The sequence below is a fragment of the Kibdelosporangium persicum genome, from assembly GCF_013280595.1.
GTDB classification, from domain to species: Bacteria; Actinomycetota; Actinomycetes; order Mycobacteriales; family Pseudonocardiaceae; genus Kibdelosporangium; species Kibdelosporangium persicum.
In genome coordinates, this window is record NZ_JAAATY010000050.1 from 1 (window position 1) to 54,920 (window position 54,920).

A 54,920-nucleotide genomic window follows, 5' to 3' on the forward strand; every position below is an offset into this window, starting at 1 on the left:
TCCAACGCGGAGCCCACACCAGCACCCGCGCGCTCAACCGCGACATCCGCGCCTGGATCGAGACCTGGAACGACAATCCCCGGCCCTACGTCTGGACTAAGACCGCCGACCACATCCTTGACTCCATCGCCCACTACTGCAGGCGAATTAATGCCTCAGGACACTAGGCACCCGTACCCAGATGGGTATGCGGTATGTCAATCCGTGGTCGGTCATGGCCACAGTTCACCAACCGGCGTATTAGAGCGGCGCTAGGGAATTTCCTAACAGACTCCTAACGGCACAAGCAGGCACGATGGTCGTGTGCGGGTACTGGTGGTGGAAGACGAACGACTGCTGGCCGACGCGATCACCGCCGGACTACGCAATCACGCCATGGCTGTCGACGTGGCCTACGACGGTGACACAGCGCTGGAACGTTTGGCGGTCAACGACTACGACGTCGTCGTCCTGGACCGGGATCTGCCGCACGTGTCCGGCGACCAGGTCTGCACCACCCTGGTCGAATCGGGATCCGATACCCGGATCCTGATGCTCACCGCCGCGGCCGCGGTCAGCCAGCGGGTAGCCGGGCTCGGCCTCGGCGCGGACGACTATCTGACCAAGCCGTTCGACTTCGCCGAACTCATCGCCCGCATCCACGCCCTGAACCGACGGGCCCGGCCTCCAGCACCGCCGGTACTGCAACGCGGCGGTATCCGCCTCGACCCGCACCGCCGCGCCGTCACCCGTGACGGCGAACCGGTGTCGTTGTCCCGCAAGGAGTTCGCTGTCCTCACCGAACTGTTACGCGCCGACGGCGGCGTGGTCTCCGCCGAACAACTCCTGGAGAAGGCGTGGGACGAACACACCGATCCATTCACCGGCGTCGTCCGCTTCACCATCATGATGGTGCGCCGCAAGCTTGGCGACCCACAGATCATCGAAACCGTCCCCGGCGCTGGATACCGCATCCCATGACCCGCCGGTGGCGCTCGACAATCCGGGTCCGGCTCACGCTGCTGTACGCCGGGGCGTTCGTCCTTGCCGGCGTGATGCTCGTCATCTTCATGTTCATCTACTTTGGACATTCACTCGACGCGCACGCGGCCAGGCGGGCAACCATCACCGAACAGATCACAGCCGACTTCCTGAACGCAGCGGACGCTCACGACAGCCAAAACGTCGACCAACTACACGAGGCGCTGAAAGGCCGGTTTCAGCAAGACCGCGACGACACACTGCACGCCATGCTGATCTGGTCATTGATCTCGCTCGGGGTCGTTGGCGTCGCTGCCGGTGGGCTCGGCTGGCTGCTGGCCGGGCGGGCGCTGCGTCCCCTGCAGCAGATCACCGCGACCGCTCGCCGGGTCGCCGACCGCAGCCTGCACGAACGCATCGGACTCGACGGACCGCATGACGAGATCAAAGACCTCGCCGACACCTTCGACGCCATGCTCGAGCGGCTCGACCGCTCCTTCGATGGCCAACGCCGTTTCGTCGCCAACGCTTCCCATGAACTGCGTACTCCATTGACGATCAACCGCACGCTCATTCAGGTCGCACTCGACACCCCGAACACGCCGCACGCCACCCGACAGCTCGGCACCACACTGCTCGATGTCAACCAGCGCCACGAACGCCTCATCGACGGCCTGCTCGTACTGGCCACCAGCGACCAGCCTCTCACCGAGCGCAGCCGGGTCGACCTTGCCGAGATCACCCAGTACGTCGCCGCCATGTCCAGCGACGCGGCGCGCGAGGCCCGAGTGCAGATTCGCACCACGATCGCGTCCGCACCTGTGGTCGGCGATCCAGTACTGCTGGAACGCCTTGCACAGAACCTGCTCGACAACGCGATCCGTTACAACATCGCCGAGCACGGCTGGATCTCGATCACGTCCAGGATCGAGTCGGGGCATGCCTGCCTCACGGTGGAAAACACCGGCACCACCGTGCCCGGCGATGAGGTCGACAAGCTGTTCGAACCGTTCCAGCGACTGGGTCCAGCCGACCGGCTCGCAGATCGGGGCCGCGGCGCCGGGCTGGGCTTGTCGATCGTGCGTGCCGTCGCCCACGCCCACGACGGCCACGTGCACGCCCATCCTCGCCCCGACGGTGGTCTCACCATCCACGTCCGAATCCCTGCCGCGTCTTCCGGGCAGCCTGATCCTGAGGGACCGTAACGTCAACTCCAGGTTTGGTTCGCCTGCGCGCCGCGCGCCGGCGCCGGACGACGACCGAAACGACAATGACTTTGAGCAGGACGACAGCCAGCACGGAGATGACGGCGACAGTGGTCCATCGGGATGTGAGTACGGCTCCGGCCAGCCCGAGATGGATGGTGACAGCCAGGGCACCGGCCGCAATGAGGGCAATCACCGTTGCGCGCTTGCGCCGGTTTACGGCCCGTGTGTGGGGCGTAGCGGTGGCATCGGTGGGCTCAGCCGCGGACCAGGCCACGGCCAGGTTGTCACGCCTGCCGAACCGTTCGATATGTCCGGTAAGGAGTTGCCGAACCTGGTCGAGTTTCTCGTGATCGCAGGCTTCCACCTGCAGTGTCAACACTTCCGGAGTGGCCCGCAGCACGCATCGTCCCCAACCGAAGTCGACGGTTCCTTGGGTGTCTGACCATTCGACGTGCATCTCCTTCGGGAGAACATGCCTTTGCATACCGTGACCGGGTAGATGCCGCCCCTTGTTGCTGAAGTGCCGGCAGAGTTGCACCAGGTACCGGCTCGAACGGTCGGTCCTGACTTGACCTTCCACGCTCAACATGCCGCTCAGATCCTCGTGACGGCGACGAGCCAGGCTCGGATACCAGCCGGGTCCGTGGTGATCTCGATCGTGGTCGGCTCGATCGAGTCCACGTGCCAGCCGTCGGCGAACGCGGCGTGGACGTCGTTTCGACTTACCCGATGTACGCGCGGCCACCCCTCGTTCGATTGCCGATCGCTGAAGCACAACATGAAGTAGCGCCCGTTCGGCCGGAGCGCAGATCGCAGGCTGTCGACGAATGCGGTGCGGTCATTGCCACCGAAGATGTGGAAGAGTCCACAGTCAAGCACCGTGTCGAAGGATTCTCCCAGCTCGGCCAGGTTGCGTGCGTCCCGCTGCAAGAAGCGGACCACGTGTCCTCGATCGTGCGCTTTGTCCTTCGCGGTTCGCAATGCCGCGGAAGCCAGGTCCACGCCGATGGCATCCAGGCCGAGATCGGCTGCCATCAACGCGTGCTCGCCCGTACCACAGCCGACATCGAGCACCCGCCCGCGAATGACACCCGCCTCGGCGAGTGCCTGAAGGGCTGGCTGCGGATGGCCAATGTCCCACGGCGGCGGCGTGGCGTACAGGTCTTCAGGTCCTGTCGCGTGGTGTGCCTGAACCATGTCCTGCTCCTCTCGATTCCCAGTTTACGATACATGTTGTCTCCATCGATACAAGCTGTATACCGATCGGCGATATGTATACTTGGCGAATGCCGAAGCTGTGGAACGAGACGATCGAGGCGCACCGCCGCGCGGTGCGCGACGCGACGTTGGACACCACTGCGACACTGGTTGCCGAGCGGGGAATTGCGTCAGTGACGATGTCACTGATTGCCGAGAAGACCGGTATCGGACGCGCGACGCTGTACAAGTACTTCCCGGATGTCGAAGCGATCCTGTCCGCCTGGCACGAACGGCAGATTGCCGGCCACCTCCAGCAACTGACCGAGGCGCGCGACAAGGTCGCCGATCCCAGCGAACGCCTGGAGACGGTATTGCGCGCCTACGCGCTCATTCACCAGCGGCGCGTCCGCCACCATCAGAACCAACCGCACGGCAGCGAACTGGCCGCACTTCTCCACCCTGACGAGCACGTAGCCCGAGCGCAGCAGCACCTCCGCGACATGTTCCGGGATCTACTGGTCGACGCGGCACGACAGGGCGACATCCGCGGTGACGTGACACCCGAGGAACTCGCCAGCTATTGCCTTCACGCTCTGACCGCGGCCAGCACTCTGCCGTCGGAAGCCGCCGCACACCGACTGGTCGCCGTAACCCTGGACGGACTGCGTTCCGCGCACTGACGTTCTCGCGTTCCATCAATACGTATCGGCTCGTCAAACCAGCGCAAAGGGACAACGGGCACTTCCAGACATGCCGGTGTATACCTTAGTGGGGTATGGTACCGGAGGTAGCTGTGTCCGAGCTGTGGCGCACTGGCTATGAAGTGCAGTTGGGGCGATGGCGACTCGCCAGCAGAGTCGTGATTGGACTCTGTTGCCAGATCATCGTGCCGGCACTGCACATCATCGCTACTCGACACGGTGAGCACGGACGTACGCACATAACCGTATCGGCGGTCGAAGCACCGCCATGCGCACAACAAGGCTGAGCCGATCCGAGTCATCAGGAGGTATCCATGCGTAACCTCACTCCACTCGCCCCGGCTGATGCGCCGCAACGATCCAGCGAACTGCTTGGTGAGATCATCGACCGGCACGGGTCAGTGGGTGACATGGTCGCGACCATGGCGCACTCACCGGCCCTGCTCCAGGGATATCTCGACCTGTCCAAAGCCATGAAGCGGGTCAAGCTTCATCGACAGCTGAGCGAGAAAGTTGCCTTGGCCGTACAAAGCTGGATCGGATGCGAGACCTGCCTTGCGGCGCATACCGAGGCTGCCCGCGCGGCAGGCTTGAGCGAGACCGATATCGTCCTGGCACGAGAAGGCGCCGCAACCGACCGCCGAGAGTCCACACTGGTCTCCTTCGCACTCCGCGTTCTCGCCGAACCGGGATCGATCACCGGCGACGACATCGCAGAACTCCGCCAGCACGGCTGGACCGACCGGATCATCGTCGAAGTTGTCGGTCTCGTCGCACTGAACCTGATGACCGGAGCGTTCAACCTCGTCGCAGGCATCGAACCCACATCTCAACCCGCCAACGCAAAATGAGCGCGGTCTAACGTCCGGCTCCAGTCCGAACCGGCGACCAGAGGTCAGCGGGGTCGGCCGACGAGCTCGCAACTGCGCGGCGGTGGTAGCGCTTACGGCTGGAGGTTCCCATGTTCAGGTTCGGACGTCGTCGAACATAGCCTCGCCCACTGTGGTCGCCGACGCCCGGCAAGCCATCGGGTAGCCACCTCTGGTGAACCGAGATCGGCATTCAGCCACCGCAACGCACGAAGTCTTCGACCACCCGTCCGTCGAGCAGTTCCTTCGGCGTTTCGTCGCTGTTGAGGGTGACGATGTACTGGAATCCTTCAGCGGCCGCGTACTTGGCACCCAGGTGGAGTGCCGAGGCTCGTTGGCGTTCGCCGACCCGTCGAACAGTAGCTGGATCGCTGCACGTCGAAGACCAGTCCAAGGTCCAGCATGGCAGCGGACATTCAGCCGCCTGCTCGAAGAAGCGCTCAGCCCCACAGACCCGATCACCTAGTCAACGAGCGTGTCCGGCTCGCTCCTACTTGGAACTGCTTGCGCACAGTCTCAGCAGAGACCAGTCCCTCGCACGATCATATTGCCATCGACGAGGACGGACACGACGCGCTGTCTCATCGCGCCGACCGAGACCCTTCGACAAGCCACTGAGGACGGACTGGTTGGTCGGATTGAACACACCCGTCTTGACGTCGTCCGAGCGGTTGGGTGCCCGCGTCCACTTGGCCCGGTGGCTGCTGAACGGTCGGCGTGGTTGTGAGCCTGGTTCGGTGGTGACGACGGGTCTCGTCGACTACGGTTGACACCGTCAAAACCGGACAAAACGGAGGTAGGGTGCTCGAGATCAGCGGATTGACCTGGGCGGTCACCATCGGCCTGATCCTCGTGTTGCTGGCTGTGGACCTCGTTCTCGCCACTGTCCGGCCGCACCGGGTCGGGTTCCGTGAGGCGACCCGGTGGTCCGTATTCTACGTGCTGGTCGCAGTCGCTTTCGGAGTCTGGTTCGCGGCGGTGTACGGCGGCGGCGCCGGCGCCGAGTACTTCGCCGGATACATCGTCGAGAAGAGCCTGTCGGTCGACAACCTCTTCGTCTTCGTCATCATCATGACCACGTTCGCCGTGCCGGAAGAGCACCAGCACAAAGTGCTGACGTTCGGCATCGTCCTCGCCCTGGTCATGCGAGCGATCTTCATCGCGCTCGGCGCCACGCTGCTCGCGTTGTTCTCGTTCATGTTCCTGCTGTTCGGCCTGCTGCTGATCTACACAGCCATCCAGTTGTTCCGGCACCGCAACGAGGACCCCGACATCGAGAACAACGCCGTCGTGAACACCGCCCGCCGGGTCGTGCCGGTCACCGACGAGTACGTCGGCAGCAAGATCTTCACCCGTGTCGACGGCCGCAGGGTGGCCACCCCGCTATTTATCGTGCTGGTCGCCATCGGCGGCGTCGACCTATTGTTCGCACTGGACTCCATCCCGGCGGTGTTCGGCGTGACCGAAGAGCCCTACATCGTCTTCGCCGCCAACGCCTTCGCCCTGCTGGGCCTGCGTGCGCTGTTCTTCCTCGTCAAAGGCCTGCTCGACCGGCTGGTGTACCTCTCGGCCGGGCTGGCGGTGATCCTGGCCTTCATCGGCGTCAAACTGATCCTGCACTGGGCCCACGTCGACATCGACCAACGAGTACCGGAAGTGCCCACCCCGCTCAGCCTCGGCGTCATCATCGGCATCCTGGTGATCGCGACCGTCGCAAGCCTCATCAAGACGCGCCGCGACCCCACAGCCAAAGCGCATGCCGGCTCGCTGCGAGCCCATCCGGCAGCCAAGCCCGGCGACACACAGCCCGATCACTGACACAGCGGGACCGGACGCGGGAATCAGCGTTGCGATGCCTGTGGACGAAGTCGACGGCCACCTGACGAAGTTTGACGTTCGTCTCCTGGGACCGCTTGATCAGGCGTTGGATCGCCTTGTCGGCGCTGAGATCTGCAGCGCTAGTCCACACAAGGGTGTGCCCGTCCAGATTGAAGGACACCATGCGTCCCGTGGCGATAGGGGCCAACCGCAGAGACACACCTCGCCGCAGTCTGCGACGCTGCAGTGACGAGGTGCGACAGCTCGACACTGCGACCGACAGTCTGCATCACGAGTCAGCGTCAGGCACGCAACGTATCTGTTTCTGGTAACGCGGCGTGAAACGTTGGCCGGTCGCGCTCTCGATAGACAAGCACAGGTGGCAGCTGCTCATCCGTATCCCAAGTAGCCAGGATGTGAACACTTGCACATCGAAAGCCTCACCCTGGAAAACTTCCAGTGTTTCGGACCGGGCCGAACGGTGATCAACCTCCAACGCGAGCTAACTGCGTTTATTGGAACGAACGGGTCCGGCAAAACCGCTGCTTGCCAAGCGCTGCTGCGGCTGTTTGGTGTCTCCACCGGAGATCGCACCATTCGGGCAGACGACTTCCACGTCCCGGCTGGCGAAGTCGCGGTGCCTGCCACCCGCACGCTAACTATCGAGGCAGTTCTCGCCTTTCCTGAACTTGAGAACGACGACCAAGACGACGAGGACGCCGTCGCGGAGTTCTTCCATCGTATGGCAGCGACCGACGACGGGCTGCTCAAGTGCCGCATCGTTTTGGAAGCGGCCTGGGAGTCAGATGGCACCCTCGATGGTGCAGTAACTGAAGAACGTAGAGTTGTACATACATTCGCAGAAGAGTACGGCGAGGACGACTGGACACAGTTTCCCAATGCCGAACGTGCCCGGATTCAGATGATCTACGTTCCGGCTTCCCGTGACGGTGCACGCCAACTCACAACATTTCTGCGCGGTCGACTGTGGCGGGCGGCACAATGGTCGCCCGAGCTTCGTGATCTCGTCGAAACGTCTGCTACGGACATTGCTGAGCTACTCGCCTGCGAACCCGCCATGTCCGTGGTTCAAACTGCTCTAACGGCCCGGTGGCAGCAGTTGCACGATGCCGAGACTGACGCCAGGCCGCGGCTCCGTCTGCTGGACAGTGATCTCACTCAACTGCTGCGCACCGCCGAGCTGATGTTCGAACCAAGTCATACCGGCCATGCACGACCGGCACGCTTGCTCAGTGATGGGCAACGGTCACTCCTACACCTTGCGCTCACCGCAGCTGCGTTGGACATCGAGAACGAAGTCGCCATCGGTCGGCACGCCAGCACGTTCGATGTCGGTTCAGCGAGATTGCCGAGCCTCACACTGCTGGCGGTCGAAGAACCGGAGAACAGCTTGTCGCCGTTCTTCCTGTCACGAATTGTCGGTCAACTCCAGCAGCTATGCGCGGGCAATCGTGCACAGGCGATCATCTCTAGCCACTCGGCAAGCGTGATGCCCCGCATTGCGCCCGAGAGCGTTCGCTACTTTCGCTTCGCCCCAGACGACGGCACGGCATTTGTACGCCCAATCAGCCTTCCGGCAGACAACACGGAAGCTGGCAAATACGTGCGTGAGGCCGTGCGGGCACATCCGGAGCTGTACTTCGCCAAGTTCGTCATCCTCGGCGAGGGTGACACCGAACAGCTCGTGATTCCTCGGATCGCCCAGGCACAAGGCATCACACTCGATCCGTCGTTCATCGCAATGGTTCCGCTCGGTGGGCGGCACACCAACCACTTCTGGCGATTGCTGAGTGACCTGGAGATTCCATATGCGACCCTCTTGGACCTCGACTACGGCCGGGCGGGCGGCGGCCCCGGTCGGCTGCGCGACGCCTGCAAGCGGCTAGCGGAGGCTGGTGTCGATGTCTTCGCCGGTCTCGACGGCTTCGGCACCGTCGACGAACTCACCGACGAACTCACAACTGACCAAATGACAAACGTCATGGCAAGTCTCCGCCAGTTCGGTGTTTTCTTCACCGCACCGTTGGATCTGGACTACACCATGCTGCGTACGTATTCGAACGCATACACCGCGCTCGACAAGGGTGAGCGCGGCCCGCGCAACAGCGATCCGACGGACGCAGTCCTCGGTGCCGCTCACACTCCCAAGCTCTACTGGACCCCGGAGGACCCAGCGAAGCGTGACGAACGCCTCGAAGAGCTGCAGTGGTACCGCTACCTGTTCCTATCCCGATCCAAACCAAGCACACATCTGCGGGCACTCAGCAGACTTACCGATGATCAGCTGAAGGAAGGACCACTGGTCATCAACGCATTGATCAAGTTCATTCGCGCGAGACTAGGAATATGAAACCGTGGCCGAGGTAACTAGCGACAACGGCGTAGCTGCTACCTCGGGAACTCTGAGCGTGCCACAGGCGGTGGCTATTGCGGCAGCTGCGTGGCAACCAACCGGTATCGACGATCTCGAACCTGCCGCATGGAAAGCATTGCGCGGCCCAGGTTGTGGGGCAGTGATCGCCGGCCCGGGCGCTGGCAAGACAGAGTTTCTCGCCCAGCGAGCCGCCTACCTGCTGCAAACAGGCATGTGCCCATCACCACGCCGCATCCTGGCTATCTCGTTCAAACGCGATGCCGCCGCCAACCTTGGTCGTCGAGTGCAAACCCGCGTTCCCGAACATGCCGAGCGGTTCGTGTCGATGACCTTCGACGCGTTCACAAAGGGCCTGGTGGACAAGTTCAAGTCCTCGTTGCCGCGCGACTGGCGACGCAGCAACAGCTATGAGCTCGTGTTCCCGTCCGGGCGTGAGCAGCGGGACTTCGTCAACTACTTGGCGTCGGTTACGCCTACTGCGTTGCGCCCGGCCTTGGACACCTTGCCACGGGACACTTTCTCCGCTGATGTCGTCGGTGCATGGGCCCTTCCGTTCGCACTACCAGACAGGGAACCTGCCTCCGCCAGTGCATTCGCGGCATTGACGTGGTGGCAGGAGCGGTACCTGCAAACAGGCACGCCGCACGTCGACTTCGTCATGCTCAACCGCCTTGCCGAGCTCCTGGTACGGGCAGTGCCGCACCTTCGCCGGGCATTGCAGATCACCTATCCGTTCGTGTTTGTCGATGAGTTCCAGGACACCACGCTTGCGCAGTTCTCGTTCCTCAAGTCCATCTTCGGCAACGGCACTGCCGTCACAGCTGTAGGGGACCGCAAGCAACGCATCATGGGCTTCGCCGGCGCACTGCCCAATGCGTTCGCACAATTCATCAGAGACTTCGACGCCACGCCCTATCCACTGTCGTGGAACTTCCGGTCGTCCCAAGGCTTGGTCGACCTCCAGCACGTGATCGCGAGCCGCCTGGACCCGACCACCATTCAGGTCATTTCCAGGACAACGGCTGAGCACGGGCACGAGCCAGTCAGCTTGTGGACCTTCACCGGCGTTGCCCGTGAGGCGGACTGCATCGCGAAATGGATTGCAGACGATCTCGCCCAGTCGCAACGCACACCAGCGGACTTCGCGTTGGTGGCCCGCCAGAAAGTGGCCGACTTCGAGGCGCGTTTCCGAGCCCGCTTGGCCGAACACAACATTCGTCTACGCAACGACGACGCCATGGTCGGCAAGATGCGACTGCAGGACCTGCTCAAGAACGACGTGGCTCGTCTGCTGCTGGGCATGCTGCGTTTGGCTGCACAGCCGAGCGGGCTCGGGTCGGTGTGGCTAGAAGCGTCCCGGACGATGGAACGAATCCATGGTGCCGCTGGCGACGACTATGCCGTTCGGCGAGTCAACGACGAACTAACGCAGACAATTAGGTCACTCCATAAGTGGCTCAACCAACACCCCGTTGACTCAACCTCCACATCAGACGTGATCGCACGTGGGCTCGAACTCGTCGACGTTGAAAACCTCCGCCGACATGCCAGAGCCGCTGCCCGCGGCGAGGACGTAGACGTCGTGTTCGATGCCTTCGACGCCCGGCTGGCTCAGGTCGCGGCGCACGCGTCGGACTGGGCAGCGGCCTTCGATGACTTTGAATCCGCGAATGCCGTCTCGCTTCTGACCGTCCACCGCAGCAAAAGCCTCGAGTACCACACGGTCTTCTTCCTCGGCCTGGACGACGATCAATGGTGGGCACACGACCGAGATGTCGACGGATCCACGTCAACATTCTTCGTCGGCCTGTCGCGAGCCGCCCAGCGGTTGATCTTTACGTCTACCTCGGCCTTCGCTCGCCGCGGCAAGATCGCGGACCTCTACGCGATGCTCGACGAAGCGGGTGTTCGCGAGCGACGGTGGATATAGGGCGCTACGCATCCACTCGGCCAGCCTGGTCCGCCACAAGCCAGGAAGACACGTCCCCTTAACCCCGCGGCAAGTCGCAGACTTCACCCTCAGCGAGTCCACAAAGGACAGTAATCTGCAGGAACAGAGAGTCCCTGCTCAACACAGGCCCGTTGCGGTCAGTTCACTGCAACGCAGCAGGCGACGCGCACATCCCAACGGCCCGCCACCGAAGCCAGAATCTCGACAACAGCCAGCAGTCCAAGACAATAGACAGTCCTCTTGAGACTACCTGCATGAAAACCCTAGCGGACTTGACGGCCGATCAAGTGCGTTGGCAGACGGCAGGTTCCCTGGTCGTTTCAGTGTCAACCGCCGGACACCAAACCCAGTCGTCATCTCGGGCACAATGACGATCTTCCGTGAAGAAGTCAGCCGTCACACCGACTCGCTGCCACCAACACGAGCTACCTACCCGGCGTCAGCATCTCCCTCCTGAGTGAACGATGGCGGAAGGAGGTCCGCGTACTCGCGCTTGACGTGGTCGAAGCCCTCGGAGATCGACGGGTCGTGCTCCAGAGCTTGCGTGACGAACTCCAGCCGACGCTTGTTCTCGTCGATGAGATCCCGCCACCGTCGGACATGCGCCCGGACCTTTGGGCGACCTGGCTTCTGTTCTGGGTCGAGAAAGCAGCCCATTTCGCCCGGCTTGAGCCGGTTCTCCACAAGCTCGTGCAAATCGGTGCCGACGAGGACGAAGTCCCAGTGCGATTGCTCGCTGGCGAACACCGGGTTGGCGAGAACGGTGTTGGCATAGTCCTCAACCTGATCGAGTTCGGCGCGCTTAATGGTCACATCTGGTGCCTTCAGCTCGACCACGAGGTGCCGAACCCGGTCGTGTTCGCGGTACCTGGTGGCAAGGTGTAGGTCGACGCGTCCGGTCTTGCCGCTCCAGCGCTTCACCGGTTCCACTCCCTTGACCGGCAGGCCTTCAAGCCTCAAATGCGTGCGTACCAATTCCGTCAAGCCACGTTCGCTGCTCATCAAGTGATAGCCCTCGCCGAAGATCCAGAGCTCACGTTCCAAGATCTTGTGCAGGTGGTCGCGTTCCCCCACCTCGGATGAGTCGTCCGGGTCGAACAGCAGGTGCTCGAGCCCGACCAGGAACTTGTGCCGGCTCGTTACGAGGTTGGCCGACCGGATGATCGCCGACATGGTCGTCTCGCTGAGCAGGCTGGTGAGCGCATCCCGATCCTCCGGCTTGAGCGCGACGAACTCGTGAATAATGGTCGTCAACTTATCCGGCTCGTGACGCAAAGCGTCCCTCAGCAACGCGAGAGTGAGGCGCGCGTCATCCCTACGCTTCGAAATATGCGGTACGAGTGTGCCAGACACTACATCGAACACCGCTCGTTCAATCCGCTCGGGCTCGGTCTTCGGGGCTCCCTTGTACGGGTAGACGCCGGTCGACTTCCACTGATCCACCTGCTCCCGCCGGCGTTCACGGCGCCTGCCGACAAAGTACTCACGGATCGCCTGCCGGGCCGCTTTCCAGAGATCAGAAACAGGCGAACCCGCCATGTCTCCGAGACTAAGAACGTCCAGGCGCTCGGAGGTCAGCCCGTCCCAGGTGATGTAAGCGGAGTAGGGGTACTGCCCTTCGACGTCGCTGCCAGGCTCCTCGTACACGAAGTGGTGCTCGTCAGGGCCGAAGTAGAGCGCCCTGTGCTTTCCCGAACGCCACTCGATGATCCGAACCTGGCACCGGTGCGTTGCCGATTTGTCCTCGAACTCGACCTCTATCGGAGTGTCGCGGAGGATCTCCCTCTGGGGATCAAGAGGCACGCCCTCGTACGTGATGGAGAGTTCGGGGTCGTTGAGCAGCACCGGGGCGAAATGCGACCTCAGCGTCATGGTGGCGATGTCGCTCTGCAAAACACCCAGGCTCCGCTGCTCCTGGTTCGAGATGGTGACCGTGGTCCCGGACTTCTCACCAGGAGCCGGGGCAACCTCCCAATGGACGCGATGCCGGTCGCTTCGATCTCCGATGATGGTGACGAGCTGCATGACACCCGCAGTGTTGGCGCAGCGGCTTTCCCACGCAACATGCGAGCCAAGGGCAAACGCTCGCAGGCGACCTTCACCGAGCTTGCCGTGCAGCTGGCGCTTTCCGTTCTTCGAACGCTGGCTCGTCTTCTTCCAGGAATCGCCGATGCGCCCGAAGGTCTGTTCAACCTCTTCCGCGGCGACGCCGTGGCCGTCGTCGATGACCTTCGTGGCGATGATCGCCTCGGACGAGTCGCGCTGCAGCACCACGAGAACGTCGGTTCCTTCAGCGTCAATGGAGTTCCAGACGAGCTCGACCACGGCACGAACCGGGTCACCCTCGTGGGCCAACCGACCGACCAGGTCGTCGCTCGTCGCAAGCACCATCTCCGGCATGGAACGACCTTACGCACGGAGCGCCACGTTCGCGCGGAGCGACATCCTCCGGATCGACCTGACGCGTGCCATGCGCGGTGCCGCCAAAACGAGCGTTCAGCGCATCCAATCTTCGATCAGATACTCCGCCCACCACAGCCAGACCGTCCGACGCCATATGAGAGTTGCAGACCTGGTCCGGCGCCGACTGGTACTCGGCGGATTAATCACGAGTACGAACCGGCAGCAACCTGAGCGGGCAGCCAAGTATGGGCCGTGCGGCTCGGCATAGGCTCTGCAACAGTCCGCTCAGCTACTGCTGGCTGTCGCTTCCGCGACGGTCGGACCGTCCAATGAGAATGGTGGCCAGGGTGACAGTGCTGCACCATTAGGTCTGGCCGACCTTGGTGTGGGTGCGCCAGCAGTCGGCCCTGTCGGCTGTGGCCTGCGCGGACGGCCGTGACGGCTGGTCCTGGCCGACCGGGTGCTGCTGACCTATTGACGGACGAACGTGACGATGCGGCAGATCGGCCGGCTGTTCGGCGTCTCGCATTCCGCGGCGCATCGCGTGGCGGCTCGCTGGGCCTGCTATTGGCGCTGGCGCCGGTCCGCCGACGGCGCATCGATCCGGTCGCGATGTCGACGACATTGGTGTCCACTCGCGATCATCGGGTCGCCGAGCGGTCGAAGAATTTCGACCAATCTGCAGGTCGCTATCGATACCGATGCCCTGAGGTGGCGACCTGGCTGCTGCGTCTGGCCGATCCCGGGTCCAGGTGGCTCACCAGCCAAGTCCTCACCATCGATGGCAGGCTCGAATTGCTCTGAGGATCCTCAATCAGCATGCTGTGACGTGGCTGCGGAGCAGGTCTGAGGTTGGCGGGTCAGGGCGGTCAGGGTGGCGAGCAAGCCGGGGAAGCGCTGCTCGAGCTCGGTCCGGCGCAGGCGGACGAAAGTGCCGTTGCCCGCGTCGCGCTGCGTGATCAGACCGGCCTCCCGCAACGCACGCCAATGGTGCGTCTTGGTCGATTTCGCCACCGGCATGCTGAACGAGGAACACGCTCGCTCGCTGTCCATCGGGTCGGCGGCGAGCACCAACGCGAACTCGGTGACCGCCTGCGCCGGCTACCCGCACACTCCGAGGTGCACGACGCGATCGCCCGGCTACGCGCCGCCGGCTTCCGTGTAGTCACCCTGACCAACTCCGTCGCCGCCGTCGCCGAAGACCAACTGCACAACGCCGGCCTACGACCGCTGATCGACGCGGTCTACTCCGCTGACAAGGCGGGCCGGCTCAAGCCCGCACCCGAGCCCTACCAACTCGTCCTCAAAGCCGAACAGGTCATCCCATCGGACGCGATCCTGATCGCCGCCCACGGCTGGGACATCACCGGCGCCGCGGCTGCTGGCCTCGCCACGGCCTTCATATCTCGCGATCACCGGCGCCCTCTGCCTGCCGCCAACGCACCCACTCTGACCGCGACCGACATCGACGTCGCCACCCAGCTCATCGCCCGCCACACCCACCGATAGCGGCACTTCCACGTGACTGACGGAGCGGCCCTGTCAGGCGGCGAAGGCGGTGCGAACGACGGACTCGTCGCCGTCGATCTCGATCAGTCGGCGCGGGCGTCGGTGAGGGTGAGGGCGCAACAGTTGGCGTGGACTGCGCGATGACCGCGACGTGTTCGAGGCCATGGCACCGCGATCCACACCAGAGCGTCCACCGCCCCGGCGGGCCCATCCGCCAGCGCCGCAGCGGTCACCGTCCAGGTCGGCGGGCGACGCCTCACTGTGTCGAATCGGGAGAAGGTCCTGTGCCCCGAGCCGGGGCTTACCAAGACCCAGGTGATCAGCTACTACTTCCAGATCGCGCCGGTCATGCTCTCTCATCTGACTGACCGGCCCATCGCGTTCGTGCTTTACCGGACGAAGCGTGTACGGCAGATTGCCGACCTGAGATACGGCATTCCTGGACCTGCCGTTGTCGAGAGTGTCGTGTAGCGAACTGTGTATGTACGGCGCCATATCCAGTGTGGCTGACACCCATGCGGCCTCGGTGCCGTGAGTCGGCATGTTGCCCAATCTCACTGGTGAACGAGCTGGCGTTGGTCGACACCGCTCGCCCCGGCGAGGATGTGTAGCCACCTGCCCGTGAAGGATGCAGTTGGGCAGGTCCTGACCATCTGGCGCGTGCCAGGGTGTTGCGGAAGCGCTGCTGGGATGGCGGGGCGATCTCGACCATTGAGGTGTGCAGTCGACCAGAGCACACAGTTCCGCCAAGTGCATCTGCCCTGGCTGAGAATGACCGGATGCAGTCTGCCCTCCCTGCTGGCGGACGGGCTGCGCGTCGAGGGCAATCTGTTTCTGCACAACGGGTTCACCGCGACCTGAAATGGCGAGCGCGGTGTGGTCCGGCTGGCCCAGACTCATCGCTGAAGCACCCGTTGACGCAACTCACGGGGTGATCATCTGCGGCGGCGTGCACCGCCACCGCGGCCAGGCAACCGCCCGGGTTCTCCGCATCCAAGTCACGTCCGTGCCTGATCTCATGGTCGACGAGCGATCTCTCCGAGGATCGGGCAGTCCCGTAGCTCTCGGGGCTTGTCGCAGGTGGCGACCAACTGTTCCAGTGCGTCGCGCATGGCGATGAGGTCGGCGATGCGCCGGTTCAGGTCTGCGACCTTGTTGGTACGACGCGTGCTGGCCGATTCACCGAGGTCACCGGCTCAACGCCACTATGACTGTCAGAACCGCAGGCCGAACAGGCCACCATCCTCGCCGTGATCGGTAAGCCGTTCGGGGAGGACAAAGTCTTCGATCACGCGTCCGTCGGGCAGTTCCTTCGGAGTCTCGTCGCTGTTGAGGGTGACGATGTACTGGAATCCTTCAGCGGCAGCGTACTCGGCACCCAACTGGAGAGCTGAGGCTCGTTGGCGTTCGTCGACGCCGTCGAACAGGTGGCTGTCGTGAACGAGGAAGCCCGGGCCTCGTTCCTTACGGGACCACAGAGTGATCAGGTCGAGGTCGAAGCAGTACACCTGCATGTTGGTGATGCCTTTGCTGCGACCGCGGGGAATCGTGGCGCTGATCTCGGGACCGTTGTCAGTGGCGTTGATGACCAGGCGGCCGTGTTGCTGGTCGGCGTAGAGACGTTGCGACAGGCGCTCGAAGATCACAAACGCCGGACGCAGCACCTGTTGGCGTTCGGCAAGGTCGCGGGTCAGGGCGGCGGCGAGCCGTTGGCGTTCGACCCGGAGTTCGCCTTGCTGCGATTCGAGCGCGACGGCGTTGTTGTAGCGGTTGCGGAGCTGTTCGACGCGTACCTGGCGTTTGGCGACATCTCGTTGCAGTTCGAGCAGGGTTTCGACGGCGCCGCCACTGGCGAGTAGACGCAACCCGCCGGAGCGCTGTTCGGCCAGACGGTCGCGTTCGGCGGTGTTGGTGGCCAGATCGTTGGTGATGCGGCGGATCTCCGCGTCAAGATACTGGCGTCGATTGGCGATGACGGAGTCGTGGAACGCCTGCACGTCGTCGTAGGCGGCCAGCGCGACTTGGGGAAGTTGAACGTCGGCGGCGGCATAGAGCTCGGCGAGCCCAGCGGGTCGGGTGGTGTGCACCTCGTCGAGGTTGTTCTGCAGCTGTGCGAGGTATTCGCGGTCGGAGATGATCTGGTTGTTCAGCGCGCGGATCCGCTGGCCGAGGCGGGTCACCTCGGCCTCGACAGTGGCATACGTCGGGATGACGGTGAAGTCCGCAATGGACGCAGCCAGCCTGTTCAGCTCGTCCTCGGCCACGGCGAGCTCACTGGCCAGCTCACCGGAGTTGCCGACGATCTCGCCGAAGGCTCCGCCCTGGGCGGCCTTGCGGAGCGTCTCCATCTGTCGTTCGCGCTCCCGCAGCCGCTGCCACGCGCGGGCCAACTCGACGTCCAAGCCGAGCAGCAACGACAGGTTGACCTGGATGTCCCAGGTCATCTGCTGATTGAAGTGCTTGGTAGGGGTTTGGAATCCACCTGCGGACTGCCTGCGCAGGAAGTAGCTGATGCACGACCGGAACGAGGGTGCCCAGTCACCTTCCTCGGTCAGGCCGAAGACCTCCGCGGCGAGCCTGCGCTTCCACTGTTCGTTGGAGATGGTCTCCTCGTCCGTCACCGCTCCATCGTCGGTGAACGTCGTGACGGTGACCTTGCCTGGGGTGGCGCCTTCTCGCTGCACCCGAACCCGCTGACCGGCGAGATCGAAGGTCATGGCGAACCAGTGCTCGTCCAAGGGCGGCTGCCGGAACATGCTCTTGGGGTCGGCCTTGCCGCCGAGCAGGTGGTGCAGGATTTCGATCAGGCTGCTCTTGCCACTGCCGTTGCGGGTGTCGGTGAGGGTGGACTTATCGGTGCGATCGGCGAGCACGATGTTCAGGCCCTGGGTGAACCGCAAGGTCTTGAACTTGGGCAGGCTGCTGGTGACGTCGTGGATCACCGCTTGGCCGCCTTGACGAGCAGGCCGTCGCGCAGCCGAATGGTGCCCATGGCCCGCAACAAGTCGAGGGCGAGGACGAACCAGTCGAAGGTGATGGTGGCTTCCTGCCCTTCGCGCTCGCGGCGGCGGGCCAGTGCTTCCCAGGCTGCGCTGACGGTGGTGGGCTCGTCGAGGTCGGCGAGGATCTGCCCGCCGAGGTAGAGCAGGGACCGCTCGGGCCGCACGCCCTTGGTCGGGGTGATCATGCCGCCGTCCCCGTCCAGTCGGCGGGCGGATTGTCGAAGATGTCGCAGGACTCGAACAGGTACGCCAGCAACGCGAGCGAGGCCGTGGCCTCTCGCGATCCTTCGGCATTGGTCGCCACGCGGTCGTAAAGGGCGTGGAACGCCTCATCTCCAGTCGCGCCGTTGCGCTGGAGGTTGAGCCATTCGACCTTCATCAGCATCCCAGCTCGGTCGCGCAGGGTGGGGTCAGGGTTGTTGTCGAAGTAGCCCTCCACCATGCCAGCCTGGGCGATCCCGGCGGTGATCAGCCGGCGCGGGTAATCCGAGAGCTGGTTGTAGTCCAGCTTGCGGGGGTCAACGACGGGCAGGTCAACGGCGTCGGCCATCCAGGACGCGCTCTGCAACGCCAGGCCGGCGACGGCCTCAGCGATGTCGCTGCGGTCCAGGACACGCATCTCCCGGTCCAGTGGCGGGTGTCCGAACAACCGCACGAGCTTGTCCTCCGGCAGGTCCGCGGTCAGTTCCAGCAGATGAGTAGGCGGCCACTGCTCGATAGTCAGGTTGGGGTGGTCGGTCTTGAGCTTCAGCAGTGCCTGAGTCACGTCGGCGGGCAGGCCATCGTGCTGGTTGTGCACGAAGGTCCATGATCGCATCGTGGACCACTGGGCCTTCGCACCGGCGAAGTCCTTGTCGATCTTGTTCAACCACGACGCCAACTTGACCGTGGTCGGCCCGTAGACCTGGAACACCGTGTCGGTCGACTGTAGGTAGCCGTCGCACTTGCGGTCACCGACATTCCCGGCAGGTCGTACCCGGATGAAGTCGACGCCGTACACGGCTTCCATCACGTCGTTGAAGTAGTCCTGGAAGGCGGTCGCCTTGTGCTTGTGCAGCGCCAGCTCAGCCTGCCAGCCGAACCAGAAGGACGCGAGCCGGTCCACGCAACCACATCCTCCCCGTCGAGCCCATCCGGCGCTGACTGCCAACCTGATCAGCGCCGATTCTGCCAGCCCGAGCAGTCTCGAACCTCGCGACTCGGCGAGGCCGCGTTGTTCAGATGATCGAACCGCGTTCACAGACCGTTACGCCCGCATCCGACAGAACCGTCACCGTCTGCCGTGCTCGGTCTACATGAGTCGTTAGCGCCTCATTGCTGATCGCGGTACCTTCTGATGCCGTGGTCCCTGCGCTGGGCTGCTTCATCAGGCCACAATCTCCGTTTCACCCCTTGGGGTCTGTTGGCCGGGGTCCTCGCAAATCGGCGTTTCCGCGACGGCGCCTTCGAACTCCGAGCGAACGATCCTAACCAATTGTCGGGCGCTCACCGCGCCAATACCCAAGCGAACGCGCAACGTCTCAGCCGATATCGGCCTCTGGTGACGTGCGCGATGCGCCGCATCCTCCTGCCTAGCCTTCGCCAACAACGTCTCCGGCGAATTCTTCCCGCTCCGCCGCTGACGCTCCTGCACACTGAACTCGTGCTGCTCGGCAGGACTCCGCTCGGAACTGCTCTCGGGCGCTTCCGGCTCAATTGGAATGATCTGGTCGGCGCCGACCGCAGCGCCGACATCCTTCATTGACGACTTGGCTGCAGCGATCGCCTGCAGGAACCCAGGGCCTACCTCGGCCCAGCCGATCAAAAGCAGTGGACCCACTGCATCGAACGCCGCGTTCCCGTACTCGCACGCAATGAGTGGGTCAGCCACGTTCAATGCCAGCGCGACCACGCTCGCAAAGATCAGCAACCGGCGGGCCGGGCGAAGCACGTCCGGGCAAGCGCCAGTAAGAGCTAGGTGCCTAATCCCCAGCAGAAGACCAAGGATGGACAAGTCGACCGCCGGCGCGACGAGTGGCGCCACCCAGACTGGCACGCCGAGGCGAAGAGCGAGGTTGAGGACATTGCCGAAGCCGAACAGAAACGTGAGTCCGACGACCGTGCCCATGATCACGGTGACAGACCGGACGATGGTAATTGCGTCGGTCGGTGACTGGAGCGCCGAACTGTGCTCTCGGGTGACCATCAGATATCGCCACCGAGATTGTCGGCCTGGCAGTTGCCTTCAATCACCGGCATGCCGCCGGAAAACGACTGGTCAGGCGCGAGACCGCCTGTAGTCCCTGCTGAGAACTGGGACCTTCGCTCGAAGTGGATCACGGCTCATCCACCTGCTTGCGGCGCTCCATGACCAGAGGCACACGCGCCTCAATGACCAGCGGTTTTACCGTCCGCCGTGTGCTACCTGAACGAGCCACCCCTACCGGCTGAGCGGATCGCGGATCCGTGTGCATCCTGCACGAGCCGGTCCGGGGGCACGTACAGCATCTACACAAGCCGCGTCTGCCGTCTGAGCAGGCGTTTCTTGTGTAGTGATCACGGTGTTGGTGATCCTCTCTGCTGCATCAGCGATGTCGGGTAGTTGGTCTGCTGGCAGCTTAATGGTGATGGTGACGTGGTCGCTGTCGTCGTGCAGGTGGACGGCGAGTTGGGTGATCTCGAACAGCTTCCGGAGTAGCGGCTCGGGCGCCTCGGCGAGGTTGAGCGCCAGGTAGGGCAGCGCGTCCAGCAGGTCCATGTCCGCCGTGCTGGGGCGGCCGGGCTCGGTTTCGTCGGCCGCGTCGAGCTGGGCGATGGCCGCGAGCGCGGCGGCTTTCTCGGCGTCCAGGTCGTTGTAGGTGCCGCGCAGGGCCTTGGTGAACGGGTCGTCGGGGTCGCCGTCCTGGGCTTGCCGGAGGATCGAGTTCTGTCGCCTCGCCACGTCGGCGATCACTCGTTGTAGCCGTTCCCGCTCGGCGTGCCGTTCGCGGGTGGCTCGGTCGTCGATCCCGGCCACGTCGGCTGCCAGGATCTCGTGGCGGTGGGGGCCGAAGACCCGGTCGGCGAAGAACCGGGACACCGCGTCCAGCACGGCATCTTCCCTGATGTAGACCGCCTTGGGGTGGCCGGCGTACTTGTCGGGCCGCCCGCGGTTGTTGTTGCGCGGCCAGCACATGTAGTAGGCGGCGTTGTGGCGGTGGTTGCCGAACATCCGCCGCCCGCACTCGCAGAACACCATGCCGCGCAGCACGTAGGTCCGCCGAGTCTCGGGGTGGGTGTTCTGGTCGTTGCCGTCGCGCGAACCGCGCTTGGCTTGGCGGCGGGCGGTCATCTCGTCGTACATCCACTTGGGGATCAGCGGCTCGTGCGCGGGTTCGGTGGACCACACCCACTTCACCGGGTCGTTGACCTTGCCGTGCCGGGAGCGGGAGGCGCGGCGGTTGAATACCTGGTAGCCGGTGTACTTCGGGTTCTTGAGCACCTCGTAGACGCTGGTCTTGCCCCACGCCCCGCGCGCCCGTTTCTTGCCGGGCGGTTCGGGGGGCGGGTACTTGGATGGGTCGGCGTTGAGACGTTCGGCGATGGTGTCGTAGCCGAGTCCTTCGTGGTAGCGCCACAGCGCGATCTGCGTGACCGTCTCGCCACGCACGCTGTCCGGCTCCAGGCGCGTCTTGGTCTGTCCCTTGGCGGCCTTGGTCGGGTTGGGATGGCGGAAGGTTTTCGCCTTGTACCCGTAGGGCGGTTTGCCGATATTCCAGCCCTCCCGCACGTGCGTGCACAGGCCACCCCAGGACTGCTCCAGGGTATTGAGCACTTCGTACTCGGCCACGGACTGGTTGATCCGTCGCTGCAGGATCCGCTGTGCCCGGCTGCCGGTCAGGGTGATGGGTTCGTTGGCGGCGAACAGCGGCACCTCGGCGCGCTCTAGTTCACGCTCAATGGACAGCCCTTCGTAGGTGCGGCGGGCGACCCGGGAGACGGATTCGCAGATCACCACGTCGAACCGGCGGCCGGGATGCGCTGCTTCGGCCAGCAGGTCGGCGATCCCGCCGTCACGGGCGATCGGGATGTCGAACCGCTCGTAATCGCTGCCCTGCCCGCGTTCCTCCACTTCCAGGCGCCCGGACTCGACGTCGTAGAAGTGCACCACGATCACCCACGACTCGGGAATAGCGGTCTTGGAATTCCCGAGTTGCCGCAACAAGGATTGCCGCGGGTCCTGTTGGTCCTCTGTGGACGTACGACCAAGGAACGCTACTCGTACCTCGTCGCGCAGCAACGCTACCGGCATGCCCAACGGCGACACGGCATAGTCCGACAGGCCGGACGGGCCGGACACCGGCACGGTCGCCGACAGCGACGCGGCCCGTCGGGTCAACGCGGGTGCGGGTGGGTTGACCGTCACCTCATCGGGCGGGCGGTCGGGTGTCATGCAGCTTCACCATCCTCAGTGGATTTATCACCGGAGTGATCACCGGTGTGTTGTTGAGCAGCCCAGTCCAGAAGATCACGGATCACGTCAGCGAGTTCGCCGCGCAACCGTTCGGCTTCCCCGCCGTGACTGTGGTTGACATGACCGGAATACGTGCGGTCACCACGACGTTTGCGTTTCTGATCATACCACCAAACCTGCTGGCCAGAGCCGGTTTCGGGCAGGTTCTCTGTGCCATCAAAGGCTTTTCGCGTGAGTGGAATCACTACCGCGTCCCGGTCATCGTCTGGGGTGTCCGGGGTGTTGTCGTGGGGGTTCATGGGGTACCTCCGCCTACCCCGCGAGCCCGCTCATAGCGGGAGGTCGCGGGCGCTGTCGCGGTCACAGGGCAACCGTCGATCAGCCAGACCCGCCAGCCCGTGGTCACCAGCACCCCTGTGACCCCTCCCGAGTGGATGGTCCGTGATCAGGGGTGATGGCCGCGCCGTCACGCGCGATTCCAGGCTGGGCGGCGTCAACGCTGCGCAACCCGTGCCGCTTCGACTCCCCGACTGCCGTAGCACCCATCGAGGCCAGCGATCACCGGTTGACTGGACCCCATCACTATCCACCCGAGACTGCTGTCGAGACTGGCGAGACACGGGGCGAGACTGCGTGTCTCGGTCGTCTCGCCGGGTGTCTCGTGGTCTCGGGTTGGTGTCTCGGTGTGGTCTCGTCGCAGCGAGACCACGGTGGACAGCTCGACGCACACGCGGGTCCAGATTTCCGTGCTGTGCAACGACCACGGGCGAGGGTCAATGAACCCTGGCGGCCGTCGTCGGTGTCGCTCCGGCGGATCACGTCATCGTCGTTCACCTCTCCAGGGGTTTGCGGGCGTGGGTGAGGAAGTCCTGTGCGTAGACAGGAAAGTCAGGCGGCCCAGCGCCGTGGCTGCTGGGTGTTCGGCCACGCCGGGGCTACCGGCGCGCGGTACACGTCGTCCTCGGTGTCGTCGTAGAGAGTCACGTCGTCGAGGTCGTGATCGTCGTCCGGGTAGCCTGCCGAGGCCGGTGGCTCGGGCGGTGTGTCGATGCGGCGCAGCATCTCCCGGTCGTTCGGGTCGAACGCCGCCTCGCTGAACGGCTGAAGGGTGTTGGTGGCGCGGTGTTCGATAGAGGGGCCGCGGACTGGCAGCTCGGCCAATCGGTACCGACGGGGCACGGTGTCGCCGCTGTGGTGCGTCCACATACCCCAGATCGGCGCGGCCGGGCCGTCGGCGTGGCCGTGGTCGCGGGCCGCTGTCGCGATCACCACGCCGGGGTCATAGCCGGCGAGGTTACGGCGCAGCGCCGCCCGCAGGGCGATCTCCCGCCTCGTGGAGTGCACCGAGAACAGCAGGATGCCGAAGGCGTCGGTCGGAAAGGCGGTGTAGTCGGCGATCTTGCCCGTGACTTTCGTGAGGGATTCGCTGCCGGTGTCGTGTTCGAGGAAGAACCGCACCGCGCGGCCGGATTCCTCCCAGCAGCCATAGCCATCCGGACGCAACCGGATATCAGGCCCGCCGCCCTGATACTTCACGAAGAACTCCGTGCACCGCTTCTCCGACCACCAGTGCGTCAACCCACTCACCTCCCCCTCGCGACCCAACTCCCGCAGCCGAGCAGGGTTGCGGTACGCGGCCAGAGCACAGAAGAAGTCATTGACGCCGAGCTGGTGATCCAGCGTGGGCCACAACGCGAGCCGTTCCAGACGCTCGGTGTACACCTTCGGCGCGGGCGGCTTCTCCGCGCGCTGCGCCGCGATCAACCGGGCGCCCAGATAGCCCAGCGCGTACCGCGTCTGGCTCGTCCCGCCACGCAGATACGACTCGCGGAACGCGAACACCACACCCAACTCACGCAGCCGCCGCAGCCGGTCCTGCGCACGCCGCACGGACGTGAACTCGATCGCCGCGATCTGGTTAGTCGTGAGCACCTTGTGCTCGGTCAGCAACGCCAGCAGTCGCCGGTCCCGGTCGACCAGGCGGAACCACAGCGACGAGTCCGGCTCGCCAACCCGCCGGCCGGGCGGATGACGATGTGTGGATTGGTGAGGATTACTCCTCAGTCGCCCTTCCGTTCGCTCCCGCCGATACCACCGCTGACCAGCGGTTTCAAGAGAGGCAGCTTCGGCGTTTGGGCTGGCGGATTCAGAACGCCGAGGCTGCGCCAACCCAGACGCGGTGCCAGACGCCGACCCATCCGCAGCTACTACGTCACGGCCACCAGCGCGGTCAGCACCGTCCACCATGACCACCACCGCCTTCCACCCGGAGGAGCCAGGAGATCCCGGCACCCCTGAACTCCGGATTTCGGCCCCAAAATCCAAGGCAGTTATCGAATCGTGACCAAAGTGCGTGCCTGCGGGTGACGCCGCCACACTCTGTCGATCCTTGGCGAACGCTGACCATGATCGACCGCCCCTTCCATCGTGCCGGAAACCCCTGCACTACTGAAGGCCGATTTTTCGGTCGATTTTGGACACTACCCCGGCGAACCGTGACCAGGCCGTTACCGCAGTCCAGCCTGAACTCCTGTACACGCTGGTTGGTGATGTTCACGACGGTAGCCGCGTGGCGCGGTGAGTCTGGCAAGGTGCGCCACGTGATCCGTGCCTCGTGGGCCGCTGTCACCACTCCACGGGCACGCTCCAATCCTTGCCCCAAGCAGGGAACTTCTCGGCGAACACCTCCATGGTGAGGTGAAGCTGGTGGGCTATCGGTGCGAACATGGCGGCGTAGTCAAGGTCCGGGGAGTAGAACGTCCAGGGCAGCAGGTCGGCGTCGCGGACGAAAAAGCCCCACGCCCTCGGCTCCTTCTCAACGCAAGCCCGCAACTGCGTGCGCTGCTTGGATTTGAGCGCCACAGCTAGGATTCGGCCGTGCCCGTAGGCGGTGTACGGGACGCCGGGCGCCGTGGTCCCAGCCAGCGCGGCCAGCGCATCAGGCGGCCGTGCCACCGTCGGGCAACTGTTTGTCGACCCAGGTGACGAACGCGAGCACGTCGCCGCCGAAGTGCTCACGCACCCGGGACTGGATGGCGCGCAGCTCGTGACCGGGCACGAAGGCCCGTTCGACGTCCTGGCCGCACCCGCAGCCGCAGGGCCGCAGTCGGAACGGCTCCTCCTCGGGCAGGTCGCCGTAGGTGACGCTGTTGCGGGAGGCGTTGGCCAGCGGGTCGGGCCGGTTGAAGTACGCGTCGTACATGGGATGGCCCGGCGCGAGCAGACGGCCCTCCACCGCCTTCTTGTCGCCGTGGACGCTCAAGCCCCCGATCTCTGCGATGGCACGGACCACGCCTTGTCCGGTGATCAGCGTGAACCGCTCGCGGGCGACCACCTTCTGGTCCAGCGGCCATACCCCGCGGCCAGCCTGCCACGCCTCCGCCTCGGTCATCCGGGGGAAGTAGCCGATGTAGTCGCGGCCGAGCGGGTCCGGTTGCTTCGCCGGTCTGTAGTTGCCGAGTGCGAGCCGCAGCGCCATGTCCTTCCTCCTGTCTGAGCCAAGGTCTGTATCTGACTTCGGCACGATGGGCTGCCAACGTTGACAGGCCAACCAGGTGATGGCGGCCATGCCCTGTCTTGGGCGCTACTTCCGACACTGGCGCAGTCGGCATTTCAAGTGTCGCGAGTGCTGACGACAGTGGGACATGGCCCCAGCCACGTTGTCGGTGGCGCGCCGTAGTCTCCGGGCCATGACGGCACTGAAGCGTTGCCAGGTATGTGGCCAGCAGTTCGATCCGAGCAGCGCCGCTGAGTGGGCCTGCTCGGTCGCGTACCGGGGTCAACACGTGCCCACGGACCGGCCGGGCACCGTGTACGTTCTGCACTTTGATCAACCCACCAAGGTGGCCCAGGCCGACCGTGGCCATATCCAACCTACGACGCACTACGTCGGCTGGACGTCGCAACCCGTGGCTCAGAGGGTGCGCCAGCACCAAGTGCCCGAGTCCAGCGTGGTGCACACCCGACCGGGAACGGCGGAGGACGAGGCTGCGCTCAAGCGCACTGAAGTATGCCCGCGGTGCGGCGCGCCGCTCGTTTCCGAGTGCCTCGGGCGGACCTCAGGCTGAACGGCCTCCGAAGCGGATATCCCGACAAAGACGGACACATCGGTCCGTGTTTTCGCCTACCGGAATCGGTTTCACGGATTCCAACCGAGCCAGGTGAATACGGCCACCGCCCCCGCGATGATGGTGACAAGCACGCCCGCTTGCGCGTCCCCGACAGCAGCCGATCACCACAAGCTGGAAAGCGAACAATCAATACATCATGATTGATAGATGGGCACGCTTCGTGATCGCCAGGTCGTCGACTACATACGCCAAGAGTTCGAGCGCTACTGCGAACTCGTGAACGCCTCCGACCGCAAACCCACCACCAAGACCACTTACATCCAGCACGCCGACCGCTTCGTGCGCTGGCTCACCGGGGAAATCGAGATCTGACCTCTGCTCGGACCGCCTTGAGGGCGCTGCCCGTGTTCCGGATCGAGACCGACCCAGACGAGAGGTGGAGCAGCCCTCACGGAGCCGCGAGTTTGCATCGGATGCGATCGGCGGCCCTCTCAGTGTGAATATCAGACGTTCGGTCCTGGGAGCCGGATGGTGATGGTGATGTCGTTGCTGTCGGGGTGCAGGCGGATGGCGAGATGGGTGGTGTCGAACAGGCCCCGCAGTAGCTGTTCGGGTGCCTTGCTCAGGTTGTCGGTGAGGTAGGGCAGGGTGTCCAGCAGTCCGGCGTCCTGCGCGGTGGGCCGGGCGGACGCGTCGCCCTCGGCGGCGTCCAGGTCGGCCAGCGCGGCGAGAGTGGCGCGGCGTTCGGTTTCAAGGTCGTTGTAGGTCTGCCGCAGCCGTTGCGCGAAGGGATCGTCCGGTTCGCAGTCCTGGGCTTGACGCATGAGGTTGGTCTGCCTGCGGGCGAGATCGGCGAGAGAGCGCTGCAGCCGGTCTCGGTCGGCGTCTCGCCGTCTCGGCCACCCACAACTCGCCGCTTCCGGATGTGGGCAGCGCGATGACGCGCAACACCTGCCGCAAGTCGGCGCGCGGAACCGGCTGGACACTCACCGCGCCGGGCTTCTGCTCCTGCCACGCCGCAGCTGCCCGCAACTCGTCCACCGGAACCGACACGGGAGTACCGGCGCCCGGGTGGACTTCGGGCAGTTGCGCGACCAGCGCCTCAGCCAGCTTCTTCGGCTGTGCGCGCCGCAACCACACCTCGTCACGGTCCCGCACCGCGAGAATCGCCTCGCGGCCGGTCGCCGCCGCCAACACCCCTAGCCTGCCGGTCCCGTGGGAGGCGATCCAGCCGTAATACTCCACACCCGCCCGGCACACCACCGACAGCGACTCGACCACGTCAACATCCAGCCGCCCACGACGATCGACCCAACCCACCCGCCCCGCCTCGTCGTAAGCGCGAGCCTGCGCGGCGTCCACCTCATCACGCGGCCGCCACACCGCGGCCGGCGCCAACACCTCGGGCAACTCGCCGATACGTTCCTGCCGCACCAGACGCACCAACGCATCCAACGGCAGCCGCGCCGCGTTCGGCAGCACCACCACCCCACCCTCTTTCCCGTGTAGCCGCCCAGATCTATTGAATTACCGGAGGCGCGGTCCGCTCGTCAGTCCCGAACGTCGCTTCCGGATCAGGCTCCTGCAGGAATGACGCTCGCTCGTGCTCTTCGTCCTCACCACCACGGCCCCTGCCCACGCCAGCCCCACCAAGAGGCATCCCACCCGGGCCACCCCGAGCGCCCACCGCGCCAGCGCCACGAGCGGCAACGCCTTCACCGGGCAGGTTGCCGCCGATCGGGCCAACAGCACCGCGTCCACCACCGGCACGCCCACCCTCGGCACCTGCACCACCACCTGGCACGCCACCGCTACCCGGACGTCCACCCACACCAGCGCCAGGACCCGGGCCAACTCCAGCACCGGCCCCTCCGCCAACACCGGGGCCAAGCCCGCCCACCGGGCCGATCACACCAACACTGGGACCGCCACCGCCGTGCCCGCCCGGGACCGGAACGCTTCCCGGGGGCAACGGCCCACTGCCGGGGCCGCCTGAACCGCCCGTCGGCGGTTGGAAGCTGCCGGGATCAGTTCCCTGCTGCGGCGGCAGCGCGCTGCCCAGACCAGGCTGTGAAGGCCCACCCGGACCGCCGCCCGACACAGGCACCGGACCGCCACTGTCATCCCCGGAACCAGGCCCGGACTGGTTGGCAGCCTGCTGCGTACCTGCGCCAGTTCCCGTACCGCCAGTCCGCGACGGCCCGCCGCCACCGTTAGTCGGCGGCGGAGGTGGTGGAGGATTGACCGGGCCGCTGGTCTGCGAGCCAACGCTCACGCTGGCGTTGTCCGCCATCAGCGTGCCGTATGTACTCGGCAATCGACTGGTGTTGTATGAGCTGGCGTTGTCATAACCGCTCATCACATCCACGTTGTGTTGCGACACCGCGTTATAGGCGGCCACCTGCTGGGCATACGTCGCCGACACGTCTGGCGCGAACACCATCATCCACGGATCCGGCCTCGTCGGCTCCGGCGGAACCGGCCGCACCGCGCTCTTCGCGTCGCCGAACGACCCCACCTGCCGCATCGACAGATCCTGCGCCGTGTCGATCTCCGGAGCCGCTTGCGCGTGCGCTACCGCCAACGGTCCAGCGCCTCGCTGCGCCGCACCCGCCGAGTCGCCCTGCCACGCCGACTCCATCTCCCCAGTCAGATCAATAATCTCGTCAGCTTGCTGCTCGTATTCGCCGACGAGTTGCTTAACCATCTCCGCAGCGCCCGCCAGACCCTCACCGCCTCGCGCCTCAGTGAAGTTGCGGTAAATGTCCTCGCCCGACATGAACACATCAACCACCAGCCTGCAAGGTCTTGATCACGACCGGATGGAGGCATGGACCCGCTCGCTCGCCGAGGACGGCTGGCGGGATCGCGTCGACCAGGCCAAAGGCCCGAGCACGGCGACCGAGGGGCGGATACCGGCGGCGTTCCGCAAGCCTGTCGAGGAGGTGAACCCCCACCCGATCGGCGACATCGTCGAAGACGTGTTCAAGGCGTTCGACGCCGTGGACGCGTTGACTGCGGTGCCGAAGTCCGATGCAGCGAACGGCACCGACCGGACTGGCAAGCTCACAATCGGCTTGTCCTCATCCGGACTGACATCGTGCACTGTGGACGAACACTGGGCCGTCAGGCAAACAGCGGCACAGTTGATGAACGCGCTGAGTCAGGCGCTCACCGCGGCCAAGGAGGACCTGTCGCGGGAATCGCAGAAGCTGCAGCCGATGAGCGGCGTGGACCGCCTGTTCGCCGAGGCGATGGCATTGCTCAACGATCCTCGCCGGCTCGCCGACTGAAAGGCATCCAGCTATGGCACCCCCTACCGCAGAACAGGTGAAGGTCGCAACCGAAGCACTTCGGAAAGAAGCCGGCGTGTGGGACCACGAAGCCGACGAGACAGGCACCATCCCGACCAAGGCCGAAGGGCTGCGCCTCAACCGCATCGAGGCCGGCCTCTTCCAAGTCATTTTCGACACCTACGGCCAGGTGATCGACCAGGTCATCGCCCGAACGAACGAAGGAAAGAAGCAGATGACCGAGGTAGCCAACACACTCCGGTCGGTCGCGGACACCTACGAGCAGGAAGAGGCCGCGAACGTGCACAAGCTGAAGAACATCTACTAGGGGGAACGACCATGGGTTTCAGCGAGGCGCAGTTCAACGAGACGATCAACAAGCTCACCAGGGCATGGACAACGTGTCCAAAAAGATCGGCGAGGTGCCGCCGGCCGCGAACGCGGCGATGGACCACTGGTACATCCCGGGTTTCATCAAGGACGCGATCAAGTGGTGTGCCGAGAAGATCTGCGAGCTGGCGAACTGGATCTGGAACAAGATCAAAGAAGTGATGCAAGGCATCGCCGCACCCGTCTACTTCTTCAAGTACGCCTTTGACTGGCAGGACATTCGCGGCATCGCCAACGGCGTGACCGGTCAGCTGAAGCCGGAAGCGATGCCGGCGGCCAACAGTTGGACCGGCCCGGCGGCCACTGCCTACAAGGGAGTCATCAAGCCGCAAGGCGACGCCGCGAACAAGATCGCCACGATTTCGGACAAGACGGCGACCGCAATGCAGATCTGCGCGGGTGTCGGGCTGACCTTCTACGTAGCGATCGCGGTAATCCTGGTCAAGTTCATCGCCGCAATGGTCGCCGCGATAGCGGCGTTCGGCTCGGCGGTGTTCTCGTGGGCAGGTGCGGCGATCGTCGTCGAGGAAGCCGGAGTCAATAGTGGACTGATCTGGGCCGCGATCGGCGCACTGACTGCGGCGCTGGGCACCCAGGCACAGCAGATGATCAGCCTGCATGGTGAGGCGATCGACAACAGCACCTTCCCCGGCGGCCACTGGCCGGACGCGACCACCGGCAGCTACAACGACGCCAGCGTCAAAGACGGCGACGCGGACTGGTCGCTCAATAAGTAATTCGAGCGAGAGCACGTTCGCCGCTCAATACCCCGAAGTGCGGGCGGCCGCACTCATACAACTACGTCGTCGGAGGAGGCATAAGCCGGTTTCAGCCCCGCCGGGCGATCAATCGGATTGCGCCGCTCGACCCGACGGGCGGAATGCCCCCGGCGGCCGCCGCCGCACCACTTGGCGGCCGTAGTTGTTGGGTCACAGCGACCCGGATCCGGCTCTGCGGCGGTCGGCGTGCGGCCCTTGGACCGCTCGGTCACGTAGTACACCCACACCCGCGGCGCGGCCAGCGGGTGAGACTCGTCCGAGACCACTGCGAGACGCACCACCGGCGCCGTCTCGGGAGGTCTCGCTTGCCTCGTCGGTCTCGGCGCTGATCTCTCTCGCGGTCTCGGCGCGGTGGCGCTTGAGCGCTCGGTTGAGCAGTTCGACCGCCAGCAGCAGAGCCGGCGGCGGGCACGCCGCGATTGTCCGTCCGTCATCACGTCAACGGCCCTGGCGCGGCGGCGACGTGGGACGTTCAGCGCCAGGAATTCTAGATCATGCGAGCACCTCAGATCGACCGGCGCAAAAACTGACCAACCGGGGTCAAACGGCGGTACTCGCCTTGACCAGCAGCGCTTCGCGATTGGCCAAGACGAACTCCCCCTGAGCGCGGTCGGCTTCAAGTCGATCGGCTCCAGATCACCTCCACGAAGGTCAACCCGGTCCAGCCCGCATCCAGCTACAGACCACGGCGGCGGCTGGTCGACGTACTACGCGCACCTGCGGGTCCGCTCGGCGGCGCTGAAGGCGCAGGTCAGCCGTGGGCAGAAGATCGGCGAGGTCGGCAACACCAGCAAACCGGGCAACAACATCTGTAACGACGGATCACTGAACTCCGGGCCGCGCGCCGTCCCACCGCCACCGTCAACTGTTCCGCCACGCCGCCAAATTGCGGCACCACCCACCCGAAGTCGCGCCAGCTACACGATCGGCAACGGTGCCTCACAGTCCGGACACGAATCGCGAACCGCTCTGCACTGGACCGCCGGTTCCACCTGTTACACAGGGTCAAGGTACCCAGGCGACACGCTGGACAGGAGGGATGGAGCAGTAGCGTCCAGCCACCCCGATACGGTTGGAGCCGTCAATGTGTGGACCTGAATGGAGCTGTCGTCAGTGACCGAGGATGAGGTAGCGGAGCAGCTTGAGCTCCTACCTAGGGTAACGAAGAAAACAACTCTGGGTGAGCTTGAGTCCCACTTGTGGGCGGCGGCCAACATCCTACGCGGGCCGATTGACCAGGCTGACTTCAAGAGCTACATCTTCCCCCTGTTGTTCTACAAACGGATCAGTGATGTGTATTGGGAGGAGTTCCGGCAGGCACTCGATGAGTCCGGTGGGGATGTCCAGTACGCCCGGTTCGCAGAGAATCATCGGTTCCAGATACCCGAGCACTGTCATTGGAAAGTAGTGCAGCGTACGCCGAAAAACATCGGCGCGAAGCTCGTCACGGTGTTGCGCGATATCGAGAAGGCAAACCCTGACACGCTCTACGGTATCTTTGGGGATGCCCCGTGGGCCAACAAGGAACGCATATCCGATGAGGTTTTGCGGACACTGCTGGAACATTTCTCGTCCCGCCCCCTGACGACCGAATCCGTTGAGCCGGACATGCTGGGTCAAGCGTACGAGTATCTCATCAAGAAATTTGCTGATCTGTCGAACAAGAAGGCCGGCGAGTTCTATACACCTCGCTCGGTGGTCAAACTGTTGGTCGAGATCCTGGACCCGAAGGAGGGGGAGACTGTTTACGATCCAGCTTGCGGGACCGGCGGAATGCTGATTGAGGTCGTCCAGCACGTTCTCCACAACGGTGGCCGCCCGCAGAGGCTGTACGGCAAACTCTTCGGCCAGGAGAAGAACCTCACAACCGCTGGTATCGCCCGGATGAACCTCTTCATCCACGGGGTCGAAGACTTTCAGATTGTCCGCGGAGACACGCTCAGGAGCCCAGTCTTCTTTGAAGGTGACACAATCGCGAAGTTCGACTGCGTTATAGCCAATCCGCCCTTCTCTCTCAAGGCGTGGGGCGAGGATCTTTGGGCCAACGACCCGTTTGGCCGGAAGTTCGCAGGCGTTCCTCCTCGGTCGTCGGCGGACTACGCCTGGGTGCAGCACATGATGACCTCGATGGCCCCGCGATCGGGACGGGTCGGCGTCGTGCTGCCCCAGGGAGCTCTGTTCCGCACCAAGTCCGAGGGGGCGATCCGACGTGCGGTGCTTGAGACGGACAAAGTCGAGGCGGTGATCGGTCTTGCACCGAACCTGTTCTACGGCACTGGGCTGGCTGCCTGCATCGTGATCATCCGCGACAGGAAGCCCGTAAACCGGCGCGGTCGGGTGTTGTTCATCGACGCCTCGGACCAGTTCCGCAGGGGACGCACACAGAACACGTTGGAAGCAGAGCATGTCAGCCGCATTCTGGGATGGTATCGGGCTTATGCGGACATTCCAGGCAGATCACGCGTTTCGGACAAGGCTGAGCTTGCCCGCAACGACTACAACCTGAACATCCCCCTCTACGTCGCCCCCGTGAGCAATGGCGACGTCCTCAGCGTGGCGGAAGCAACCGCGAACCTCGAAGCAGCGCTCGCGGATGCCGGTCAAGCTGAGGACCGCTTGCGCACCCAACTCAAGGAATGGGGGCTGCTGTCATGAGCGGTGGCGAGTGTCGGCTGACGCAGGCCGAACTGGAGACCTACCTGTGGGGCGCTGCTATCTTGCTGCGCGGCCTCATCGACGCAGGCGACTACAAGCAGTACATCTTTCCGCTGCTGTTCTTCAAACGAATCAGCGATGTCTACGACGAGGAGCGCGCCGCAGCGCTCGACATCTACGGTGATGAGGAGCTCGCCGCCAGGCCAGAGAATCACCGATTCCAGATCCCGCCCGGCGCCCACTGGGATGACGTCCGTCGCTCGCCAAAGAATCTCGGTGCTGCCTTGACCAAAGCGATGCACCGCATAGAGTCAGCCAATGCGGAACAGCTCACGGGGGTCTTTGGCGATGCTCAGTGGACCAACAAGGATCGACTCTCCGATGAAACCCTACGAAACCTGATCGAGCATTTTTCTACCAAGACACTCTCGATTGCTAACGTCCCCGAGGACGAGCTTGGGCAGGCGTACGAATACCTGGTGAAGAAGTTCGCGGACGACTCCGGCCATACCGCCCAGGAGTTCTACACAAACCGGACTCTAGTTCACCTCATGGTACAGATGCTCGCACCCAAGCCGGGCGAGAGCGTGTACGACCCCACCTGCGGTACAGGCGGCATGCTAGTGTCAGCGGTCGCTGAGCTCAAGCGACAGGGAAAGGAACATCGCAACGTCCGACTGTTCGGCCAGGAACGTAACGTGATGACGTCGTCGATCGCCCGCATGAATCTATTCCTGCACGGCATCGAAGACTTCACGATCGAACGCGGTGATACTCTCGCCGATCCGAAGTTTCTACACCAGGACCGTTTGCGAACGTTTGACGTGGTGCTCGCTAATCCGCCATACTCGATCAAACAATGGGATCGCACCGCTTTTGGCAGCGATAAATGGGGACGCAAGGTTTGGGGCGTACCGCCACAGGGCAGGGCGGACTATGCGTTCTTCCAGCATATAGTCGCGTCGCTCAAGCCGGAAACTGGCCGCTGTGCCATCCTCTTTCCTCACGGCGTGCTTTTCCGGAAGGAGGAGCAGGAGCTCCGGGAGAAGCTGATCCGGGCGGACATTCTGGAGTGCGTGTTGGGACTCGGTCCGGGGCTCTTCTACAACTCGCCGATGGAAGCGTGCGTAATCATATGCCGCACCCGCAAGCGCGCAAGACAGAAGCGCAAAGTTCTTCTCATCAACGCCGTAGACCAATTCGCTAGAGAGAGATCGCAGTCCTATCTCAGCCCTCAACATATCGACACGATCCTGAACGCTTACCAGATGTTCACGGATATCGACGGCTTTGCCAAGGTAGTGACGCAAGAGGAATTTCTTGCCAACGAGGCATCACTGTCAATTCCGTTGTACATCTCAACCCCGCGAGAGACTCCCATCGGCAGCTGGGATTCTCTTGAAGAACTCGTTGCAGACTGGGATGTAGAGGCTCGCCGTACCCAGCAGGATGCCGAGAGGTTGATCAACATGCTGAGAGGTGGTGCTCGGTGACCGTCGATCGTTCTGCCTGGACACCCGTTCGATTTGGTGATGTGGTCCGCAATGTTAACGATAACGTTGGCGACCCCACCTCGGCGGGTTTGACACGGGCTGTCGGCCTAGAGCACCTTGATTCAGGTGCCCTTCGTGTTCGACGCTGGGCAGATACAGCTGACGGGGTGACGTTTACTCGGCGATTTCGCCCTGGACAGGTACTCTTCGGGAAACGGCGCGTGTACCAGAGCAAGGCCGCAGCAATAGATTTTGAGGGAGTATGCTCAGGCGACATTCTCGTTTTCGAAGCGATTCCTGACCGTTTGACTAGCGAATTCCTTCCACTCGTGCTGCACAGCGAAGACTTCCAGCGTCACGCCTTGGCGACGTCAGCCGGTTCATTGTCTCCTCGCACTAATTGGACCGATCTAGCGAAATATACATTCAGGTTGCCCCCCCTCGGTGATCAACGGCGTATTGCTGAACTTCTCTGGGCAACGGAAACTGCAGGCGAGATGTATGGCAGAGCACTCGAAGCGCTCGAATCTGTACGCCAATCTTGGCGGTCTGAAATATTTTCTCGCTGGACGTCAGGGCCCACCTGTTCGCTCGATGAACTCTACGAGGTTCAACTCGGCAAAAAGCTAGATCCCAAAGTCCGGGTACCAGGCCAAGATATGCGGCCGTATTTGAGAAATATAAACGTCCGATGGCGAAGATTCGATTTTACGGACATTAAGAAACTATCGTTCAGCGGACCGGATCGTGACGTTCTACGATTGCGAAACGGTGACGTTCTAGCCTGTGAAGGTCGGGACGTTGGCCGGTCCGCTGTTTGGCGAGACCAGCTCGATGAATGCTATTATCAAAATACTCTTCACCGATTGCGCCCAAAGAATCAGACACTACCACCGGATATACTTGTTGAATATTTCTCCTGGTGCTCCGAATCTGGACGATTTGCCAAGTTGGTTGGAGATTCACTTATTCCGCATTTGACGGCGGCTCGACTGCGCAAACTGAGCACTCCCGTTCCGACACCAAAGGATGCTTTATCATTTCTGGAGCAACTGAACGAATTTGACTCCACCGAGGCTTCGCTCCGTAGCCAGATCGATCGAACCGTCAGCATGCGCAATGCCCACATAGGGATAATGCTATGACCTTCAACGAAGCTAATAGCGTGCAGAGCTTCGTGCTGGAGCTCCTTTCGGGTAATGGCGATGTGTGGCTGGCAGTGCGTGGCCCGGGCCTCGAGCGATCCGAGCTGGACGTGTTGGTGGACAACGACGTTCGGAACGCACTGCTACGACTGAACCCGGAGATCGCCGAGGAACCGAGTCGCGCCGATGAGGTGCTATACCGGCTTCGCGGCATCACCTTGTCCGCGCGCAGCTCCGGTCTCGTTCGCGCCAACGAGGAGTTCCGCGAGTGGCTGTTAGGCGAGAAGTCGCTTCCCTACGGCCGCGAACACCAACATGTCCCGGTACGCTTGATCGACTTCCGGAACCTCTCGCGCAACACCTACACCATGTCCACGGAGGTGACCTTCCGCCACGGCCGGATCGAGCGACGGTTCGACCTGGTGCTGTGGATTAACGGCATCCCCGTCGTGGTCGGCGAGACCAAGACCCCGACACGCCCCGCCGTGACCTGGGCCGATGGAGCGTTCCAAATCCAGGGCTACGAGGAGGACGCGCCCGCGTTCTTCGTCCCTAATGTGTTCTCTTTCGCCACGGACGGCCGAGAGCTGCACTTCGGCTCGGTACGGATGCCACTGAACCTGTGGGGCATGTGGCGGGACGGCGAACGCTCGGAGCCCGAGGGGCTGCGCCTGGTCGAGCAGGGTGTGCGGGGTCTCCTCACACCGAGGACGGTGTTGGACATCCTTCAAGACTTCACTGTCTACGCCACCGATCGTAGCCACCGCAAGATCAAGGTTATTTGTCGGTACCAGCAGTACGAGGCCGTTAACCGCATCGTCGACCGGGTGCTGGACGGCGTTATCCGCAAGGGCCTGGTGTGGCATTTCCAGGGCTCCGGCAAGTCTCTGCTCATGGTCTTCGCCGCGCAGAAGCTGCGCACACACCCTCGGCTCGGTTCACCAACCGTGCTGATCGTGGTCGATCGCGTCGACCTCGACACCCAGATCACTGCGACGTTCAACGCCGCGGACGTGCCGAACCTGGTGTCCACAGATTCGGGCGATCAGTTGATTGAGTTGCTCAGGACCGAGCAACGAAAGATCATTATCACGACCATCCAGAAGTTTCGGGAAGCCCGCGAGGTGGTGTCCGCGCGTCCGGACATCATCTGCTTGGTGGACGAGGCACACCGTTCACAAGAGGGCGACTTGGGCCAGCGGATGCGCGATGCCCTCCCGGGCGCATTCCTGTTCGGTCTGACCGGAACTCCGATCAACGCCCGGGAGCGCAACACCTTCCGGACCTTTGGCGCTGATGAAGATCCAGGGCGCTACCTGTCCCGGTACACCCAGGCCGACTCCCTTCGAGACGGCACCACACTGCCGCTGCACTTCGAGCCAAGGCCCGCCGAGTTCCACATCGACCGCGATGTGATCGAGGCCGAGTTCGACCGGCTGACAGATGGCTTGTCCGAGGAAGACCGCGAGTCCCTCACCCGGCGGGCGGGGCGGATGGAGACGCTGATCAAAGCATCCGAGCGGATCGCGAAGGTATGCGCCGACATCGCCGCACACTTCAAGGCGAAGGTCGGGCCCAACGGCTTTAAGGCACAGGTCGTCACGTTCGACAAGGAGTCCTGCGCACTGTACAAGGACGAGCTGGACAAACTGCTCGGCCCGGATGCTTCGGCCGTGGTCATCTCGACCGGCTCAGGAACACCCAAGTGGCTCAATGACCGATACGCCCGCACCAAGGACGAAGAGGAGCGGTTGCTCGACCGGTTCCGCGACCCAGCCGACCCCTTGAAGATCCTCATCGTCACCGGCCGTCTGCTTACCGGTTTCGACGCACCCGTTTTGCAGACGATGTACCTGGACAAGGTGATCAAGGACCACAACCTGCTGCAAGCGGTCTGCCGCACGAACCGGCCCTACGAGCATGGCGGACAAACCAAGACCCACGGGCTGGTGGTCGACTACCTGGGTGTGTTCGATCATCTTGCCAAGGCACTAGAATTCGACGAGACGGCGATGCAGGAGGTCGTCACAAACATCAGCCGCCTGGCCGGCCAGTTGCCCGCCGCGATGGCAGCCTGCCTCCGATTCTTCCCACCTGAGCTTGACCGCTCCGTCGAAGGCCACGAAGGATTGTTCGCAGCCCAGGAACACCTACCCGACGATGCCACGCGAGACGCCTTCGCGGCTGCCTACAACCGCCTCGCCAGGTTGTGGGAAGCATTGTCCCCTGACCCTGTGCTGACCACATATCGGGACGACTACGTATGGCTTACCCAGGTGTACCGCTCCGTTCAACCGGGTGGCAACACTGGCAGGCTGCTCTGGCGGATGCTCGGCGCGAAGACTATGGAGATCATCAACGCCAACGTACACGTAGACGTGCTTCGGGACGACCTCGAAACGCTCGTTCTAGACGCGGAGATGGTGGAAGCCCTGGAACAGACGCCCGAACGCAGCGCACAACGGGTGGACTTCCAGCTCACTCAGCGGCTGCGGCAGCATAGTGACGACCCGAGGTTCGTCTCCCTGGCTGATCGCCTCGAACAACTCCGCCAGCAACACCAGCTCGGTCAGCTCACCAGCCTGATGTTCCTCAAACGGCTGTTGGAACTAGCGCAGCAGCTCGTCACCTTGGAACGCGAACTCGCGCCGGAGACCAGGGAAGCCGGCGGTCGTTCCGCCCTGACCAGGCTGTTCGAGCAAGCCCGCAACGGCCGGACAGCGGCCGCAGTCGAACGAATAGTGTCAGACATCGACGATATCGTTCAGAAGATCCGGTTCCCAGGATGGCAGCACACGATTAGCGGCGAGCGGGAGGTCAAGAAGGCTCTACGGCGGACCTTGCTGAAGTACAAGCTGCACCGTGACGAGGAACTGTTCAACAAGGCGTACGACTACCTCCGCCAGTACTACTGAGCGGTAGCGGCGAGATGAAGGGAACCGCATGGCATCACCGAGGGCACTGCGCGGCGTGGCACAGCCCCGCGTGCAGACCGTCGGCGAACTGCTCGCGGAGCTCGCCGACGGAAGACTGCGCGTGGAGCGAGACCGGACAGGTGCCCCGGAGTGGCCTGAGCACCGCAAGCGCCTCCTACTGGACTCCGTACTGCGTGGTTGGCCCGTCGGCCCGTTGTACGCCCTAGTGACCGCGGAAGGACCACGCACCGTGGTCGACGGCGGCCAACGCCTCAGAACATTGCAGGAGTTCGTGTCCGGCGCGCTCGACGTGGACGGCCGCCTGACCCCTACCGATGACCTGCTCAGAGACATCGATGGCAAGACATATCCGGAGCTACCGACTGGCTTGAGAAGCGCATTCGACGATTACCCCGTCGTGGTCATCGAGTTCCAGGGCCTCGCTCCGGAAGAGGTCCGCCCTGCTCTCTTCCGGCTCAACGACGCCGACCAGCTGTCATACACACAGCGCAGCGTCTTGGAATCGGGCGCCTTCGGCGAACAAGTCCGCGAGCTGACCCTCAAGGCCGCAGACTGGGGCCTCACTCATGAGCGGATCGGCTTTTCCAACGCTACGCTGGCGTATGAGGACGTGCTCGGCAGAGTGATCATCGCCGTCGAACGCCGCGACGTGAAGGCCGCGGGAAGCGACTCCACCTCGCTCACCGGACGGCTCAAGGACGGCTATCCCACGCCACCCGATGTGTACGAGGACGTGTCCACAGCGCTCCGTAGCCTCATCACTAGGCCAGAGATCGATGAGCCCGCTATCCGGTTCAGCAAGGCCAGCCTCGTCTCCTGGCTGCTGCTGGTGGTACGTGCACAACGACAGTTCGGCCTCGGCGTGGAGCACTACGCCGGCTACCTCATGGAATGGCTAGAACCGCAACGACGACGGCTTGCGGCCGGCCTAGATCTCGACGCCCGGCCCCCGACGCGAGACGCGCTCATCACCGACCTACCGGCCGTAGAACTGCTCTCAATATTCAACGAGCGAGCAGCCGTAGAGGCAATGACTGGCGACTCCACGCGCGTTCGCGACGCCATACTCTGGCTATTCTTCGTGGCCGTCGGCGGCGCCCCGACGCCTGCTAGTCCGCCGGTCCCGCAAGTGCTGGAACTGTACGACCGTATGAGGGAAGGCGTCGACCTCGAAGCCTCGTTGGCTGCGGCTGTGCGGGCCAAGGAGTGGGGGCGCTGGGAGTGAGACGGACACAGATCCGGCACAGCTACGACAAACTCCACAGCGGCAATCAGCCCTACCCTCTCCACGCCGTCACCATCGACGGGCACACCCATCTGGGCTCAGTGACCGCCCAAATGGCACCTGGTGTCACCGTCTTCTGCGGTGTAAGCGGGGTCGGCAAGACTCAGTTCCTGAAAATCCTCGCAGCACACCTCCTCGGTCACAGCACCGGCGACGTGTCCGTCCAGGCCAGTGGCATCGATCTCAACGGTGCCAGCACAACCGGCAAGCGTGGAGAAATCATTGAGCATAATCACACAACCGTACGCTGCTTCCACGTCGACACCGGCCGCGAATGCTTCGACACGATCAACCAGGCAATACGCACGCAAGGTCTTGACGAGAAACGCGAGGCAGCCGACAAAGCACCATTGAGTGGAGATTGGACAAATCGACTCGGATACATTTTAAACCGCGACTACGACGAGGTATCTTTTCAAGGGCTCGATCGGGAGGCGCCCGACACCGCCGGCCCGTCCACATGGCATTACTACGAGCTCACCTACCGAGGCATCACATACGGACCCCATCAAATGAGCCTCGGCGAACTCGCCGCATCCATCGTGCTACGAGTTCTTCGCAGTACGCGATACGGTGACATTCTTCTGCTCGACGAACCCGAGAATTTCTTGTCGCCACAGGCAAGGCAGCGCCTACTCGACGTTATCGTCCAGCAGGCGGTGGACAAGAAACTGTCCGTCGTCATCGCTTCTCATTCCATCGAGATCATCCGCCGTCTACCACTGGCATCGCTGCGCACAATCGAACAAGGACCGCAGGGAGGCGCAACCGTCGCCAACGCCACGATCCCATCCCAGGCAACCCGCGCGATCGGACTGGAGCTGCGCCCCAATGTGCTCCTGCTCGTCGAAGACAACTTCGCCCATCGTCTACTCAAGGCGATACTTGCCCGGCTGCTTCCGACCCTGCACCTTGATCTGGGTATCGTGGAATCAGGTCGGATGCATGGAAGCACCGGTGGCGGAGAAGGCGCAGTTGTTACTACGGCCAGGGCGCTGTGGAATAATGATATAGGCATCCGCGTGCTGGGCGTACTGGATGGCGATTACCGGAAACAGCACAAACGCAAGCCGGATTACGTCGCATTCCTGCCTGGCACCACCTGTCCCGAGGACGTCGTTGTGGCCATGCTCAAATCTTTTCTCTCAGATTCCGCGTCCACACTCGGCGTCCCTGAAGAGACACTTGCGAAAGCGCTGCAAACCGCTGAAGGCGCCGATATCCACGACCGACCTCGCATCATCAGCAATGCCATCGGCATTGACGTTTCCGAGCTCATCAGCTGCGCGGCACGCTGGCTCACCAAGTCCTCTCAATATGAGCAAGAATTACAGGCTCTAATAGGACAAATACGGGCTCTCCTTCTTCAAGACCACATCGATCCAGATAACTCGACGCCCCAGGACGACGGCCAACGTTGACACGTCGTCAACCAGCAGCAGCATCGCCGTCCTCAGCACACCTTCCATTTGTCTGCTGCCGTCGAGCCCTACATACCCGACCACTGGGTTCGGGCTGGTGTTATCTGCCCCGAACACGGACAGGGTGATGGCGCACTATATTAAGGCATGCTCGATAGGGGACGCCATCGCGTGCCTTTTCGCGATCAGCTCGCCCAGTGCTCAGGCAGTCGTCATCCGTAGCGTCTCGTGGCCCGCCGCACGCCATCGGCGGAGCACCCGGCGACCGTAGTTATTGGTGCCAGCGATCCGGTCCAGCTCCGCGCCGCTCGGCGAGCGCCCCTTCGACCGCTCGGTCACGTAGTACGCCCACATACGCTGCTCGGCGGTCGGCTCAGTCGGTGAGCGAGACTCCTCCGAGACCACCGCGAGACGCACCACCGACGCCGTCTCGTCGCCGGTCTCGCCCGTCTCGCTGGTCTCGATCGCAGTCTCGGTAGTGGTCTCCGCACGGTGCCGCTTGAGGGCGCGGTTGAGCAGTTCGACCGCCAGCAGCAGCGCCAGCGGCGGGCACGCCGCGACCGCCACGGCAAACACGCTCAACTCCGAAGCCGCCGCCACGTTGGCGCACAGCGAAAGGCAGATCCCGAACACGGACGACAACCACGCCGCCCACCGGCCGCCGGCCCGGCTGCCGTGTCCGGTCTTCCACAGCTCCACCGTGGCCGTGGTCAACAGCCCATCAACGATCAATGGCCAGATCGCCGCCGTGGCCTCGTCCGCGCCGAACCGCAGCGCGAACTCCCGGCCGTGCCGGTAGAAGGCGTACGCCGCGCCGAGCGCGACCAGCGCGGTGCAGGCACACTGAATCCAGAGCGCGCGGTCCCGCCGAGCCGGGGTTGCCGTGGCGTTCACCGCAACGCACCTCCTGCCGCGCGCTGTACCTCGTCCGGGCAGCAGCCGACGCAGGCGAACACCTGCGAACCGGTCACCGACCGGCCGACAGGCACATGCGGAACTCGGACGCGGAGGAGGTAGTCAGCGCCGCACGTGACGCAGCAGAGCCCATCGGCCTGCAACGGCGTCAACCCGGTGATGATCGTCTCGGCGTTCACCGCGCACCACCGCCCGAACGACGGCGACGCCGAGTGATGTCAACAGTGGCGGAGACCAGCAGTTCACGGCGGGTGCGGTTTCGTGTAGATGCTGTACGAGCCGCGCCGGGGGCACCACAAGAATGCGCTGCTGACGGCGTTGCCGTGCAGCGTCGAGCGAGATGACCGCCGCGTTCTGGGCGGTCCGGCTGGCGGCGGTGATGGTAGGGCCGGTCAGGGTGACCCGGCAGGTGGCGGTGTTGGTGTCGCGGTTGCAAGAGGTAGGACCGTTTGGTCTGCGGATGCTTCGTGTTGGGTCCGGGGTCTGAGTGGCGACGCGAATTCCGCACTCGGCGAACTCCTGGAGCACCGCCCCCACCCGATCGCGTACGGGTCGAACGGGGCGCCTACGGACTTCGCGTCGACCTTCCGGATCGAGGTCTGCCAGTGTGATCGTCTTCTTGTCCTGAGCGGGCCGCTGGACATCGTCCATCCGGTGGTCTTCATCGGCGCGACCACGCGAAGGTGCGCGACGGTCAGGCAGCCAATCGACTGAAATTCGTGGCGATGGCGGTGACCTGCGAGGGCACAACGGTGACGAAGGTCCTTCCTCGGGTCGACTGGGTCTCAGCGGCTGTCATCACGCGTCAGCAAACGCTCGGCGATGTCTTTGAGGGCTTTCGCGTCGTCAGGGCCGAGCCGATCAAGGAGATGACGCCGAGTCGAGTCGGCCAGGTTGGGCGCCGATGCGTCAATCGTGCTTCGGCCTTCCGGTCGCAGGCTTACCTCCACCCCGTTCTCAACTTTGCTTCGCACGACGTAGGCACGTGTCTCCATCCTGGTCAGCAGGTGCGAAAGGCGCGTCCGGTCCCAGGACAGGGCTGCGGCGATGGCGTTCTGCCGCAAGACACCCCCAGCTTCGTGCAGACACACCAAGACACTCAGCTCCGCCTCGGAGAGACCGGACGTCGTCGTCATGTCGGCGATGACCGCGGCGCGAACCGTCTCGTACGCGCGCTTCCACAACAGCCACAGCTCGGTTGCCTCCCCAGGCCCCGCTGTTGACATATCAACACAACCTCTCTAGCGTTCGGTTAACAAGCCAGCCGCCCGTAAGGACTTCCTCATGCTCAACAGTCAACGGCACTATGTCAGCCTGCGCCTGCTTGCACTTCTTCCTCTCGTGCTGTTCTCACCGGCCGTGGTCGTCTTCTTCGTGGATGCACATGTGTCCTGGGGGGAGTACCTGGGAGTCTTCTTCCACCTTTCCATCCTCTTCCTCGTCTCGCGCCTCGATGCGGCGCCGTGGGCCAAGGCAGCCGGCTACGGCTGGGTGGCGCTGGACGTGCTCACCGGAATTCTGATGATCAATGACATTCCGCACGACATCGGCTGGGCGATCCGGCTCGGCGGACACGTCCTCGCCGGAGTCTGGATCGTGTCGAGCTCGCTGGTGAGCAAGGCCTGGCCGGTCACCGTGGTTGGTGTGATCACAGGTCTCTGGCTTGGTGGCTACTCCTTCGTCGGGAATGTGCTCGCAGAGCCGTTCCTGCGTCCAGCCAGCATCTTGATCCTGATCTGGTTCGCTTTGCTGGCGATCTTCCACCGACCGGCCGAGGAGCGATCGGCTGAGCCGACGGGCACAGCTCTCGCGTGACGCGCCTCCAGTTGCCGCGATCGGTCTCGGCACTTCCAAGCAGGACACCGCTCAGCAAGCTGGAACCTGCCGGGTTCCAACGGTTGTGAACCAACACCCTCCGTTCATGTTCAGTCCCACGAGAACAGGAAGTCATGATGACTCAAACCACCACACCCGCCTCCGCTCGGCGTCCCGGAGGCATCGGCAACCTGGCTGGCCGGACGGTGTCCCGCATCGGGTATGGCGCTATGCAACTGGAACGCCTGCACGACCACCGCGCCGATGCCATCGCACTGCTGCGTCACGCGTTCGACCTCGGCGTTGATCACGTGGACACCGCACACTTCTACGGCGACGGTTTCGTCAACGGGCTCATCCGCGACGCACTGCGCCCACAGGACGACGTACAGATCGTCACCAAGGTCGGTGCCGTCTCCGACCCAGGCGGGCCATTCCCGATGCGCGTGGCTCAGCGTCCCGAAGAACTGAGGGCCAGCATCGAAAAGGAACTCATCTCGTTGGGGGTGGAGAAGATCCCGGTGGTCAACCTTCGCCGCATGGACGCCGGGGTGACGATTCCCTTCCCGGACGACCAGCAGGTCGACCTCGACGACCAGCTCGCGGAACTGACCGCACTCCGCGACGCGGGCAAAATCGGCGCCATCGGACTGAGCAGTGTCTCCATCGACGTGGTGCGCCATGCCCTGCCGGCGGGCATCGCCTGCGTGCAAAACCCTTACAGCCTGGTGGCCCGCGACGACGAGGATCTGCTCGAGTTCTGTGCCAGCGAGCAGATCGCTTGGGTGCCCTACTTTCCCCTCGGCGGTGCGATCCCCGGAATGGCGAAGGTGACCGACGAACCGGCTGTCCTCGCCGCCGCTGAGCGCCTGGGGTGTACACCAGCTCAGATCGGCCTGGCCTGGCTGCTGCACCACAACTCCCAGACACTCCTCATTCCAGGTACCGCCACCATCAGCCATCTCGAGGCGAACCTGGAAGCAGGCGCGGTAACCCTCGACGACGAGACCCTCGCCGCACTCGACACGATCCCCACACGCCCGGCCGTCACTTCCCGCGGCTGACCCAACCCAGCCGCTCGCGCGGCCAGAAAAGCCGATTCCGTGCCGCGAGCAGCTACCCATGGCCCGTCATCCCCTCGTGCAGATCAGCTCTGCGGCCCGTCGTGCCAGCATCCGGACTCCTCTGACAGTCAGCGCGAGATGGACCGAGGACGTTCTCGCAACTTGGTTTGCGCTGCCAGAACTCGCCGTGGGGGTGCACACCGGAGATCGACGTGTGTGCACGTCCAGTGCACCTCACCCAGGTCACTGACACGTGGAGCGAGGGACGGACGAGCGCATCGTCTGCCTCCCGTGAGGAACCGGCCCACTACTCCCCACACATCCAGGAGAGAGCCCATGTCCGCCAACACCCGCAAGCGTTGCCTGGTCGTCGGCCTCGGCATCAGCGGTCTCGCCACCGCGATCCGCCTGCGCCAGATCGGCTGGGAACCGGTGATCGTAGAAAGGGCACCGGGCCGCCGATCAGGCGGTTACTTCGTCATCCTCTTCGGCGCCGGCCGGGCAGCCGCGCGACGGCTCGGCTTCGACCACGCCGTCCCCGACCGGTCCGTGCCCAACGGAAGGACCTACATCGCCAACCGAACCGGCGACCGCAAGCCCGGCATGGGATTCGGAGACCTCCCAGGCGAGCGGCGCCTGATGCTGCGCGGCGACGTCGAGGCCGCCGCGTTCGAGACACTTCCCCGTGACGTCGAGATCCGTTTCTCCACGCAGCCCACCAGGATCGTGCAGGACGAGTCCGGTGTGGACGTCACCCTCAACCACAACGGCACGCTCACCACGGAACGGTTCGACCTCGTCGTGGGCGCCGACGGCCTGCGCTCCACCGTCCGGCAGCTCGTCTTCGGCCCCCACGAGAAGCACCTCCACCGGCTCGGCTACATGATCGCCGCCTTCGCCCTGCCGGACCCGCTCGACGGAATCTCCCCGCGCGACGGAATCTGCCTCTTCGAACCGGGCCGCTCGATGTGGCTGTTCGCCTTCAACGACCGGCCGCAGAGCCTGCTCTTCTCCTATCGCACCGACGATGTCGACAACCAATTCACCGGACGTCCCGCCGACCGGGTCCGCGCCGCGTTCGGCCCGGGACCGGCCGGCCCCCTTCTCGGACCAGCACTGGACGCCCTCGACAACACCGACAGCTTCCTGTACGACACCGTGGAACAGACGCGGATGGACTCCTGGTCCCGCGGCCGGGTGGTCCTCGTCGGCGACTCGGCCTGGTGCGTCAGCCTCTACGCCGGCATGGGCGTCTCCGCCGGACTCGCCGGAGCCGACCTGCTCGGCACCATGCTGCAGCGCCATCCCGGTGACATCCCCGTCGCACTCAGGTCCTGGGAAGCTCAGCTACGTCCTCACCTCACCAACTATCAGCAGATCGGCGTGAACGAGCGGTTCTTCTTCACGCCCGACAGCCAACGGCGAATCGCCCTCCGACCGATCGTCGCCCGCGGCTTCCGCCTTCCCCTGCTCGGCGGTGCGTTGCGGTCCCTGCGGGCCAACAGCAAAAGCTTCCGAGACAGGGACTTCGACATCGCGCACGACCCCGTTGCGGCCGCCTAGTGTCCTGCGCCAGGAATCCGAGAGAACAGCTCGACGGCTCCGTCCCAGGGGCAGTCGCGGCCACTGTGGCCGTACCGAACGAAGGAGTCCCACCATGGCGGTCCAGCGGATGGACAACGTCCTCATCGTCGTCGACGACCTCGACGGCGCTGTCGCGTTCTTCGTCGAACTGGGTTTGGAGCTGGAGGGCAGGGCAACGGTCGAGGGCCAGTCCGTGGACCGTCTCCTCGGGCTGGACGGCGTCCGAGCGGACACCGCCGTCGTGCGGACACCGGATGGCCACGGCCGCGTGGAGCTGACGAAGTTCCACTCGCCGGCGGCCACCGGCACCGCGTCGGGGGCGGCGGTGAACACCCTGGGGTTTGGTCGGATCATGTTCGCGGTCGACGACATCGAGGACGTCCTCGCCCGCCTGCGAACCCACGGCGCCGAGCTCGTCGGCGAGCTGGTGCGGTACGAGGACGTCTACCGGCTCTGCTACGTCCGCGGGCCCGAGGGCATCACCGTCAGCCTCGCCGAGAAACTCGACTGAAGCAACGGTCGGCCACCGCTCCCACTTGAGCTGTGAGCTGGGTGGACGGTGTGTCGGGTGATGGCCCTGGCCCCGGCCGGGGTGGACGCGGTGCTCGACTGTGCCGGGTCCGGATCGCTACCGGATCTCGTGGACATCGCGGGAAGCGCCGAGCGGGTCGTGACCGTCGCCGACCTCAACAGTGCCCTGGCCGGCGACCGGATCGTGTTGGCGGACGGCGAGTACGGGATCGGCAGGCTGAGGGATCGGCACGGCACCGAGGCCGCGCCGATCGTCGTCGTCGCCGCGAACCGGGGGCAGGCGGTCATCTCCGGCGGGCAGCTGGAGGTGCTCGCTCGTCGTACGTGGCGTTCGAGGGGCTCAGGTGCCACCGACATCTCCGCTGAACCACTCGTCGGCTGTACAGGCATGGGCGCCGACTGGACCAGCTTCTGGCGGCTCGAACCCCGGCCGGACAACGATCCCGCCCCGCTCGGCCCCATCGTCGCCGAGACCTACGACGACAAACTCGAAGCCATCGTCGAGGGCACTGCCGTCGCCGTCATCCCGGCTCACGACCGGCGCTTCACCCTGCGCCCCGAGCTGGTCACCGTTCCCCTCCACGGGATTGAGCCCTGCCAAGTGGTCGTCGCCACCCGCGCCGCAGACACCAACCCTCTCGTCCCGGAGTTCGTCCGGTTCGCCGAGAGCCTTCTCGTCGGCAACTCGTGACCATCGGTCCACCTCGTGATGCAACGGTGAGATCCGGCAGACAGTCGCCGACCGAGGCGTCCACGTCACAAGCCTGATCAACAACGCGGGGTTCGGGTCGTTCGCTCCGTTCACCGAAGCGGACAGCGGACACCTCACCGCCGAGATTGCCGTTGACGTGGTGGCACCGGTGCAGCTGACGGCAGCGTTTCTGCCCGGAATGATGAGCGCTGGTAATGGCTTCATCATCAACCTCGCCAGTGTCTCCGCCTACCTGCCCTCTCCCCGGATGGCCGTCTACGGCGCCGCGAAAGCATTCGTGCTCAGCTTCACCGAATCACTGTGGACGGAGCTGCGCGGTACGGGCGTCACCGCGTTTGCCGTCTCGCCCGGTGCCACCGCTACCGAATTCACGACCGGGATGGGACCGGACGCACAGGTGCTGACCGCCGGGAGGCTGCGTAGGCCCGAGGACGTCGTCGCAACCGCCCTGAACCACCTCGATCGCCGAAATCCCGGCCCGACCGTCATCGACGGGCGTCTCAACCGGCTCGCCGTGCTCTCCAGCAGACTCATGAGCCGGCGCCGCAGCGCTCTGACGATGGCACGTGTCTTCGACCCTGGCCGCCTGTCTGCTTCCCAGCCTGCCCGATGAACTCATCCCGGTGCCGGCGGCCTCTATGGCTGCACGCGACCGAGATCACCAATATGGACAAGCTTCCGGTGGTGCTCCACTCGTCTCCGATCTCCGGGATCATCTCCAGCTCGGCGAAGATTTCGCTTCCTGACTAGGGAGTCTGCGGCTGACCAGACCTCGGTGAGGATGGCATCGAACAAGGCCGCTTGGTAGAGAACTGCTTGAACAGGGTGGCCCTCGAAACCCCGGAGCGCTCTGCGATTCGCGTGAGCGAGGTCCGGTCATATCCCTGTTCGAGGAACAGCACGGTTGCCGCCGCCACGATCAGTTCGCGCTTCTCCTTGGCAACGCGCTGGTGGTAGGTGGGCGCAACACTGCTCATGAACCGATGATGCGAGATGAGTGGCTTGACTCGCCACTAGCCGCCTGCTTATTCTCGAGACCAAGTGGTGAGCCACTCGACTCACTACTGGGTCCCGAGGTCGTCAGCGATCTCGTCCGGTCTGCCTACCTAGTGAAGGACCTTCATGACCCGCTTCAGAAGCCAGACCGCGCTTGTTACCGGCGGAACTGGCGGCCAGGGCGCGAGCCACGTCCGCGCGTTCCACGCCGAGGGCGCGAACGTGGTGATCGGCGACATCGACGCCGACCGCGGCGCGGCGCTCGCCGAGGAGCTTGGCGACCGTGCTCACTTCACGAAACTCGACGTCACTGACGAGACGTCGTGGTTCCATCACGGGGTAGGAGTACGTCATCGACGGCGGTCTTCTGCTCGGTCCCGCTCTTCAGAGCGAGCCCGTGTGAGCACCCGAAAACCCTGCCGGATCGAACGACTCCCCACGAGACGAGTCGTTGTCGCACCTGCCCGAACGCATCCTGCGGGCTATCGAGATCACCCCGCCGCAGGGACGCGCGAACGGATCATCGACATCACGACCAGGGGACGCCGCACGGGCAGACCGCGCCGCATCTGAAGAACGAGGTCCGTGTGGACCTCGCCGCGCGGGCCACGCCCGCAACCGACCCAGCCGAACGTCAGGTGGTGCTGGCAGAGATCGTCGCTGACCTCAACCAGCCCCACGACCCCGGCACTATCCGGCCGACCCGGCTCGAAGACTGGGCGGACAGCGGCTGATGCGTGTCACCTTCCCCCAGCCGTGAACGTCGCCCTGCTCTTCGCACTCGCCACACCCCACAATCGACATCGAAGCGAGGCGTCACTTGCCCTCTGAGACAACGACCCACCTGCGCCTAGCCATCAACGGCCAGTTGCGCGAGGTGGACGTCGACAACCGCACGACCCTGCTCGACCTGCTGCGTGAACAGCTCGCGCTGACCGGTACCAAGAAGGGTTGCGACCACGGCCAGTGCGGGGCCTGCACGGTGCTCCTGGACGGTGAACGCGCCCTGAGCTGCCTGCGGCTCGCGGTCACCCTGACCGACGAGGAAGTCACCACCATCGAGGGTCTGTGCGGACCCCAGGGTCAGCTGAGCGCCCTACAGGTCAGCTTCGTGGCCCACGACGCGCTGCAGTGCGGCTACTGCACCCCAGGTCAGGTGTGCTCGGCCGTGGGGGCCCTCCGCGAGGCAGGACGGGGATGGCCCAGCCGCGTCACCCCTGGACTCGCGCATGACGTCGACCCGGACACGCTCTCCCGTGTCGAGATCGCCGAGCGCCTCAGCGGGAATTTGTGCCGCTGCGGCGCCTACCCGCGCATCGTTGACGCCGTCCGGGCAGTCCTTCGCACCGGTGACACGGCGACGCCGCCCACCCAGGCCGAGACCGAGACCGGAGAGCAGTCACGGTGAAACCGTTCACCTACGTCCGAGCCCGGACCCTCCCCCACGCCGTCGACCTCTTCGCAGACCGTGACGACGCCCACTTCGTCGCCGGGGGGACCAATGTCACCGACCTGCTGAAGCTCGGCGTGCTCGCGGCATCGCACCTCATCGATGTCACCGACGCCCTCCCCCGTGAGATCGAGACCCTCCCCGACGGCACGACCCGCATCGGCGCCGGGGTCAGCAACGCCGTCCTCGCGGGGCACCGCGCCATCAGGGGTCGCTACCCAGCGCTCGCCGCAGCCCTACTGGCCGGCGCCTCGGGCCAGATCCGCAACGCCGCCACCGTCGGTGGCAACCTGCTGCAACGAACTCGCTGCACGTACTTCCAGGACGTGACCCGCCCCTGCAACAAACGCGAACCCGGCACCGGCTGCCCCGCCCTGGCGGGCGCACACAGAGACCTGTCCGTCATCGGCGGATCCGGAACCTGCATCGCCACCCACCCCGGCGACATGGCCGTCGCCCTGGCCATGTACGACGCCGAAGTCGAGGTCCTCCACACCGACGGACGGACGACGAGACTCCCCGTCGGCGAACTCCACCGGCTGCCCGGGGACCGACCCGACCGCGACACGGTCCTGGCACCCGGGGAGATCGTGACCGCCGTCCACCTACCTGACCCGGGACCGCACCGGTCCGCCTACCGCAAGGTACGCGACCGGCAGTCCTACGCCTTCGCCCTCGTCAGCGTGGCCGCCGCGGTCACCGCGGGACCTGACGGGAGCACCGTGCGACTCGCGTTCGGCAGTGTCGCACCCAGGCCGTGGCGTGCAGGCACGGCCGAAGAGCGCCTCCGGGGACACGCGCTCACCGACGAGCTCGTACGGGCGGCGCTGGACGCGGAGTTCGCCGCCGCCACACCACTGCCCGGCAACGCCTTCAAGGTCGAGATGGCCAAAGCAGTCGGCTTGGCCACCGTCCGGGACCTCCTGGCCGGCCGCGGCGAGAACACCCCCGACCAAGCCCACGACGTACCTGGCCCAGCAGAGCACCGCCACACCCCGTCGGCACCGGCGGAAGGACCCGAAGGAGCCGCCGGATGAGCGCCAGCCACGCGACCCCCACCCCCGCCGTGGGCAGACCTGCCACGTCGCCGGGCACGGCCGGGGAAGCACCACAGCAGCGCCTCGACGCACCCGAAAAGGTCTCCGGACGCGCCCGCTACGCCGTCGAATATGACCTCCCCGGCACCGTGTACGCGTGGCCGGTCCAGGCGACGATCTCGCGGGGCAGCGTCGTTTCGGTGGAGGCGGCAGCCGCACTCGGGATCCCGAGAGTCCTGGAGGTGCTCACCTCACAGAACGCGCCGCGGCTCGACGCCGCGGGGCAGATCGCGATGGCCCACGCGGGCGCACTGCCTGACCTGCTCCTGATGCAGGACGGCCGGGTGCACTTCCGGGGCCAGATCGTGGCCGCCGTCATCGCTGAGACCCTCGAATCGGCACGTGAGGCCGCGTCCCTGGTCGATGTCGTCTACGCCGAGGAGGAGCCTGAGCTGACCGCGGTCCCGGACGATGCTCGGAGCATCGTCCCGGAGATGACCAACGATCTCAGCCCCGGCCGCGTCGAGCGCGGCACACCGCTGCAGGCGCTGGCCGACGCACCCGTCCAGGTTGATCAGACCTACACCACCTCCGCACAGTTCGCGCAACCGATGGAACCGCACGCCGCCACCGCCCTGTGGGAGACAGCGGACCGGCTGACCCTGTACTGCTCCGACCAGGGGCCGTCCTGGACCGCCGTCACGTTCGCCGCGCTCTTCGGCCTCGCCACCGACCACGTCGAGGTGGTGGCCGAGTACGTCGGTGGTGGTTTCGGCTCGAAGGCCGCCCACCGGCCATGCTGGCCGCGATGGCGTCCAGGCTCGTCGGCAGGCCAGTGAAGGTGGCCCTCAACCGCCCGCAGTCGTCGACTCTCACGACTCACCGGAGTCGCTCGGCGCAACGAGTCAGGCTGGGAGCCGAGCGGGACGGCACCGTCACCAGCATCGTTCACGAGGTGACCGGTCAAAGCTCGCGACTGCTCCCGTACGTGGACCAGACCGTCAGCATGTCCCGGATCCTCTACGACGCCCGGCACAGCCTGACGGTCAGCAGAGTCGTCCAACTCGACGTCCCGACACCGGGCTGGGTCAGGGCACCGGGGGAAGCCCCCGGCCTCTTCGCCCTGGAGTCCGCGATGGACGAGCTGGCCCACGAGCTCGGTCACGACCCCATCGAGCTGCGGATCCGCAATGAACCCGAGGTGGACCCCGAGTCCGGCCTCCCGTTCAGTAGCCGGTCGCTTGTTCGCTGCCTGCGCGCGGGCGCCGAACGGTTCGGGTGGTCCGACCGCGATCCCCGCCCCGGAGCGCGTCACGACAGCGACTGGTGCTACGGCATGGGTGTCGCGTCCGCCGTCTACCCCGTGCTGCTGTTCCCCTCGACCGCGACGATCGTGGCCAAGTCGTACGCCGACTTCGAAGTCGAGATCGGCGCCGCCGACATCGGGACCGGCTCACGCACCGTGCTCCACCAGTTGGCAGCTGAAGCTCTCGGCGTTTCGATGGAGAGCGTCCAGCTGAAGATGGGACGGGCATCGCGAGGTCTCGCCCCGTTCGCAGGAGGCTCCATGGGCACCGGGTCGTGGGGATGGGCCATCTACCAGGCAGCCCTGCAGGTGAAGAGTGCCATGGCGCGAGAGTCGATCCCGCCCGAGGGTCTGCGAGTCACGGTGGACACCACAGAGGAGGCGATGCGGCCCCCGCGACACTCCCGCCAGAGCTACGGCGCGCAATTCGCGCAGGTGCGGGTCAGCCGTTACACGGGGGAGGTCTTCGTGGACCGCCTTCTCGGCGTGTTCGCCGGCGGGCGGATCATCAACCACGCGACCGCACGCTCGCAGGTCGTCGGTGCGATGATCATGGGCCTGGGCATGGCCCTCACCGAGGCCGCCGAACCGGACACCACCCTGGGCGGCTGGGTGACACAGGACCTGGCCTCCTACCACGTACCGGCACACGCCGACATCCCCGACATCGACGCCTTCTTCCTGGAGGAGACCGACCTGCAGGTCGGTCCGGTCAACGGCAAGGGAGTCGGAGAGATCGGCATCGTCGGAGTGACCGCCGCCATCACCAACGCCATCTTCAACGCCACGGGAATCCGGGTCAGGGACCTCCCCGTCCTCCCGGATCGAATGTCCGCGGCACTCTCCGCGGTCCCCCACCGGGTGTCCTGAGCGCCGTCGGCCCACCTGTCAACCGGGACCGGGACACCAAGGCTGAGGCAAAGTCGAATGCCAGCGGCTTGACCTGCTGGACATGGTGCGGCGGCGGCACGCGTTGCCCAACGCGTTGCTGCCGACCACGACGCTGGTGTTCCTGCATCTGGGCATGGTGGTGTCCGGTGCGATCACGGTCGAGGCGGTGTATTCGTGGCCGGGCCTGGGGCAGTTGACCGCTGAGGCGTTGGAGGCCAAGGACCTGCCGTTGCTGCAAGGGATCTTCATTGTGCTGGCCGACGATGGGTGCTGACTCCCATCATGACGATCATCGATGATGGTCACCATGGATTTGGTCTGGCTCGACGCGACAGAGCTCGCGCGCCTGATAGCCGTCGGCGAGGTTACCGCGGTCGAGGTCGTGCAGGCGCATCTGGATCGTATCGACGCGCTGGGCGAGCGGGTCAACGCGTTCGTCACCGTGCTGGGTGAGCAGGCTCTCGCCGCTGCCGCTCGCCCGCGTACCGGGCCGCTGGGTGGCGTGCCGTTCACGATCAAGGACTCGTTCGACACCGAGGGTGTGCGGACCACCCGGGGATCGTCGTTGTTCGCCGATCATGTGCCGGAGGCCGACGCCACCGCCGTGGCACGGCTGCGGGCCGCGGGCGGCATCCCGTTGGCGAAGACCAACTTGCCGGAGATGTCGTACTGGACCGAGACCGACAACCTCCTCGTCGGCCGGT

At 64.4% G+C, this 54,920-nt stretch carries 50 protein-coding genes and 5 pseudogenes; 35 read left to right on the forward strand and 20 right to left on the reverse strand.

Annotation, left to right across the window (positions count from 1 at the left end; translation table 11 throughout):
* From GC106_RS44280 to GC106_RS44290, 3 genes and pseudogenes are all read left to right on the forward strand, one after another.
* Positions 1 to 167 (forward strand): annotated as a pseudogene (locus GC106_RS44280) (IS630 family transposase); the annotation flags it as partial.
* A 136-nt stretch (positions 168 to 303) separates the two neighbouring features.
* The gene (locus GC106_RS44285) at positions 304 to 960 is read left to right on the forward strand and encodes a response regulator transcription factor (RefSeq protein WP_173142213.1); all 657 of its coding nucleotides are present in this window, start codon (positions 304 to 306) and stop codon (positions 958 to 960) included.
* A complete protein-coding gene (locus GC106_RS44290) occupies positions 957 to 2,165 on the forward strand; it encodes a sensor histidine kinase (protein WP_173142214.1) in 1,209 nt (402 codons plus the stop codon). The genes GC106_RS44285 and GC106_RS44290 overlap by 4 nt, the downstream gene beginning before the upstream one ends.
* Here GC106_RS44290 and GC106_RS44295 read toward each other — a convergent pair.
* Both GC106_RS44295 and GC106_RS44300 read right to left on the reverse strand, forming a co-directional pair.
* Positions 2,104 to 2,757, reverse strand: coding sequence for a DUF2218 domain-containing protein (locus GC106_RS44295; RefSeq protein WP_173142215.1), 654 nt, complete (start codon positions 2,755 to 2,757; stop codon positions 2,104 to 2,106). The genes GC106_RS44290 and GC106_RS44295 overlap by 62 nt on opposite strands.
* A gap of 5 nt (positions 2,758 to 2,762) precedes the next feature.
* Positions 2,763 to 3,365, reverse strand: a complete 603-nt coding sequence (locus GC106_RS44300) for a class I SAM-dependent methyltransferase (protein WP_173142216.1) — start codon at positions 3,363 to 3,365, stop codon at positions 2,763 to 2,765.
* Positions 3,366 to 3,454: 89 nt separating this feature from the next.
* Here GC106_RS44300 and GC106_RS44305 point away from each other — a divergent pair, with 89 nt between their 5' ends.
* Complete coding sequence (locus tag GC106_RS44305) at positions 3,455 to 4,048, forward strand: TetR/AcrR family transcriptional regulator (protein ID WP_173142217.1); 594 nt, start codon at positions 3,455 to 3,457, stop codon at positions 4,046 to 4,048.
* Positions 4,049 to 4,383: 335 nt separating this feature from the next.
* On the forward strand, positions 4,384 to 4,920 hold the full coding sequence (locus GC106_RS44310) for a carboxymuconolactone decarboxylase family protein (RefSeq protein ID WP_173142218.1): 537 nt from the start codon (positions 4,384 to 4,386) through the stop codon (positions 4,918 to 4,920).
* 211 nt (positions 4,921 to 5,131) lie between these two features.
* Here the strand turns inward: GC106_RS44310 and GC106_RS49890 are convergent, their stop codons facing one another.
* A complete protein-coding gene (locus GC106_RS49890) occupies positions 5,132 to 5,332 on the reverse strand; it encodes a DUF2326 domain-containing protein (RefSeq protein WP_173142219.1) in 201 nt (66 codons plus the stop codon).
* A 407-nt stretch (positions 5,333 to 5,739) separates the two neighbouring features.
* Between GC106_RS49890 and GC106_RS44320 the strand changes: the two genes are divergently transcribed.
* The 3 genes from GC106_RS44320 (at position 5,740) to GC106_RS44330 (ending at position 11,081) form a co-directional block, all read left to right on the forward strand.
* A complete protein-coding gene (locus GC106_RS44320) occupies positions 5,740 to 6,756 on the forward strand; it encodes a TerC/Alx family metal homeostasis membrane protein (protein ID WP_173142220.1) in 1,017 nt (338 codons plus the stop codon).
* Between the two features lie 424 nt (positions 6,757 to 7,180).
* Positions 7,181 to 9,127 (forward strand): ATP-dependent nuclease, encoded by a 1,947-nt coding sequence (locus GC106_RS44325; protein WP_173142221.1) that lies wholly within the window; start codon positions 7,181 to 7,183, stop codon positions 9,125 to 9,127.
* A 4-nt stretch (positions 9,128 to 9,131) separates the two neighbouring features.
* A complete protein-coding gene (locus GC106_RS44330) occupies positions 9,132 to 11,081 on the forward strand; it encodes a UvrD-helicase domain-containing protein (RefSeq protein WP_173142222.1) in 1,950 nt (649 codons plus the stop codon).
* A 450-nt stretch (positions 11,082 to 11,531) separates the two neighbouring features.
* Here GC106_RS44330 and GC106_RS44335 read toward each other — a convergent pair whose 3' ends face one another.
* Positions 11,532 to 13,502: an ATP-binding protein gene (locus GC106_RS44335; RefSeq protein ID WP_173142223.1), complete on the reverse strand. Its 1,971-nt coding sequence runs from the start codon at positions 13,500 to 13,502 to the stop codon at positions 11,532 to 11,534.
* A gap of 442 nt (positions 13,503 to 13,944) precedes the next feature.
* Here GC106_RS44335 and GC106_RS44340 point away from each other — a divergent pair.
* Positions 13,945 to 14,208: pseudogene (locus tag GC106_RS44340) on the forward strand (transposase family protein); the annotation flags it as partial.
* Positions 14,209 to 14,315: 107 nt separating this feature from the next.
* Here the strand turns inward: GC106_RS44340 and GC106_RS44350 are convergent.
* On the reverse strand, positions 14,316 to 14,576 hold the full coding sequence (locus tag GC106_RS44350) for a helix-turn-helix domain-containing protein (protein WP_312873395.1): 261 nt from the start codon (positions 14,574 to 14,576) through the stop codon (positions 14,316 to 14,318).
* On the opposite strand from GC106_RS44350, the gene GC106_RS44355 reads away from it, so the two are divergent.
* Entirely contained in the window at positions 14,493 to 15,014 is a 522-nt protein-coding gene (locus tag GC106_RS44355) for an HAD family hydrolase (protein WP_246368221.1), read from the forward strand. The two genes, GC106_RS44350 and GC106_RS44355, sit on opposite strands and share 84 nt — an antisense overlap.
* Positions 15,015 to 15,329: 315 nt before the next feature.
* On the forward strand, positions 15,330 to 15,485 hold the full coding sequence (locus GC106_RS44360) for a hypothetical protein (protein WP_173142225.1): 156 nt from the start codon (positions 15,330 to 15,332) through the stop codon (positions 15,483 to 15,485).
* 743 nt (positions 15,486 to 16,228) lie between these two features.
* On the opposite strand, the gene GC106_RS44365 is transcribed toward GC106_RS44360, so the two are convergent.
* The 9 genes from GC106_RS44365 to GC106_RS44405 all read right to left on the reverse strand — a co-directional run bounded on the left by GC106_RS44365 (position 16,229) and on the right by GC106_RS44405 (position 25,926).
* Positions 16,229 to 17,956 (reverse strand): DUF2326 domain-containing protein, encoded by a 1,728-nt coding sequence (locus GC106_RS44365; protein ID WP_173142226.1) that lies wholly within the window; start codon positions 17,954 to 17,956, stop codon positions 16,229 to 16,231.
* On the reverse strand, positions 17,953 to 18,201 hold the full coding sequence (locus tag GC106_RS44370) for an ABC-three component system middle component 6 (protein ID WP_173142227.1): 249 nt from the start codon (positions 18,199 to 18,201) through the stop codon (positions 17,953 to 17,955). Before GC106_RS44370 ends, GC106_RS44365 begins: the two co-directional genes overlap by 4 nt.
* Positions 18,198 to 19,121, reverse strand: a complete 924-nt coding sequence (locus tag GC106_RS44375) for an ABC-three component system protein (protein WP_173142228.1) — start codon at positions 19,119 to 19,121, stop codon at positions 18,198 to 18,200. The genes GC106_RS44370 and GC106_RS44375 overlap by 4 nt, the downstream gene beginning before the upstream one ends.
* Before the next feature lie 261 nt (positions 19,122 to 19,382).
* Positions 19,383 to 20,201 (reverse strand): hypothetical protein, encoded by an 819-nt coding sequence (locus tag GC106_RS44380; RefSeq protein ID WP_246368223.1) that lies wholly within the window; start codon positions 20,199 to 20,201, stop codon positions 19,383 to 19,385.
* A gap of 234 nt (positions 20,202 to 20,435) precedes the next feature.
* A complete protein-coding gene (locus GC106_RS44385) occupies positions 20,436 to 22,427 on the reverse strand; it encodes a recombinase family protein (protein ID WP_217281734.1) in 1,992 nt (663 codons plus the stop codon).
* Positions 22,424 to 22,747, reverse strand: coding sequence for a hypothetical protein (locus GC106_RS44390; protein WP_173142229.1), 324 nt, complete (start codon positions 22,745 to 22,747; stop codon positions 22,424 to 22,426). Before GC106_RS44390 ends, GC106_RS44385 begins: the two co-directional genes overlap by 4 nt.
* A 589-nt stretch (positions 22,748 to 23,336) precedes the next feature.
* The gene (locus GC106_RS44395; RefSeq protein ID WP_246368224.1) at positions 23,337 to 24,398 is read right to left on the reverse strand and encodes a replication-relaxation family protein; all 1,062 of its coding nucleotides are present in this window, start codon (positions 24,396 to 24,398) and stop codon (positions 23,337 to 23,339) included.
* 675 nt (positions 24,399 to 25,073) lie between these two features.
* Positions 25,074 to 25,403, reverse strand: coding sequence for a hypothetical protein (locus GC106_RS44400; protein ID WP_173142230.1), 330 nt, complete (start codon positions 25,401 to 25,403; stop codon positions 25,074 to 25,076).
* Entirely contained in the window at positions 25,387 to 25,926 is a 540-nt protein-coding gene (locus GC106_RS44405; protein ID WP_173142231.1) for a hypothetical protein, read from the reverse strand. The genes GC106_RS44400 and GC106_RS44405 overlap by 17 nt, the downstream gene beginning before the upstream one ends.
* 799 nt (positions 25,927 to 26,725) lie before the next feature.
* Here GC106_RS44405 and GC106_RS44410 point away from each other — a divergent pair.
* The gene (locus tag GC106_RS44410; protein ID WP_173142232.1) at positions 26,726 to 26,890 is read left to right on the forward strand and encodes a hypothetical protein; all 165 of its coding nucleotides are present in this window, start codon (positions 26,726 to 26,728) and stop codon (positions 26,888 to 26,890) included.
* A 131-nt stretch (positions 26,891 to 27,021) separates the two neighbouring features.
* On the opposite strand, the gene GC106_RS44415 is transcribed toward GC106_RS44410, so the two are convergent.
* From GC106_RS44415 to GC106_RS44425, 3 genes are read right to left on the reverse strand one after another with little or no spacing between them, the layout of a single operon-like run.
* Complete coding sequence (locus tag GC106_RS44415; protein ID WP_173142233.1) at positions 27,022 to 27,342, reverse strand: hypothetical protein; 321 nt, start codon at positions 27,340 to 27,342, stop codon at positions 27,022 to 27,024.
* Positions 27,269 to 28,006: an ESX secretion-associated protein EspG gene (locus GC106_RS44420; RefSeq protein WP_173142234.1), complete on the reverse strand. Its 738-nt coding sequence runs from the start codon at positions 28,004 to 28,006 to the stop codon at positions 27,269 to 27,271. Before GC106_RS44420 ends, GC106_RS44415 begins: the two co-directional genes overlap by 74 nt.
* A 39-nt stretch (positions 28,007 to 28,045) precedes the next feature.
* Positions 28,046 to 28,381 carry a hypothetical protein gene (locus tag GC106_RS44425; RefSeq protein ID WP_173142235.1) on the reverse strand — a complete coding sequence of 112 codons (336 nt, stop codon included), beginning with the start codon at positions 28,379 to 28,381 and terminating at the stop codon, positions 28,046 to 28,048.
* A gap of 914 nt (positions 28,382 to 29,295) precedes the next feature.
* Between GC106_RS44425 and GC106_RS44430 the strand changes: the two genes are divergently transcribed.
* From GC106_RS44430 to GC106_RS49620, 9 genes are all read left to right on the forward strand, one after another.
* The gene (locus GC106_RS44430) at positions 29,296 to 29,811 is read left to right on the forward strand and encodes a hypothetical protein (RefSeq protein WP_173142236.1); all 516 of its coding nucleotides are present in this window, start codon (positions 29,296 to 29,298) and stop codon (positions 29,809 to 29,811) included.
* 37 nt (positions 29,812 to 29,848) lie between these two features.
* On the forward strand, positions 29,849 to 30,139 hold the full coding sequence (locus GC106_RS47265) for a hypothetical protein (RefSeq protein ID WP_217281735.1): 291 nt from the start codon (positions 29,849 to 29,851) through the stop codon (positions 30,137 to 30,139).
* Between the two features lie 64 nt (positions 30,140 to 30,203).
* Positions 30,204 to 30,938 carry a hypothetical protein gene (locus GC106_RS44440; RefSeq protein ID WP_173142237.1) on the forward strand — a complete coding sequence of 245 codons (735 nt, stop codon included), beginning with the start codon at positions 30,204 to 30,206 and terminating at the stop codon, positions 30,936 to 30,938.
* A gap of 1,155 nt (positions 30,939 to 32,093) precedes the next feature.
* Positions 32,094 to 33,635, forward strand: a complete 1,542-nt coding sequence (locus GC106_RS44450) for a type I restriction-modification system subunit M (RefSeq protein WP_312873400.1) — start codon at positions 32,094 to 32,096, stop codon at positions 33,633 to 33,635.
* Positions 33,632 to 35,128 carry a type I restriction-modification system subunit M gene (locus GC106_RS44455; RefSeq protein ID WP_173142239.1) on the forward strand — a complete coding sequence of 499 codons (1,497 nt, stop codon included), beginning with the start codon at positions 33,632 to 33,634 and terminating at the stop codon, positions 35,126 to 35,128. The genes GC106_RS44450 and GC106_RS44455 overlap by 4 nt, the downstream gene beginning before the upstream one ends.
* Before the next feature lie 167 nt (positions 35,129 to 35,295).
* Positions 35,296 to 36,273, forward strand: coding sequence for a restriction endonuclease subunit S (locus tag GC106_RS49895; protein WP_376777832.1), 978 nt, complete (start codon positions 35,296 to 35,298; stop codon positions 36,271 to 36,273).
* Entirely contained in the window at positions 36,270 to 39,188 is a 2,919-nt protein-coding gene (locus GC106_RS44465; protein WP_173142241.1) for a type I restriction endonuclease subunit R, read from the forward strand. Before GC106_RS49895 ends, GC106_RS44465 begins: the two co-directional genes overlap by 4 nt.
* Before the next feature lie 55 nt (positions 39,189 to 39,243).
* A complete protein-coding gene (locus tag GC106_RS44470) occupies positions 39,244 to 40,434 on the forward strand; it encodes a DUF262 domain-containing protein (protein WP_173142242.1) in 1,191 nt (396 codons plus the stop codon).
* The gene (locus tag GC106_RS49620) at positions 40,431 to 41,915 is read left to right on the forward strand and encodes an ATP-dependent nuclease (RefSeq protein WP_173142243.1); all 1,485 of its coding nucleotides are present in this window, start codon (positions 40,431 to 40,433) and stop codon (positions 41,913 to 41,915) included. The genes GC106_RS44470 and GC106_RS49620 overlap by 4 nt, the downstream gene beginning before the upstream one ends.
* Before the next feature lie 201 nt (positions 41,916 to 42,116).
* Here GC106_RS49620 and GC106_RS44480 read toward each other — a convergent pair whose 3' ends face one another.
* Positions 42,117 to 42,809 carry a DUF2637 domain-containing protein gene (locus GC106_RS44480; protein ID WP_173142244.1) on the reverse strand — a complete coding sequence of 231 codons (693 nt, stop codon included), beginning with the start codon at positions 42,807 to 42,809 and terminating at the stop codon, positions 42,117 to 42,119.
* Positions 42,810 to 43,615: 806 nt separating this feature from the next.
* Positions 43,616 to 44,056, reverse strand: a complete 441-nt coding sequence (locus GC106_RS44485) for a MarR family winged helix-turn-helix transcriptional regulator (RefSeq protein ID WP_173142245.1) — start codon at positions 44,054 to 44,056, stop codon at positions 43,616 to 43,618.
* A 58-nt stretch (positions 44,057 to 44,114) separates the two neighbouring features.
* On the opposite strand from GC106_RS44485, the gene GC106_RS44490 reads away from it, so the two are divergent.
* The 6 genes and pseudogenes from GC106_RS44490 (at position 44,115) to GC106_RS44515 (ending at position 49,149) form a co-directional block, all read left to right on the forward strand.
* Positions 44,115 to 44,645 carry a hypothetical protein gene (locus GC106_RS44490; RefSeq protein ID WP_173142246.1) on the forward strand — a complete coding sequence of 177 codons (531 nt, stop codon included), beginning with the start codon at positions 44,115 to 44,117 and terminating at the stop codon, positions 44,643 to 44,645.
* A gap of 137 nt (positions 44,646 to 44,782) precedes the next feature.
* Positions 44,783 to 45,709 (forward strand): aldo/keto reductase, encoded by a 927-nt coding sequence (locus GC106_RS44495; protein ID WP_173142247.1) that lies wholly within the window; start codon positions 44,783 to 44,785, stop codon positions 45,707 to 45,709.
* Positions 45,710 to 46,045: 336 nt separating this feature from the next.
* A complete protein-coding gene (locus tag GC106_RS44500) occupies positions 46,046 to 47,272 on the forward strand; it encodes an FAD-dependent monooxygenase (RefSeq protein WP_173142248.1) in 1,227 nt (408 codons plus the stop codon).
* Between the two features lie 94 nt (positions 47,273 to 47,366).
* Positions 47,367 to 47,804 (forward strand): VOC family protein, encoded by a 438-nt coding sequence (locus tag GC106_RS44505; RefSeq protein ID WP_173142249.1) that lies wholly within the window; start codon positions 47,367 to 47,369, stop codon positions 47,802 to 47,804.
* 54 nt (positions 47,805 to 47,858) lie between these two features.
* Positions 47,859 to 47,999: pseudogene (locus tag GC106_RS49900) on the forward strand (NADP-dependent oxidoreductase); the annotation flags it as partial.
* A gap of 547 nt (positions 48,000 to 48,546) precedes the next feature.
* Complete coding sequence (locus tag GC106_RS44515) at positions 48,547 to 49,149, forward strand: SDR family NAD(P)-dependent oxidoreductase (protein WP_173142255.1); 603 nt, start codon at positions 48,547 to 48,549, stop codon at positions 49,147 to 49,149.
* Between the two features lie 133 nt (positions 49,150 to 49,282).
* Here the strand turns inward: GC106_RS44515 and GC106_RS44520 are convergent, their stop codons facing one another.
* On the reverse strand, positions 49,283 to 49,513 hold the full coding sequence (locus GC106_RS44520) for a TetR/AcrR family transcriptional regulator (RefSeq protein WP_246368225.1): 231 nt from the start codon (positions 49,511 to 49,513) through the stop codon (positions 49,283 to 49,285).
* 145 nt (positions 49,514 to 49,658) lie between these two features.
* Here GC106_RS44520 and GC106_RS47275 point away from each other — a divergent pair, with 145 nt between their 5' ends.
* From GC106_RS47275 to GC106_RS44555, 8 genes and pseudogenes are all read left to right on the forward strand, one after another.
* The gene (locus GC106_RS47275) at positions 49,659 to 50,105 is read left to right on the forward strand and encodes an SDR family NAD(P)-dependent oxidoreductase (protein ID WP_217281739.1); all 447 of its coding nucleotides are present in this window, start codon (positions 49,659 to 49,661) and stop codon (positions 50,103 to 50,105) included.
* A gap of 14 nt (positions 50,106 to 50,119) precedes the next feature.
* The gene (locus tag GC106_RS47280; RefSeq protein WP_217281740.1) at positions 50,120 to 50,266 is read left to right on the forward strand and encodes a hypothetical protein; all 147 of its coding nucleotides are present in this window, start codon (positions 50,120 to 50,122) and stop codon (positions 50,264 to 50,266) included.
* An 86-nt stretch (positions 50,267 to 50,352) separates the two neighbouring features.
* The gene (locus tag GC106_RS44535; RefSeq protein ID WP_246368227.1) at positions 50,353 to 50,940 is read left to right on the forward strand and encodes a (2Fe-2S)-binding protein; all 588 of its coding nucleotides are present in this window, start codon (positions 50,353 to 50,355) and stop codon (positions 50,938 to 50,940) included.
* Positions 50,937 to 52,019 (forward strand): FAD binding domain-containing protein, encoded by a 1,083-nt coding sequence (locus GC106_RS49115; protein WP_173142250.1) that lies wholly within the window; start codon positions 50,937 to 50,939, stop codon positions 52,017 to 52,019. The genes GC106_RS44535 and GC106_RS49115 overlap by 4 nt, the downstream gene beginning before the upstream one ends.
* A pseudogene (locus GC106_RS49120) lies at positions 51,952 to 53,643 on the forward strand (xanthine dehydrogenase family protein molybdopterin-binding subunit); the annotation flags it as partial. The gene GC106_RS49115 and the pseudogene GC106_RS49120, both read left to right, overlap by 68 nt.
* Positions 53,644 to 53,709: 66 nt before the next feature.
* Positions 53,710 to 54,195 carry a molybdopterin cofactor-binding domain-containing protein gene (locus tag GC106_RS49905; RefSeq protein WP_246368244.1) on the forward strand — a complete coding sequence of 162 codons (486 nt, stop codon included), beginning with the start codon at positions 53,710 to 53,712 and terminating at the stop codon, positions 54,193 to 54,195.
* 79 nt (positions 54,196 to 54,274) lie between these two features.
* Positions 54,275 to 54,475: pseudogene (locus GC106_RS44550) on the forward strand (ABC transporter permease subunit); the annotation flags it as partial.
* 48 nt (positions 54,476 to 54,523) lie between these two features.
* Positions 54,524 to 54,920, forward strand: a 397-nt coding sequence (locus GC106_RS44555) for an amidase family protein (protein ID WP_246368228.1), incomplete at its 3' end; no start/stop codon positions are given.

What these genes read in the sequence shown, in the direction of transcription:
- GC106_RS44290 (WP_173142214.1), top strand. Translation starts at nt 957, where the DNA reads ATGACCCGCCGGTGGCGCTCGACAATCCGGGTCCGGCTCACGCTGCTG.
- GC106_RS44495 (WP_173142247.1), top strand. Translation starts at nt 44,783, where the DNA reads ATGACTCAAACCACCACACCCGCCTCCGCTCGGCGTCCCGGAGGCATC.
- GC106_RS44405 (WP_173142231.1), bottom strand. Translation starts at nt 25,926, where the DNA reads ATGGCGCTGCGGCTCGCACTCGGCAACTACAGACCGGCGAAGCAACCG.
- GC106_RS44505 (WP_173142249.1), top strand. Translation starts at nt 47,367, where the DNA reads ATGGCGGTCCAGCGGATGGACAACGTCCTCATCGTCGTCGACGACCTC.
- GC106_RS44440 (WP_173142237.1), top strand. Translation starts at nt 30,204, where the DNA reads ATGGACAACGTGTCCAAAAAGATCGGCGAGGTGCCGCCGGCCGCGAAC.
- GC106_RS44300 (WP_173142216.1), bottom strand. Translation starts at nt 3,365, where the DNA reads ATGGTTCAGGCACACCACGCGACAGGACCTGAAGACCTGTACGCCACG.
- GC106_RS44355 (WP_246368221.1), top strand. Translation starts at nt 14,493, where the DNA reads ATGGTGCGTCTTGGTCGATTTCGCCACCGGCATGCTGAACGAGGAACA.
- GC106_RS44520 (WP_246368225.1), bottom strand. Translation starts at nt 49,513, where the DNA reads ATGAGCAGTGTTGCGCCCACCTACCACCAGCGCGTTGCCAAGGAGAAG.
- GC106_RS44410 (WP_173142232.1), top strand. Translation starts at nt 26,726, where the DNA reads ATGGGCACGCTTCGTGATCGCCAGGTCGTCGACTACATACGCCAAGAG.
- GC106_RS44485 (WP_173142245.1), bottom strand. Translation starts at nt 44,056, where the DNA reads ATGTCAACAGCGGGGCCTGGGGAGGCAACCGAGCTGTGGCTGTTGTGG.
- GC106_RS44465 (WP_173142241.1), top strand. Translation starts at nt 36,270, where the DNA reads ATGACCTTCAACGAAGCTAATAGCGTGCAGAGCTTCGTGCTGGAGCTC.
- GC106_RS44370 (WP_173142227.1), bottom strand. Translation starts at nt 18,201, where the DNA reads ATGATCACCCCGACCAAGGGCGTGCGGCCCGAGCGGTCCCTGCTCTAC.
- GC106_RS44430 (WP_173142236.1), top strand. Translation starts at nt 29,296, where the DNA reads ATGAACACATCAACCACCAGCCTGCAAGGTCTTGATCACGACCGGATG.
- GC106_RS44415 (WP_173142233.1), bottom strand. Translation starts at nt 27,342, where the DNA reads ATGCGTCAAGCCCAGGACTGCGAACCGGACGATCCCTTCGCGCAACGG.
- GC106_RS44385 (WP_217281734.1), bottom strand. Translation starts at nt 22,427, where the DNA reads ATGACACCCGACCGCCCGCCCGATGAGGTGACGGTCAACCCACCCGCA.
- GC106_RS47275 (WP_217281739.1), top strand. Translation starts at nt 49,659, where the DNA reads ATGACCCGCTTCAGAAGCCAGACCGCGCTTGTTACCGGCGGAACTGGC.
- GC106_RS44490 (WP_173142246.1), top strand. Translation starts at nt 44,115, where the DNA reads ATGCTCAACAGTCAACGGCACTATGTCAGCCTGCGCCTGCTTGCACTT.
- GC106_RS44335 (WP_173142223.1), bottom strand. Translation starts at nt 13,502, where the DNA reads ATGCCGGAGATGGTGCTTGCGACGAGCGACGACCTGGTCGGTCGGTTG.
- GC106_RS44310 (WP_173142218.1), top strand. Translation starts at nt 4,384, where the DNA reads ATGCGTAACCTCACTCCACTCGCCCCGGCTGATGCGCCGCAACGATCC.
- GC106_RS44295 (WP_173142215.1), bottom strand. Translation starts at nt 2,757, where the DNA reads ATGTTGAGCGTGGAAGGTCAAGTCAGGACCGACCGTTCGAGCCGGTAC.
- GC106_RS49905 (WP_246368244.1), top strand. Translation starts at nt 53,710, where the DNA reads ATGCGGCCCCCGCGACACTCCCGCCAGAGCTACGGCGCGCAATTCGCG.
- GC106_RS44455 (WP_173142239.1), top strand. Translation starts at nt 33,632, where the DNA reads ATGAGCGGTGGCGAGTGTCGGCTGACGCAGGCCGAACTGGAGACCTAC.
- GC106_RS44500 (WP_173142248.1), top strand. Translation starts at nt 46,046, where the DNA reads ATGTCCGCCAACACCCGCAAGCGTTGCCTGGTCGTCGGCCTCGGCATC.
- GC106_RS44390 (WP_173142229.1), bottom strand. Translation starts at nt 22,747, where the DNA reads ATGAACCCCCACGACAACACCCCGGACACCCCAGACGATGACCGGGAC.
- GC106_RS44305 (WP_173142217.1), top strand. Translation starts at nt 3,455, where the DNA reads ATGCCGAAGCTGTGGAACGAGACGATCGAGGCGCACCGCCGCGCGGTG.
- GC106_RS44380 (WP_246368223.1), bottom strand. Translation starts at nt 20,201, where the DNA reads ATGGTCACCCGAGAGCACAGTTCGGCGCTCCAGTCACCGACCGACGCA.